Annotated in this window: 52 protein-coding genes (2 of these 52 running past the window's edge); 39 read left to right on the top strand and 13 right to left on the bottom strand. The window is 70.2% G+C overall.

Annotated features, from left to right (window positions below; translation table 11 throughout):
- Positions 1 to 802, bottom strand: the 5' portion of a protein-coding gene (locus V5E28_RS19745) for an ABC transporter substrate-binding protein (protein WP_336208411.1). 467 nt of this gene lie to the left of the window's left edge; 802 of the gene's 1,269 nt are visible here — the first part of the coding sequence; its start codon is at positions 800 to 802; its stop codon lies off the left edge, out of view.
- A gap of 106 nt (positions 803 to 908) precedes the next feature.
- Between V5E28_RS19745 and V5E28_RS19740 the strand changes: the two genes are divergently transcribed.
- Genes V5E28_RS19740 through V5E28_RS19730 form a run of 3 tightly spaced genes read left to right on the top strand, consistent with a single transcriptional unit; the run spans position 909 to position 4,413 of the window.
- Positions 909 to 1,415 carry a PadR family transcriptional regulator gene (locus tag V5E28_RS19740; RefSeq protein ID WP_336208410.1) on the top strand — a complete coding sequence of 169 codons (507 nt, stop codon included), beginning with the start codon at positions 909 to 911 and terminating at the stop codon, positions 1,413 to 1,415.
- Positions 1,412 to 2,143, top strand: a complete 732-nt coding sequence (locus V5E28_RS19735) for an ABC transporter ATP-binding protein (protein ID WP_336208409.1) — start codon at positions 1,412 to 1,414, stop codon at positions 2,141 to 2,143. Before V5E28_RS19740 ends, V5E28_RS19735 begins: the two co-directional genes overlap by 4 nt.
- Positions 2,140 to 4,413, top strand: a complete 2,274-nt coding sequence (locus V5E28_RS19730; RefSeq protein WP_336208408.1) for an ABC transporter permease — start codon at positions 2,140 to 2,142, stop codon at positions 4,411 to 4,413. Before V5E28_RS19735 ends, V5E28_RS19730 begins: the two co-directional genes overlap by 4 nt.
- Here the strand turns inward: V5E28_RS19730 and treS are convergent.
- Together treS and V5E28_RS19720 are read right to left on the bottom strand one after the other, a co-directional pair.
- Entirely contained in the window at positions 4,400 to 6,109 is a 1,710-nt protein-coding gene (gene treS / locus V5E28_RS19725; protein ID WP_336208407.1) for a maltose alpha-D-glucosyltransferase, read from the bottom strand. The two genes, V5E28_RS19730 and treS, sit on opposite strands and share 14 nt — an antisense overlap.
- Before the next feature lie 272 nt (positions 6,110 to 6,381).
- Positions 6,382 to 8,031 (bottom strand): asparagine synthetase B family protein, encoded by a 1,650-nt coding sequence (locus tag V5E28_RS19720; protein ID WP_336208406.1) that lies wholly within the window; start codon positions 8,029 to 8,031, stop codon positions 6,382 to 6,384.
- A gap of 70 nt (positions 8,032 to 8,101) precedes the next feature.
- On the opposite strand from V5E28_RS19720, the gene V5E28_RS19715 reads away from it, so the two are divergent.
- The 4 genes from V5E28_RS19715 (at position 8,102) to V5E28_RS19700 (ending at position 13,373) form a co-directional block, all read left to right on the top strand.
- Entirely contained in the window at positions 8,102 to 9,946 is a 1,845-nt protein-coding gene (locus tag V5E28_RS19715) for a hypothetical protein (protein ID WP_336208405.1), read from the top strand.
- Between the two features lie 10 nt (positions 9,947 to 9,956).
- A complete protein-coding gene (locus tag V5E28_RS19710) occupies positions 9,957 to 10,577 on the top strand; it encodes an anticodon-binding protein (protein WP_336208404.1) in 621 nt (206 codons plus the stop codon).
- A 124-nt stretch (positions 10,578 to 10,701) separates the two neighbouring features.
- Positions 10,702 to 12,084: a diaminopimelate decarboxylase gene (gene lysA, locus V5E28_RS19705; protein ID WP_336208403.1), complete on the top strand. Its 1,383-nt coding sequence runs from the start codon at positions 10,702 to 10,704 to the stop codon at positions 12,082 to 12,084.
- A 14-nt stretch (positions 12,085 to 12,098) separates the two neighbouring features.
- Positions 12,099 to 13,373: a homoserine dehydrogenase gene (locus V5E28_RS19700; protein ID WP_336208471.1), complete on the top strand. Its 1,275-nt coding sequence runs from the start codon at positions 12,099 to 12,101 to the stop codon at positions 13,371 to 13,373.
- A 53-nt stretch (positions 13,374 to 13,426) separates the two neighbouring features.
- On the opposite strand, the gene V5E28_RS19695 is transcribed toward V5E28_RS19700, so the two are convergent.
- From V5E28_RS19695 to V5E28_RS19680, 4 genes are read right to left on the bottom strand one after another with little or no spacing between them, the layout of a single operon-like run.
- Positions 13,427 to 15,124 carry a glycosyltransferase gene (locus tag V5E28_RS19695; RefSeq protein WP_336208402.1) on the bottom strand — a complete coding sequence of 566 codons (1,698 nt, stop codon included), beginning with the start codon at positions 15,122 to 15,124 and terminating at the stop codon, positions 13,427 to 13,429.
- Positions 15,121 to 17,064, bottom strand: coding sequence for a glycosyltransferase (locus V5E28_RS19690; protein WP_336208401.1), 1,944 nt, complete (start codon positions 17,062 to 17,064; stop codon positions 15,121 to 15,123). Before V5E28_RS19690 ends, V5E28_RS19695 begins: the two co-directional genes overlap by 4 nt.
- Positions 17,061 to 18,557 (bottom strand): glycosyltransferase, encoded by a 1,497-nt coding sequence (locus tag V5E28_RS19685; protein WP_336208400.1) that lies wholly within the window; start codon positions 18,555 to 18,557, stop codon positions 17,061 to 17,063. Before V5E28_RS19685 ends, V5E28_RS19690 begins: the two co-directional genes overlap by 4 nt.
- Positions 18,554 to 18,985 (bottom strand): hypothetical protein, encoded by a 432-nt coding sequence (locus V5E28_RS19680; RefSeq protein WP_336208399.1) that lies wholly within the window; start codon positions 18,983 to 18,985, stop codon positions 18,554 to 18,556. The genes V5E28_RS19685 and V5E28_RS19680 overlap by 4 nt, the downstream gene beginning before the upstream one ends.
- 224 nt (positions 18,986 to 19,209) lie before the next feature.
- Between V5E28_RS19680 and V5E28_RS19675 the strand changes: the two genes are divergently transcribed.
- Positions 19,210 to 20,286, top strand: a complete 1,077-nt coding sequence (locus V5E28_RS19675) for a glycosyltransferase family 2 protein (protein WP_336208398.1) — start codon at positions 19,210 to 19,212, stop codon at positions 20,284 to 20,286.
- Positions 20,283 to 21,923, top strand: coding sequence for a glycosyltransferase (locus V5E28_RS19670; RefSeq protein ID WP_336208397.1), 1,641 nt, complete (start codon positions 20,283 to 20,285; stop codon positions 21,921 to 21,923). The genes V5E28_RS19675 and V5E28_RS19670 overlap by 4 nt, the downstream gene beginning before the upstream one ends.
- 7 nt (positions 21,924 to 21,930) lie before the next feature.
- On the opposite strand, the gene V5E28_RS19665 is transcribed toward V5E28_RS19670, so the two are convergent.
- Positions 21,931 to 23,406 (bottom strand): glycosyltransferase, encoded by a 1,476-nt coding sequence (locus V5E28_RS19665; RefSeq protein WP_336208396.1) that lies wholly within the window; start codon positions 23,404 to 23,406, stop codon positions 21,931 to 21,933.
- 157 nt (positions 23,407 to 23,563) lie between these two features.
- Here V5E28_RS19665 and thrC point away from each other — a divergent pair, with 157 nt between their 5' ends.
- The 3 genes from thrC (at position 23,564) to rho (ending at position 28,772) form a co-directional block, all read left to right on the top strand.
- Positions 23,564 to 24,622, top strand: coding sequence for a threonine synthase (gene thrC / locus V5E28_RS19660; protein ID WP_336208395.1), 1,059 nt, complete (start codon positions 23,564 to 23,566; stop codon positions 24,620 to 24,622).
- 622 nt (positions 24,623 to 25,244) lie between these two features.
- Positions 25,245 to 26,153 (top strand): homoserine kinase, encoded by a 909-nt coding sequence (thrB, locus tag V5E28_RS19655; protein ID WP_336208394.1) that lies wholly within the window; start codon positions 25,245 to 25,247, stop codon positions 26,151 to 26,153.
- A gap of 459 nt (positions 26,154 to 26,612) precedes the next feature.
- Positions 26,613 to 28,772, top strand: a complete 2,160-nt coding sequence (gene rho / locus V5E28_RS19650) for a transcription termination factor Rho (RefSeq protein ID WP_336208393.1) — start codon at positions 26,613 to 26,615, stop codon at positions 28,770 to 28,772.
- A gap of 60 nt (positions 28,773 to 28,832) precedes the next feature.
- Here the strand turns inward: rho and V5E28_RS19645 are convergent, their stop codons facing one another.
- Complete coding sequence (locus tag V5E28_RS19645) at positions 28,833 to 29,873, bottom strand: hypothetical protein (RefSeq protein ID WP_336208392.1); 1,041 nt, start codon at positions 29,871 to 29,873, stop codon at positions 28,833 to 28,835.
- Between the two features lie 222 nt (positions 29,874 to 30,095).
- On the opposite strand from V5E28_RS19645, the gene rpmE reads away from it, so the two are divergent.
- The 19 genes from rpmE to V5E28_RS19550 all read left to right on the top strand — a co-directional run bounded on the left by rpmE (position 30,096) and on the right by V5E28_RS19550 (position 46,374).
- Positions 30,096 to 30,314 (top strand): 50S ribosomal protein L31, encoded by a 219-nt coding sequence (rpmE, locus tag V5E28_RS19640; protein WP_336208391.1) that lies wholly within the window; start codon positions 30,096 to 30,098, stop codon positions 30,312 to 30,314.
- Between the two features lie 91 nt (positions 30,315 to 30,405).
- The gene (prfA, locus tag V5E28_RS19635) at positions 30,406 to 31,458 is read left to right on the top strand and encodes a peptide chain release factor 1 (protein WP_336208390.1); all 1,053 of its coding nucleotides are present in this window, start codon (positions 30,406 to 30,408) and stop codon (positions 31,456 to 31,458) included.
- Positions 31,455 to 32,309: a peptide chain release factor N(5)-glutamine methyltransferase gene (prmC, locus tag V5E28_RS19630; RefSeq protein ID WP_336208389.1), complete on the top strand. Its 855-nt coding sequence runs from the start codon at positions 31,455 to 31,457 to the stop codon at positions 32,307 to 32,309. Before prfA ends, prmC begins: the two co-directional genes overlap by 4 nt.
- Positions 32,310 to 32,319: 10 nt before the next feature.
- Positions 32,320 to 32,967, top strand: coding sequence for an L-threonylcarbamoyladenylate synthase (locus V5E28_RS19625; RefSeq protein WP_336208388.1), 648 nt, complete (start codon positions 32,320 to 32,322; stop codon positions 32,965 to 32,967).
- Between the two features lie 86 nt (positions 32,968 to 33,053).
- Positions 33,054 to 35,012, top strand: coding sequence for a hypothetical protein (locus V5E28_RS19620; protein WP_336208387.1), 1,959 nt, complete (start codon positions 33,054 to 33,056; stop codon positions 35,010 to 35,012).
- Complete coding sequence (locus V5E28_RS19615; protein WP_336208386.1) at positions 35,012 to 35,389, top strand: hypothetical protein; 378 nt, start codon at positions 35,012 to 35,014, stop codon at positions 35,387 to 35,389. Before V5E28_RS19620 ends, V5E28_RS19615 begins: the two co-directional genes overlap by 1 nt.
- A gap of 66 nt (positions 35,390 to 35,455) precedes the next feature.
- A complete protein-coding gene (gene glyA, locus V5E28_RS19610) occupies positions 35,456 to 36,721 on the top strand; it encodes a serine hydroxymethyltransferase (RefSeq protein ID WP_336208385.1) in 1,266 nt (421 codons plus the stop codon).
- A 57-nt stretch (positions 36,722 to 36,778) separates the two neighbouring features.
- Positions 36,779 to 38,065, top strand: a complete 1,287-nt coding sequence (locus V5E28_RS19605) for a glycosyltransferase family 4 protein (RefSeq protein ID WP_336208384.1) — start codon at positions 36,779 to 36,781, stop codon at positions 38,063 to 38,065.
- A gap of 131 nt (positions 38,066 to 38,196) precedes the next feature.
- Positions 38,197 to 38,619 carry a hypothetical protein gene (locus V5E28_RS19600; RefSeq protein WP_336208383.1) on the top strand — a complete coding sequence of 141 codons (423 nt, stop codon included), beginning with the start codon at positions 38,197 to 38,199 and terminating at the stop codon, positions 38,617 to 38,619.
- 68 nt (positions 38,620 to 38,687) lie between these two features.
- Entirely contained in the window at positions 38,688 to 38,903 is a 216-nt protein-coding gene (locus tag V5E28_RS19595) for an AtpZ/AtpI family protein (protein ID WP_187281350.1), read from the top strand.
- A gap of 67 nt (positions 38,904 to 38,970) precedes the next feature.
- The gene (gene atpB / locus V5E28_RS19590; RefSeq protein ID WP_336208382.1) at positions 38,971 to 39,768 is read left to right on the top strand and encodes a F0F1 ATP synthase subunit A; all 798 of its coding nucleotides are present in this window, start codon (positions 38,971 to 38,973) and stop codon (positions 39,766 to 39,768) included.
- Between the two features lie 71 nt (positions 39,769 to 39,839).
- Positions 39,840 to 40,079: an ATP synthase F0 subunit C gene (atpE, locus tag V5E28_RS19585; RefSeq protein WP_157249910.1), complete on the top strand. Its 240-nt coding sequence runs from the start codon at positions 39,840 to 39,842 to the stop codon at positions 40,077 to 40,079.
- 28 nt (positions 40,080 to 40,107) lie between these two features.
- Positions 40,108 to 40,665: a F0F1 ATP synthase subunit B gene (locus tag V5E28_RS19580; RefSeq protein WP_336208381.1), complete on the top strand. Its 558-nt coding sequence runs from the start codon at positions 40,108 to 40,110 to the stop codon at positions 40,663 to 40,665.
- The gene (locus V5E28_RS19575; protein ID WP_336208380.1) at positions 40,665 to 41,474 is read left to right on the top strand and encodes a F0F1 ATP synthase subunit delta; all 810 of its coding nucleotides are present in this window, start codon (positions 40,665 to 40,667) and stop codon (positions 41,472 to 41,474) included. Before V5E28_RS19580 ends, V5E28_RS19575 begins: the two co-directional genes overlap by 1 nt.
- A 23-nt stretch (positions 41,475 to 41,497) precedes the next feature.
- A complete protein-coding gene (atpA, locus tag V5E28_RS19570; RefSeq protein ID WP_336208379.1) occupies positions 41,498 to 43,147 on the top strand; it encodes a F0F1 ATP synthase subunit alpha in 1,650 nt (549 codons plus the stop codon).
- 3 nt (positions 43,148 to 43,150) lie between these two features.
- Positions 43,151 to 44,053: a F0F1 ATP synthase subunit gamma gene (locus V5E28_RS19565; protein ID WP_336208378.1), complete on the top strand. Its 903-nt coding sequence runs from the start codon at positions 43,151 to 43,153 to the stop codon at positions 44,051 to 44,053.
- Between the two features lies 1 nt (position 44,054).
- Positions 44,055 to 45,503, top strand: coding sequence for a F0F1 ATP synthase subunit beta (gene atpD / locus V5E28_RS19560; RefSeq protein ID WP_336208377.1), 1,449 nt, complete (start codon positions 44,055 to 44,057; stop codon positions 45,501 to 45,503).
- Between the two features lie 68 nt (positions 45,504 to 45,571).
- Entirely contained in the window at positions 45,572 to 45,973 is a 402-nt protein-coding gene (locus V5E28_RS19555; protein WP_043616272.1) for a F0F1 ATP synthase subunit epsilon, read from the top strand.
- Positions 45,974 to 46,008: 35 nt separating this feature from the next.
- Entirely contained in the window at positions 46,009 to 46,374 is a 366-nt protein-coding gene (locus V5E28_RS19550) for a DUF2550 domain-containing protein (RefSeq protein WP_336208376.1), read from the top strand.
- 2 nt (positions 46,375 to 46,376) lie between these two features.
- Here V5E28_RS19550 and V5E28_RS19545 read toward each other — a convergent pair whose 3' ends face one another.
- A complete protein-coding gene (locus V5E28_RS19545) occupies positions 46,377 to 46,967 on the bottom strand; it encodes a cob(I)yrinic acid a,c-diamide adenosyltransferase (protein WP_336208375.1) in 591 nt (196 codons plus the stop codon).
- A gap of 127 nt (positions 46,968 to 47,094) precedes the next feature.
- On the opposite strand from V5E28_RS19545, the gene V5E28_RS19540 reads away from it, so the two are divergent.
- The 4 genes from V5E28_RS19540 to V5E28_RS19525 all read left to right on the top strand — a co-directional run bounded on the left by V5E28_RS19540 (position 47,095) and on the right by V5E28_RS19525 (position 50,679).
- A complete protein-coding gene (locus tag V5E28_RS19540) occupies positions 47,095 to 47,991 on the top strand; it encodes an ABC transporter ATP-binding protein (protein ID WP_336208374.1) in 897 nt (298 codons plus the stop codon).
- A complete protein-coding gene (locus V5E28_RS19535; RefSeq protein ID WP_336208373.1) occupies positions 47,988 to 49,097 on the top strand; it encodes an ABC transporter permease in 1,110 nt (369 codons plus the stop codon). The genes V5E28_RS19540 and V5E28_RS19535 overlap by 4 nt, the downstream gene beginning before the upstream one ends.
- Positions 49,097 to 50,269, top strand: coding sequence for a sensor histidine kinase (locus V5E28_RS19530; RefSeq protein WP_336208372.1), 1,173 nt, complete (start codon positions 49,097 to 49,099; stop codon positions 50,267 to 50,269). The genes V5E28_RS19535 and V5E28_RS19530 overlap by 1 nt, the downstream gene beginning before the upstream one ends.
- Before the next feature lie 92 nt (positions 50,270 to 50,361).
- Positions 50,362 to 50,679: an STAS domain-containing protein gene (locus V5E28_RS19525; RefSeq protein WP_336208371.1), complete on the top strand. Its 318-nt coding sequence runs from the start codon at positions 50,362 to 50,364 to the stop codon at positions 50,677 to 50,679.
- Positions 50,680 to 50,886: 207 nt separating this feature from the next.
- Here V5E28_RS19525 and V5E28_RS19520 read toward each other — a convergent pair whose 3' ends face one another.
- The 3 genes from V5E28_RS19520 to nucS form a co-directional block, all read right to left on the bottom strand.
- The gene (locus V5E28_RS19520) at positions 50,887 to 51,471 is read right to left on the bottom strand and encodes a TetR/AcrR family transcriptional regulator (protein ID WP_336208370.1); all 585 of its coding nucleotides are present in this window, start codon (positions 51,469 to 51,471) and stop codon (positions 50,887 to 50,889) included.
- 100 nt (positions 51,472 to 51,571) lie between these two features.
- Positions 51,572 to 53,044: an aldehyde dehydrogenase family protein gene (locus tag V5E28_RS19515; protein WP_336208369.1), complete on the bottom strand. Its 1,473-nt coding sequence runs from the start codon at positions 53,042 to 53,044 to the stop codon at positions 51,572 to 51,574.
- A 41-nt stretch (positions 53,045 to 53,085) separates the two neighbouring features.
- Positions 53,086 to 53,748: an endonuclease NucS gene (nucS, locus tag V5E28_RS19510; protein WP_336208368.1), complete on the bottom strand. Its 663-nt coding sequence runs from the start codon at positions 53,746 to 53,748 to the stop codon at positions 53,086 to 53,088.
- A gap of 35 nt (positions 53,749 to 53,783) precedes the next feature.
- On the opposite strand from nucS, the gene V5E28_RS19505 reads away from it, so the two are divergent.
- From V5E28_RS19505 to V5E28_RS19490, 4 genes are all read left to right on the top strand, one after another.
- Positions 53,784 to 55,232 carry a 3-hydroxyacyl-CoA dehydrogenase family protein gene (locus V5E28_RS19505; RefSeq protein ID WP_336208367.1) on the top strand — a complete coding sequence of 483 codons (1,449 nt, stop codon included), beginning with the start codon at positions 53,784 to 53,786 and terminating at the stop codon, positions 55,230 to 55,232.
- Positions 55,229 to 55,519 carry an ATP/GTP-binding protein gene (locus V5E28_RS19500; RefSeq protein WP_336208366.1) on the top strand — a complete coding sequence of 97 codons (291 nt, stop codon included), beginning with the start codon at positions 55,229 to 55,231 and terminating at the stop codon, positions 55,517 to 55,519. The genes V5E28_RS19505 and V5E28_RS19500 overlap by 4 nt, the downstream gene beginning before the upstream one ends.
- A gap of 46 nt (positions 55,520 to 55,565) precedes the next feature.
- Positions 55,566 to 56,270 carry an alpha/beta hydrolase gene (locus tag V5E28_RS19495; RefSeq protein ID WP_336208365.1) on the top strand — a complete coding sequence of 235 codons (705 nt, stop codon included), beginning with the start codon at positions 55,566 to 55,568 and terminating at the stop codon, positions 56,268 to 56,270.
- A gap of 65 nt (positions 56,271 to 56,335) precedes the next feature.
- Positions 56,336 to 57,060, top strand: the 5' portion of a protein-coding gene (locus V5E28_RS19490) for an SDR family NAD(P)-dependent oxidoreductase (RefSeq protein ID WP_336208364.1). The gene runs 34 nt beyond the window's last position; the window shows 725 of its 759 coding nt (coding positions 1-725); the start codon lies at positions 56,336 to 56,338; its stop codon lies beyond the right edge, outside the window.

Below are 57,060 nucleotides of genomic sequence, written 5' to 3'. Positions count from 1 at the left end.
AGGCGAGCCGGCCGTCCTGGAAGGCCAGACGGGACTCCTCCTCCTTGTAATCCAGGGCTTCTTCGGGGATCCACTCCTCGCGCAGGCCCTGCTTGAGGAAGTCCAGCGCGATCGCCGCCTTGGCGGGGTCGAGGGTCACCTTGGTGCCATCAGGGCTGAGGATCTGCCCGCCCGCCGACTGCACGGCCTCGGAGAAGTTGACGGTCAGCCCCTCGTACGCGAGGAACTGCCCGGCGTAACCCTCGATGTCATGCTTTTTCGTGATCTTTGTTGCTTGTTGGCGAAGTTCCGCCCAGGTGCGCGGCGGTTTCTTCACCAGGTCGGTGCGGTAGTAAAGCAGTCCCGCGTTGCTCGTGTACGGAACCGCCCAGAGCTTGTTCTGGTAGATCGCGGTGTCCACGACAGGAGGCAGGAACTTGTCGAGCGGGAACAACCCGCGCTCCAAGGGGATGATCCAGCCGTTGTCGGCGAACTCCGAGGTCCAGACGACGTCCAGTCCGAGCACGTCGTAGCGGTCACTGCGAGCCTGGAGATTGGCCACCATCTGAGCGCGTTGCTCGTCGGCGGCCTCGGGGAGTTCGAGCAGCGTCACCTTCTCGGCCGGGTGGGCCTGGTTCCAGCGATCCAGCAAGGGTTGCAGGTATGCCGTGGTGTCGCGCCCGGTGGCGAAGGTGATCGGTCCGGTGCCGCTGGCTCCGGTGTCGCCGCCGCCCTCTTCGCTCGCCGTCGAGCAGCCGGCCGCCAGGAGGGCGGCCAGTGCGAGCGTCAGCGAGCGATTCACTCGTTTGATCTCCGGTTTCACGGGGGTTACATACATGTTAGGTAGATGCATTCATGTTAGGCACCGAGTAATCTGATGGTCAACGGATGTACACGTAACGCATCCGTAACACACGGGGAGGTGAGGTGTGCGGCTTCACCTGCTGGCGCTTCTGGCGAAGGAGCCTGCCCACGGTTACGAGCTGAAACAGGCGCTGGAGCAGACCTTCGGCGGCGCCTATCCCTCGCCCAACATCGGCCAGATCTATGTGACGCTGGGCAGGCTCGAGAAGGACGGCCTCGTGCGCGCCGTGGACGTGGAGCAGTCCAACCGGCCGAACAAAAAGGTCTATTACCTCACCGCCAAGGGCCGCGACGTGCTCACTCTATGGGTGGACGAGCCCACCGAGGGCCCCCGCGTCCGCGACGAGTTCTTCATGAAGCTGGTCCTGGCCCCGCTCACCGGCATCGCCGACCGGATGGCATTGATCAACCGCCAGCGCCGCCACTACCTTTCGATCATGGGCGACCTCAACGCTCTCCTCGACCGCACCGAGCCGGACGACCGCGTGGCGACACTGCTGATCGAAGGTGCCATGCTGCACCTGCAAGCCGATCTCGACTGGCTCGAACGGTGTCAGGAGGACCTGGCATGACCAATGCCGTGCTGAAAACGGTCAACCTCGTGAAGGTCTACTCCGGCGGCGCGGTCCCCGTGCACGCCGTACGGGGAGTGGACCTGGTGGTGGAGCCGGGCGAGTTCATCGCCGTCATGGGCCCGTCCGGGTCCGGCAAGTCCACGCTCGTGCACATGCTGGGCGGGCTGGACGCTCGCACCAGCGGCGAGATCTGGGTCGACGGCGCGCGCGCCGACACGCTCTCGGAGAGCGCGTGGGCGCTGCTCCGCAGGAAGAAGATCGGGTTCGTCTTCCAGTTCTTCAACCTGGTCGCCAACATGACCGTGGCCGACAACGTCGAGCTGCCCGCCCTGCTCGCCGGGGCCTCGCCCCGGATCGCCCGCGAGCGCAGGGAGCACCTGCTCGGCGCGCTCAACCTCACCGACCGCGCCGACGCCTCGCCCGCCCAGCTCTCGGGCGGCGAGCAGCAGCGGGTCGCGCTGGCCAGGGCGCTCGCCAACAAGCCCAGCGTGCTGCTGGCCGACGAGCCCACCGGCAACCTCGACAGCCGCAACACCCGCGACGTGCTCCGCCTGCTCGGCCAGGTGCACAAGGAGGGCCAGACGATCATCATGGTCACCCACGACGCGCGGGTGGCCGGCCTGGCCGACCGCGTGGTCTGCCTGCTGGACGGCGAGATCGTGGACGACGGCCGGATCACCCGCCGCCGCACCGGCACCGCAGGAGCGGTGATCGACCTCCGATGAGCACAGCACGCGCGGGCGGCCGGTGGATCCAGGCCGACCTGCGAGCAAGGAAGGGCCAGGCGGCGCTGACCGTGCTCGCCGTGGCCGGCATCGTGGCCGCCCTGATCACCGCCGTCACCCTGCTCGAAGACGGCACGAACCCGTGGCGCAGCCTGTTCGCCCAGACCGAGGGCGCGCACGTGTGGTTCTACACCAGGGACAACACCGCGCAGGTGGCGGGCACCGGCGACCTCGACGGGGTCACCCGGGTGGCGGGCCCGTACCGGTCGGCGCCCGTCACGGTCGTGCAGGACGGCAAGAAGGAGCCCGCGGCGCTGCGCGCGATGCCCGCCTCGCCGCCGCAGGTGGCGCACCCGGTGGTGGCCGAGGGCAGCTGGCTGGACACCGCGCAGGCCGACGGTGTGGTGGTCGAGCGCTCCTTCGCCCGCGCGCTCCGGCTGCGGCTCGGCGAGCCGCTGGCGATCACCGCACTCAGCGGCAAGCGCCACACCCTGTACGTGCGCGGCATCGCCGACTCGGCCGAGCAGGGCTTCTACCCGGAGTGGACGCCCGGCCTGGCCTGGGTGCTGCCCCAGACACTCGACCGGATCGAGCCGATGCTGGGCCGCAGCGAGTGGGTGACCGGGCTGCGGCTGGCCGACCCCGACGCCACCCAGGTGGTCTCCCAGCGAGTCGTCGTCATGCTGGACGACCAGCTCCAGCGCCTCTATACCTGGCGCGAGATCCGGGCCGCGATGGAGCTGGACAACCGGCTGCTCGGCACGCTGCTGGCGCTGTTCGGCATGGTCGGCCTGGTGGCCGCCGCGCTCGCGCTGGCCAACGCTGCGGGCGGCCGGGTGCTCGGCCAGCTCCGCGACCTGGCCACGCTCAAGTCCATGGGCTTCACCGGAGGACAGGTCGCCCTGCTGCTGCTGGTGGAGCACGGCGCTCTCGGCCTGCTCGGTGTCGCGCTCGGCACGCTGGCCGGCTGGGGGGTGACGGTGGCGGTGCTGGGCGCGACGTCCATCGCGCCGATGCCGGTGCTCTCCATCGTCGCGGGCACCGCGCTGCTGGTGCTCGCCGCCGTCGGGCTGCCCGCCTGGCGCGGCGGGCGCACGCCCCCCATCCCGGCCGCCCCCGCGCTGCCGCCGCGCGGCCACCTGTCCCGCCTGGCCAGGCTCGCCCTGCTGGTACGGCTGCCGCCCGCGCTCGTCCTGGGCACGAGAGACGCCTTCACCCGGCGAGTGCCCGCGTTCCTGACCGCGTTCGGGCTCGCCGTGCCGATGATGATGATCACCATCGGGCTGGGCGTGTGGGCCACGCTGGACAACTTCGCCGACCATCCCGAGCAGGTCGGCCAGCACGCCAGTCTGCACGTCGGGCCGGGCAAGCTCGACCCGGCCGAGGCCGAGCGGCTGGTCAGGGCCGACCAGGACGTGCAGGCCGTCTATCCCGGAGCCGACGTGAACGCCCTGGCGCCCGGAGAGGGCCGCTCGGTGCGGGTTCGGGCCATCGGTGGCTCGGCCGACCCCTATCCCTTCCCGGTCGTCGAGGGGCGCAAGTACGGCGAGCCGGGCGAGGCGGTCGCCGGTCAGGGGCTGCTCGACCTGCTTGGCGTCAAGATCGGCGACCGGGTGCGGCTCACCGTGGGCGGTTCGCCGCTGATCGTGCGGATCGTGGGCCGGGCCGTGGAGCCGGACCAGGACGGCGAGGTGCTGTCCGTCGGCCTGGACAGCCTTGCGCCCAAGGACTCCGTGCCGCCCGAGTTCTACGCGCTGGCGCTGCGGCCCGGCGCGGACCGGGGCGAGGTGGCCGCCAGGCTGCTCGCGCAGTCGGAGGAGGGGCTGGATGTTCAGGCGGTGGTCAACCCGGCCGACCGGCTGGCGATCATCCGGGTGGTGATCGTGGCGATGATCGCCGTGCTCGCCCTGATCGGGCTGGCCAACCTGCTCACCGCCAGCGCGCTCGGCCTGCGCGACCACGCCCTCGACCTGGCCGTGCTCAAGGCGATGGGGCTCACGCCGCGCCAGGTGATGGCCACGCTCGTGACGGGCACCGGCCTGCTCGTGGTGCTGGGTGTCGCGGTGGGCGCGGTGGCCGGGGTCTCGGTCGTGACCGGGCTGATCGACCTGCAGGGCCACACCAGTGGGGTGGGCGCCGGGATCGGCCGCCCACCCTCGGCCATGACGCTGGCCATCGCCGTGCTGGTCGCCGTGGGCACGGCCCTCGCCGTCGCGCTCATTCCCGCGCGCCGCGCGGCCCGTGCCCAGGTGCCCGTCACGTCACGTTGACGCCGCCCTCACGCTTGAGCGCGAACCAGTAGAAGCCGTGGCCCGGCAGCGTGAGCAGGTAGGGGAGCTGGCCGATCGGTGGGAAGTGCACCCCGCCACGCGCCTCGATCGGCGTCATGCCCTCGAACCTGCGCAGGTCGAGCTCCACCGGCTGGGGGAACTTCGACAGGTTGTTGACGCACAGCATCACGTCGTCGCCGTCCTCGCGCACGTAGGTGAGCACGCTCGGGTTGGAGGACCACATCTCGGTGTAGGCGCCGACACCGAAGACCGGATGGTTGCGGCGGATCTGCAGCATCCGGCGGGTGAAGTGGAGCAGCGAGCCCTCGCTCCTCTGCTGCGACTCCACGTTGACCGCCTGGAACCCGTAGATCGGGTCCATCACCGCGGGCAGGTAGAGGCGCCCGGGGTCGGCCGTCGAGAAGCCGGCGTTGCGGTCCGGGCTCCACTGCATCGGCGTGCGGACCGAGTCGCGGTCCTCCAGCCAGATGTTGTCGCCCATGCCGATCTCGTCGCCGTAGTACATGACCGGCGAACCCGGCAGACTCAGCAGCAGGGCCGTGAACAGCTCGATGCGGTCCCTGTCGTTGTCGAGCAGCGGCGCCAGGCGACGCCGGATGCCGAGGTAGGCGCGCATGCGCGGATCCTTGGCGTACTCGCTGTGCATGTAGTCGCGCTCTTCCTCCGTAACCGTCTCGAGCGTGAGCTCGTCGTGGTTGCGCAGGAAGATGCCCCACTGGGCGGTGTCAGGAAGCTTCGGAGTGCGCGACATGATCTCGGAGATCGGTTCGCGCGTCTCCTTCTTGACCGCCATGTAGATGCGCGGCATCAGCGGGAAGTGGAAGGCCATGTGGCACTCGTCGCCGCCGGTGGTGGGGTCGCCGAAGTATTCGACGACGTCCTCCGGCCAGCCGTTGGCCTCGGCCAGCAGCACCCGGTCAGGGTAGAGGCGGTCCACCTCGGCGCGGACCTTCTTCAGGTACGCGTGCGTCTCCGGCAGGCCCGAGCACGCGGTGCCCTCCCGCTCGAACAGGTAGGGGACCGCGTCCAGCCGGAAGCCGTCGATGCCGAGGTCGAGCCAGAAGCGCAGGACCTCCAGCATGGCCTCCTGCACCGCCGGGTTGTCGTAGTTGAGGTCCGGCTGGTGGTGGAAGAAGCGGTGCCAGTAGTACTGCTTGCGGACCGGGTCGTAGGTCCAGTTGGACTCCTCGGCGCCGATGAAGATGATCGGCGCGTCGGAGTAGGCGCTCGGATCGTCCGCCCAGACGTAGAAGTCGCCGTACGGCCCCTCGGGGTCGTGCCGGGAAGCCTGGAACCAGGGATGACGGTCGCTGGTGTGGTTCATCACCAGGTCCGTGATGATCCGCAGGCCGCGCTCGTGCGCTGCCTCGATCAACTGGACGAAGTCCCCCAGGTCTCCGAAGTCCGGGAGGATCTTCATATAGTCGGAAATGTCGTAGCCGCCATCACGCAGCGGCGACTCGTAGAGCGGCAGCAGCCACAGGCAGTCGACGCCCAGCCATTCGAGATAGCCGAGCTTGTCGACGAGACCGCGGAGATCTCCGGTGCCGTCTCCGTTGGAGTCCTTGAACCCCCGGACGAGAACCTCGTAGAACACCGCCCGCTTGTACCAGGAGGGGTCCTCCGAGATGAAGGTCTCGGCGACCGGATCCGGTATTGGGGATGGGTTGATCATATGTCGCTCACAGAAGGAGATGTGGGCAGGACGAAGTCACCGGTTTCCCCGGCGTTGTTATCTGGTGACCGCGCCGCTTTGGGGTCGTCATCCCTGCGAACCCATGCCCTTAACAGGACCGGATTTGTGATCCGGTGCCCGCTTGTGCGGCGCTTACGGGCCGAACACTACCAGCCCGTTGGCTTTCCGGAACCCGCTTGTGCTGTGCGAGCTGTAATACCCCGGAGATCGCTGTGTAACCGTGATGTTACCGACTGTTCTCCGCCCAGTAACTAGAAGGGGGCAGACAGGTCATCGAGGTCGGTTTCGTAGTCGCTGAGCCAGAGACCGAAAAGGACGAGCCCTCGTACCCAGAACCGGTCGTTCCAGCCGTTGAAACGGGTCAGCGCGTCGGGCCCGCCCGCGATCACCTCGTGCAGCTCGTCCGACAGCAGCGCGGGCACCCGCGCGGCCACCACGTCGAGCATCCGGTGCGAGTAGGCGCGCGCGGGAGCGGCCGTGGAACGCAGCGGGACCCGCTGGAGCGGCTGCTTGACCACGTTCGTGGACGGCAGCGCGGCCACCCGGGGATCGGCCGCGTGCAGCACCTCGCGGTAGAAGCGGCCCTTGTCCTTGCGGGTCACCCCGACCGAGAGCGCGGCGTCGAAGAAGTCCGGGTGGATGAACGGCGCGGCGAACGACGCCTCCGGCCCGACCAGGTTCACCGCCGAGCGCGCGATGCCCCGCACGGTGCGGGTGTGCAGCACCGACAGCGGCAGCTCCGCCCGGTGCCCGTGGAGCATCGAGGTGGCGGCCGTGAACTGCTCCTGCACCGTCTCCGCCATCCACTGCGCGGCGGCCTTGGACAGGAACGGCTGCGACGGCGCGCCGAGACTCAGCGAACCCAGCACCGCGGCCGACCGCTCGGCCTGTGTGGTCGCCTCCAGCGCGGCGCCGCTGACCATGAAGTTCTTCAGCAGCGGCCCGCCCGCCAGGCCGTCGATCAGGATCCGGCCCGCCTGGTGCACCTCCTTGGCGAACGGTGCGTACCAGGCGTGGTGCGGCGTCAGGTATTCGAGCCTGCGCGCCACCTCCTGGGCGTCGCCCGGATAGTCGGCGGGGTCCTGCGTGATCACCCGGTGCGGGATGCCGAGCTCGCGGGTGATCGCGCGGGCGAAGGCGATGTCGGTGTCGGTGCCGTCGTCGGGGCTCGTCGTCCACGACTCCACGTCGAAGCCGCGCGCCTTGGCCACGCTGCCGAGCAGTCGCGAGTCGTAGCCGCCGCTGATCGGCACGAGCAGCTTGCGCCCGTCGTAGTCCTTGTAGACCTCGTGCAGGAGCTCCACGATCTCGCCGGCGCCGGTCCAGGCCTCGTAGGGCTCACGCCGCAGCCAGCGCGGCAGCCTGCGCTCGGTCGAAATCCTGCCTTGGTCCCACACCAGTGCCCCGGACCCGGGCAGCCGCCTGATCCCGCGGTAAGGGGTGGCCTCGCCCAGCGGGAAGGTCACCTGGAGGATCGAGGCCCACGCCGACCAGTCGATCGCGACCGGGACCAGCGAGATCAGCGGCTGGATCAGGGAGGAGAAGTAGACCGCCTCGCCCAGCCGCACGTAGTAGACGTCGACCAGCCCGAGCGCGCCGGCGTGCAGCGTGACCCGCGAGCCGTCGCCGATCAGGCCGGGGGTCTCGTAGGTCTCCGCGACCGACATCCACTCCTCGACCCGCTCGCCCCTGTCCGCGGCGGGCCTGCGCTCGCCCCAGGAGAACGCGAACGCCGAACCGGCCCGCTGGTAGGGCGGCAGCGGCGAGGAGCTGAACAGCGCGGCCCCGTCCGTCTGGAGAGCGGGCCTGACCCGCGGCCCCGCGGCGGACAGCTTGCCCAGCAGGGCGGTGTCGATCCGGCCCAGGGCGCCGCAGACGTAGGGCCGCACGTTGAACTGCACCGGATGTCATCCCTTCGAGCCGCTTCCCGCAAAAGAGTATCCTTTGCCGGGCTGAGAGACGGAGGTCCAGTTGTCTACCGAGCTGGAAAGCACGCGCAGGGCGTTGCGGGACGCGGTCGCGCAGGCAGAGCACGCGGCCGAACTGGCCCGGCTGCTGGACGTCGCCCAGAGCCGGCTGGCCGAGGCCGAGCGGCAGGCCGACGAGGCCAGGGCGCTCGCCGAAAGGCTGAGCGAGGCCGAGGAGCGGTTCGAGGACGAGCGCGCCGCGGTGGAGAAGCTCCGCAGGGAGCTCGCCGAGCAGCGCTACCAGGCCGAGGTGGCCAACTGGAAGCTCTCCTCGATCAAGGTGGCCCGCTGGAACCGCCTCGGCGACGCCATCAAGAGCGGCAAGAGCAACCCGGTGCGCCTGGCCAAGGAGCTCAAGGGCGCCACCAAGCCGGTCAAGCGCCCCACCGCGCCCAAGCGCAAGCCGGTCGCCGGCGGCAAGGCCAGGGACGAGCGCCCCGGCGCCGCCTTCCAGGCCACCACCTCGACCAGGACGCTCGGCGGCGCCTCCTTCAAGCTCAAGCCGTTCCGCGTCCCGACGGGGCCCAACACCCGCCCGCACATCACGGCGGCGGTGATCGCCGAGCCGCACGTCGAGGCGCTGCTGCGCTACGAGTGGCGGCAGACCACCGGGTTCACGCCGCGTGACTTCGCCCGGGTGCTGCCGCAGGAGGTGCCGCACCTGCTCGTGGTCGAGTCCGTCACGCGCGGGCCGTGGGCGGAGGAGCTGCGCGGCGAGCCGGGAGAGGGGCTCAGGGCGCTGCTGGCCTGGTGCGCCGAGCGGGGCATCCGCACCGTGTTCTGGCACACGCAGGGCGACGTCTCCGCCTACGCCGCCTCGGCCGAGCTGTTCGAGCACCGCTTCACCACCGATCTGACGGTCGGCTGGCCTCGTCTGCAGTTCGGCGTCCAGCCACGCGTGCACAACCCCCTGCCGCTGGCGGGTGGTCGCATCGACCGGGTGCTCACCCTCGACCAGCTCCTGCCCGGTCACCTGAGCTACCCCGACGTGCTCACCTCCTACCGCTGGCCCGCCGCGGTCGACTGCCCGTCCGGCACCCCGCAGTGGCGGCTGACCGAGATCGCCGCCTGCGGCACCCCCATCGGCGACGACCCCGACACCCGCAGGGCGCACGTGGCCCTGCGCCGCGCCTACAGCGGCGGCACGATGACCGACCGCGTCGACACCCTCCTGGAGGCGGTGGGCCTGCCCAGCGCCCGCGCCACGCTGGACGTCTCCGTCCTGCTCGCCATCCCGGACGCCTCCCGGATGGAGCACGCGCTGGCCCAGGCCGCCCGGCAGAGCGGGGTGGTCCAGCTCATCGTCATCGGCCCGCCCGAGGCCGAGCAGCGCGCCCGCGACACCCTGCCGGACGCCGACGTCGTCTACCGCCGCCTGCACCCCGACATGACGGTCGGCGCCATGCTCGGCCGCGGGCTCGACCTCTGCGAGGCCGACCTGGTCGCGGTCATGGACCCCCGTGACGTCTACGGCGGCAACTACCTGGCCGACCTGCGCCGGGCCTTCCTCTTCAGCACCGCCGACATCGTCGGCAAGGCCGCCTTCTACGCCCACCTGCGCAAGCCGCAGGCCACGCTGCTCAAGCAGCCCGACGCCGAATACTCCTACCTGCCGGAGATCTCCGGCGCCACGCTGCTCGCCCGCCGCAACACCCTGCGCGAGACGGGCTTCGCCGACCTGACCGAAGGCTGGGACGAGGTGCTCATGCGCCAGTGCCGCCAGGACGGGATCAAGGTCTTCTCCGCCGACCGGTTCGGTTACGTGCGCGTACGCGACGAGGACCGCTGGATGCTCGGCGCCGCCCATTTGGTCGAGTACGGCTCCGCGGAGCCGCACGCGCTCATCTGAGGCCCGCACGGTGACACCTGGGCGGCTGGCCGGAGTGCTCGGCGAGCCGCCGGCGCCGGAGGGCACGTGGGAGCGCGAGGCCGCCTACGTGTCCGCGGCCGCGCTGCGGCGCCGGGTCCCGCCCGCCGAGCTGGCCGAGCGGGTGCGCTCGCTGCCCGGGGTCGCCGGCGTGTCGGTGCGGCCCAACGGGTTCCTGCGGATCGTGGTGGCCGTGCCGGGAGCGCTGCTGGAGGAGGTGGCGCCGCTCGGCCTGCCGGATCCCGGCTGGCCCGACTTCCCCCGGACCTGGGACAACCCCGGTTTCGTGGTGCGCTACGGACACGCCCGCGCGGTGGCCGTGCGGCGCTGGGCACGGGACCTCGGCGTGCCCGGCGGTTTCCGGCCCGAGTTGCTCGACGATCCCCGCGATCGGGGGGTGCTGCGCGTGCTGGCCGAGCTGCCCGGCCGGCTGGCGAGCCGGGATCCGGGGTGGGAGGCGTACCTCGTGCGGCTGGCCCTGGCCTACCACGACGCCCACGAGCACGCGCCCGCCGTGCCGGTCGGGGACGCGGAGCCCGGGGCGGTGCACGCGGCGCGGGTACGGCTGGCGCGGGCCGTACAGGATGTGCTGGTCGGGCCGGATCGGCTGTGACGGCTAGCAAAATATCCGGCATAAAGGCGAAAAAGCGTAAAAAATCCGCTTCGGTACGGTGATCGCGTCTCGATACGTGGTCAGCCGGTCCAGGGCGAACTGCGGTTCCGATAGCCTCGTTCGGGTGAGTCGATTCGCCCATCCTGCCGGGGACCGTCACGCCGAGACGCCGCCCCACGAGCGCCCGCCGCTGGCGCCCGACGACCTCAACCGGATCAACCCCGCGATCTGGCCGCGAACGTCGGGCCGGACCGATGGCGCGCTCACGGTCGGTCACATGGACGTCCGCGACCTGGCCCGCGAGTACGGCACCCCGCTGTACGTGCTCGACGAGGACGACGTGCGCTCCCGCATGCGCGACTACGCCACCGCCTTCGCCGGCTCAGAGGTGCACTACGCCGGCAAGGCGTTCCTGTGCAAGGAGATCGTCCGCTGGCTTCAGGACGAGGGCCTCGGCCTCGACGTCGCCAGTGGCGGCGAGCTGGCCGTCGCGCTCAGCGTGGGCTTCCCAGCCGAGCGCATCACGCTCCACGGCAACAACAAGTCCGTCGCCGAGCTCACCAGGGCCCTGGAGGCCGGCGTCGGGCACATCGTGGTCGACTCCTACGAGGAGATCGCCCGGCTCGGCTTCCTCGCCGAGCAGCGCGGCCTGCGGCCCAAGGTCATGATCCGGGTGACGACCGGCGTCGAGGCGCACACCCACGAGTTCATCGCCACGGCGCACGACGACCAGAAGTTCGGCCTGTCGCTCAACACCGGCGCCGCCGCCGAGGCGGTGCGCCGCATCCTCGCGCTGCCGTCGCTGGAGCTCGTCGGCCTGCACTCGCACATCGGCTCCCAGATCGTCGACACCGCCGGGTTCGAGGTGGCCGCGCGCCGCCTGGCCACCCTGCTCGTGCAGATCAAGGAGGAGCACGACGTCGTGCTGCCCGAGCTCGACCTCGGCGGCGGCTACGGCATCGCCTACGTCGACGACGACGAGGCCCCCGGCGTCAAGGGCATCGCCGACGGCCTGCGCGAGATCGTGCACAAGGTCTGCACCGACGCCGGCCTGCCCGTGCCCCGGCTGACCGTGGAGCCCGGCCGCGCCATCGTCGGCCCCGGCGGCATCACCCTCTACGAGGTCGGCACCGTCAAGGACGTCGAGGGGCTGCGCACCTACGTCAGCATCGACGGCGGCATGAGCGACAACGTCCGCACAGCCCTCTACGGCGCCGAGTACACCGCCGTGCTCGCCAGTCGCGAGAGCACCGCCGAGCCGATGCTGAGCCGCGTCGTCGGCAAGCACTGCGAGAGCGGCGACATGATCGTCCGCGACTGCTACCTGCCCGCCGACCTGGCCCCCGGCGACCTGATCGCGATCGCCGCGACGGGCGCCTACTGCCGGTCACTGGCGAACAACTACAACTACCTGCCCAGGCCCGCCGTGGTCGCCGTCTCCGGCGGCAAGACCCGCGTGATCGTGCAGGGCGAGACCGAGGACGACTTGTTGAGAGGGCAACTGTGAGCGAACCGTTGAAGGTGGCCCTCTTGGGCTGTGGAGTGGTCGGCTCGCAGGTCATCCGCCTCCTCCACGAGCAGGGCGACGACCTGGCCGCCCGCATCGGCGCCCCGCTGGAGCTGGCCGGGGTGGCCGTCCGCCGTCTGGCCCGCAAGCGCGATGTCGAGGTCGACCCCGCCCTGCTCACCACGGATGCCGAGTCGCTGGTCACCCGTGACGACGTCGACATCGTCATCGAGGTCATCGGCGGCATCGAGCCCGCGCGATCCCTCATCACCGCCGCCCTGGCCAGGGGCAAGTCCGTCGTCACCGCCAACAAGGCGCTGCTGGCCGAGGACGGCGCCACCCTGCACGAGGCCGCCCGCACCGGTCGCGGCGACCTCTACTTCGAAGCCAGCGTCGCCGGCGCCATCCCGCTGCTGCGCCCGCTGCGCGAGTCCCTGGCCGGAGACCACGTCAAACGGGTCCTCGGCATCGTCAACGGCACCACGAACTACATCCTGGACAAGATGGACTCCACCGGCGCGTCGTTCACCGACGCCCTGGAAGAGGCCCAGACCCTCGGCTACGCCGAGGCGGACCCCACCGCCGACGTCGAGGGCTTCGACGCGGCCGCCAAGGCGGCGATCCTCGCCGGGCTCGCCTTCCACAGCCGGGTCACCGCGGCGGAGGTGCACCGCGAGGGCATCACCGACATCACCGCCACCGACGTCGCCTCCGCCAAGGCCATGGGGTACGTCATCAAGCTGCTGGCCATCTGCGCCCGCTCCGACGACGGCCGCTCGATCGGCGTCCGTGTCCACCCCGCCATGATCCCCAGGTCGCACCCGCTGGCCGGGGTCGGGGAGGCCTACAACGCGGTCTTCGTCGAGGCCGAGTCGGCCGGGCAGCTCATGTTCTACGGCAAGGGCGCGGGCGGCGCGCCCACCGCCTCGGCCGTCCTGGGCGACCTGGTGGCCGTGGCCCGCAACCGCCTGGCCGGCACCCGGGGTCCCGACGAGTCCACCTACGCCTCCCTGGGCGTGCACCCGATGGGGGAGACGGTCACCCGCTGCCACGTGGCGCTGGACGTGGCCGACAAGCCCGGCGTCCTGGCCAGGGTGGCGGAGCTGTTCGCCAAGCACGACGTCTCCATCCAGACGGTCAGGCAGGAGGGCCACGGCGACGACGCCCAGCTGGTCATCGTCACCCACCGTGCCACGGACGCCGCCCTGACGGCCACCATGGAGGGCCTGCGCGAGCTGGACATCGTCCGGGCGGTCGCGAGCGTCATGCGCGTCGAGGGCGACGAGTAGCGATCCGGGGCGGGAGAGCTCGCGGATGCGGTGAGTCTCCGCGAGCCCCCGGCTCAGGTGTCCGGGAAGGCGAGCCTGCGGACGCGGCGGACCGCGCGCTTGAGCACCGTCCGGTCCTGGTCCTTGGCCAGGCTGACGGCCTCGCGCCGCCACGCCTCCGCCTTCTCGCGCCATCGCGCCGCGTCCCGGCCGTTCTTGCCCGCCTCCCGGCGCAGCTGCGTCAGCTCGGCCCGCAGGGCGGCGGTGCGCTTGCGGTGCAGGGCGATCTCCTTGTCGTGCCGGACGGCGAGCCGGTCGAGCTCGGAGACGGGGCGGCGGCGCGGAGGATAGACCTCGGGCCGCCGCTTGAAGCCCCACGACTCGCCGTCCACCCATTCCAGCCCGAACACCTCGTGCAGCACGTCGTCCGGGTACTCGCCCGGACGGGCGACGAGCGCGGCCCGGGAAAGCGCCGCGGTGCGCTCCAGGCGGGCCACCGTCACGCCCTCCGGGGTCTCGTCGAGCGCCACGCACAGGGCGCCGCCGTCGTGCTCCTCCAGGTGGTCGACCAATCGCTGCACGGTGTCCTCGCCCGGCATCCAGCCCGCCGGCACGAGCAGCCGGAAAGGCGCGATTCCCCGGCCCGGCGGGGCGTCCGCGAGGTGGACGCGGGGGTCGTGCTCGAAGGTGGCGTGGACGAGGCGGAGGTCGAGGTCCGGGTCGCGCAGAGGTGAGCGGCGCCCGGTGCCGAGGGACTCCCACGGGCCTGGGACGGTGACCCTGACATCGGGCACCGAACCGCCCAGCAGGGCGTCGACCGTCGCCCGCACGTCCTCGAATGCCGCCGTCGGCACGAGCGCGTCCACGTACGGGACCAGCCACTGGCGGCCGGGTTCGGTGCGCAGGTAGCGGCGGTAGGGCACCCTGTCGGCGACGTAGGGGTCGTTGTAGCGCTTGAGCGCGGCGAAGTCGCGCATGGCCGTGGGCAGGCCGATGTGCCAGGCGCGGGATTCGGGGTCCGGGACGTAGACCGCCCCCGCCTGGGTCAGGCGGTAGCCGAGCTCGGTGTCCTCGGCCAGGACCAGGGAGGTGTCCATGCCGCCCACGGAGCGCAGGAGCGCCGCCGGGTAGGAGACCGTGGCGCCGACGTGGATGCGGGTGGCCAGGGAACTCGGGGCGGTGCGCAGGCCGTCGTGATCATGGATGATCTTCTCGGCCCAGTCGTGGCGGTGCGCGGAGAGCGGGAACAGCTTGTCCTCCGCCCCCGCCTCCAGGGCCGCGCGCACCGCCTGCGGGGTGGGCAGCGGGCCGGTGGCCGAGGTGAAGTCGATCCACCCCAGGGCCACCACGTACGGGGCCAGGTGGTGCCAGCGGAGCTGGGCTTCGACGTGGTGGCGGTGCGGGACCATGTCGGCGTCCAGGACGAAGATCACCTCGCCGGTGGCCTCGTCGACGCCCGCCTGCACGGCCCAGGCCCGGCCCCAGCCGCCCGGTGGGCTGGAGATCAGTCTGGTGCGGGCGGGGACGAGCGCGGGCAGGCGCAGCGGGGTGGCGCTGCCGTCGTCGACCACGATCACGTCGAGCAGGCCGCCCGGGTAGGTCTGGGCCGCCAGCGCCGCCAGCGTGAGGTCCAGGGTCTCCTGGCGGTCGTGGGCCGGGATGACGACCGTCACGGTGAGCGTGGGATCCCAGGCGCCGAGGTCGGGCGGGGTCAGGACGCCGTAGTCGTTGCGCCGGATGCGCGGCACGGGCATGTCGCGGCCGGTGGTCATGTGGTCAGGCTCCCGTCGAGCTCCATCAGGGCGTTCGGGCGGAATCCGCGCCACTGCCGCCTGTTGCGCTGCAGGAACGTGCCGATCGGCTCCTGCCAGGTGTGGTTGGCGGCGGGGCCGCGGCGCAGGATGTAGCCCAGTCCGTGGGTGCGGTAGATCTGGCCGCCCGCCGCCTGCAGCGCCTCCTGGAACTGCGTGTCCACCGAGCGGCGCAGCGGGCGGAAGCCGCCCACCGCCTGGAAGGCCGAGCGCTCGACCAGGATCGTGCCGCCGGCGACGAAGCTGGTGATCTGCTCGGTGATCTGCCTGCGGTGCACGGTGACGTCGATCGCGGCCAGGTAGACGAACTCCGGCACCGTCCCCACCACCTGCGCGCCCGAGTAGGAGTGCGCCAGCAGCAGGTCGGCGAGGAAGTCGGGGCCGTACCAGTCGTCGTCGTCCATCTTCAGCAGGAAGGAGCCGGACGCCCTGGCCGCCGCCTCGTTCAGCACCTCGCCGAAGACGGCCTGCCGGTCGGCCTCGAACACGGTCAGCGGGCCGTCGAAGGCCGCGATCGCGGCGGCCACGTCAGGGTGTCGCTGGGGGACGCCGTGCAGGGCGAGGACCACTTCTAGGCGGGCGTCGCGCTGGCGGGAGATCTGGTCGAGGGCGAATCCCACCATGTCGGTGCGGCGGGTCGCGAGCAGGACCGAGGTGAGCGGGGGAGCGGAGGCCGGGGCGCCGAGCTGCTCCCAGCGGGCGGCCACCCCGTGGGTGCGCAGCGCCGTGCGGCGCAACCGGATGCTGTGCTCCTCCCGCCGGAGCTCGTCGGAGAGGTCGGGGGAGGTCTGGATGAGCGAGATGAGCTCCTCGCCGAGCGCGCCCGCCCATCGCGGCGCCGCGCCGGTGACCAGCGGCACTCCGGCGGTCGCCAGCCCGGCGAGCACCCGGACGGCGGTGAGCGGCCCGCTGTGGGCGTGGTGCCAGTCGATCTCGACGCCGCGGATCTGCCGCAGCCTGGCCACGTCCGCGTCGGTCACGCCGCCGGACCCGGCGAACGTCGTCACCGTGCGCCCGTCGAGCAGCACCGCCCAGCGCCCGTCCCGTTCGGCCAGGCTCGCCATGCCGCGCGCGGGGGTGGTGACGAAGCCCTGGGGGTTCACCAGGCGCTCGTCCACCGGGGGGATCATGGACGGCTCCGCGAGCACGTCGGGGTCCGCCAGCGGCAGCTCGGTCCCGCCGGGCCGGCCCAGCCGCTCCCAGGTGGCGGCCTTCAGCGTGGGCCGCTCCACGGGCGTCTGGTCGCCGGCCCATCCCGTGTCGTCACCGGCCGCGCCGGCGCCACCGGTCTCGTGCGCATCCGCACCGTCGAGCGTGCGGAGTACCACGTCGCTGCCGGGCGCGCCGACGCGCTCCGGCACCGGTCCCGTCACCTCGGCCGGCGTGGCGTTGGGGTCGCCCGGCCGCCAGTCCGCGGCGCCGACGCCCGCGATCGCCGCCGCGGGCGCCGCGATCACGTCCAGCCGGTGCCCGGCGAAGGCGCGTGCCGTCGCGGTCACGGTCCGGCCGGCGGGCGTCGCGGTGGAGAACCGCGCGTCCACCACCCAGACCCGCTCCTTGCGCCTGCACACGCGCAGGTCGGTGAGCGAGCGCCACCGGTGCGCCGGCGTGGGCGTGGGCACCGGGGCGGGATGCGAGGCGGGCGTGTCGAGGACGGCCACGACCACCCGTCCCGCGTCAGGAAGCAGCTTGTGCAGCGTGGCGGCCCGGCGCAGGTCGGCGGGGGTGCCGACGAGCACCAGCACCTCTTCGACCTGCTGCTCGGCCGGCTCCAGCACGTCGCGGTCCAGGTCGACGCAGCGCGTCGCGTCCCGGCCGATGCCGCTGGAGATGTCCAGGTCGTCGATGCCCGCGAGATACACCCGGGCCTCGGGCAGCTCGTCCAGCAGGCGCCGGATCATCCGGCACTCCGCAGGTGCCTGATCAGCGAGTTGAGGGGGCCGTTGCCGCCCGCCGGGGGGACGGGCGCCGCGGACAGCCGATCGACCTCGGCGGTCAGCCGGGCGACCTCGGCGCGCGCGGCCGCCAGCTCGGTGGCGCGTTCGGCGGCGACTCCGCGCCACTTGGCCGCGTCTCCGGTCAGCGGCTCGGCCTCCTCGGCGGGGGCGAAGCCGTACTCCTGACCGCTCACCCAGATCGACCCGAACATCTCGTCCACCAGCTCGTCGGCCTGGCCGTGGAACAGGGCGGCTCGGGAGAACGCGGCCGTGCGCTCCAGCCTGGCCACCTCGATCCCGTCCGCGCCCTCCGACAGCACGGCGCTGACCAGGCCCAGCGTGTCCTGCTCGGCCAGCCGTACCAGCGTGGTGAGCGTGTCGGCGCCGAGCACCCAGCCGGTGGGGACGCTCACGGAGAAGGGGGCGGGCGCGACGGAGACCGGCGTGCTCTCGGCGAACTCCACGCGCTGCTCGTGCGCGTACAGGTTGTGCACCAGCCGCAGGTCCAGCAGCGGGTCGTCGAGGCTGGAGCGGCGCTCGCCGGTGAGCTTGCCCCACGGGCCGACGATGGTGACGGCGGCGTCGGTCAGGGTGCCCGCGAGCGCCGAGTCGACCGTGGCGCGCGTCTGCTCGTAGGTGGTGGCGGCCACGACCACCCGCACGTAGGGGACGAGCCAGTTGCGCCGTGGATGGTTGCGCAACCAGCGCAGATCCGGGATGAGGTCGCCGAGGAAGGACCAGTTGTGCCGGTGGACGTCCTTCTCCCGCAGCATGACCGTGGACGGGCCGACGTGCCGGGCCCGGGCGAGGGGGTCGGGGATGAACACGGCGCCCGCCTGCGCGAGCCGGTAGCCGAGCTCGGTGTCCTCGGCCATGTTCAGACGGGCGTCGACGCCGCCGGCGGCGCGCAGCAGGTCGGCTCTGACCGAGGTGGAGGCTCCGGTGTGCAGGAGGTACGCGTTCGAGGCGGCGTCCTTCAGCATCCTGGTCGACTCCAGCGTCTTGCGGGTGTAGGGGGTCTGCTCGCCCTCCTCGTCCAGCGACTCCACGAAACGGGTGTCGCCGATCACCGCGGCGTAGTCGATCAGGTGGTGCCAGCGCATGTGCGCTTCCAGGTGGTCCTCGGCCAGGACCATGTCGGCGTCGAGCCAGTGGACGACGTCGCCGGTGGCGGCGAGCAGCCCGGTCTGCCGGGCGGCGCCGCGGCCCCAGCCCCGCGTCACCCGCACCACCCGGGCGCCGGTCAGCTCGATCGGCGGCTCGCTGCCGTCGTCGGCGACGACCACCTCGACGAGCTCGGCGGGGTAGGTCTGATGGGCGAGCGAGGCCACCGTACGCTCCAGCGCCTGCTGGCAGTCGTAGGCGGGGATGACGACGGAGACGGTGAGCCGCGGATGCCAGGAGCCGGGCGCCGGCGGTCGCAGCACGCCGTAGTCGTTGTGCCTGATCCGGGTCATACGCGGTCCTTGACCAGCGCGCGGACCTCTTCGCGCAGCTCTTCCACCTCTCGGGCGCGGGTCATGGCGTTGACCCGGTCCTCGCCGAGCGAGGCCAGGATGGCGGCGAGGTCCTCGCCGCGGCGCGCGGCGGACTCCTCGACGGCGCGCGTCAGCCCGTCCAGCCGCGACTCGATGCCGCGCAGGGCGGTGGTGGTGCGGGCCAGCTCGGCCTCGTACTTCTTGACCCGCAGGTCGATCCGGTGCGCCTTGCCGTCGAGACGGCGCACGGTCAGCACCAGGAAGGCCAGCGCGGCCAGGCAGACCGCGAATCCCCCGATGGCCGCGGCCTCGCCCGGCGCGAGCAGGCCGGTGAGCATCAGCAGCACGAGCCCCGTGACGGCCAGTGCTCCGAGGACGGCAGTGGTCGCTGCCAGCCGACGAGGCATCCGCGCAATCCTTTCGTAGTCATGATTAATCGGGCGTCAGGGTATTAATGACACCTTAATGAACATGCACCTCTACCGTGCCATATGTAGCTGGATGCCAACTGTGAATGTGCCGGGTGATCTTCTCCGGTTGTCATGCCGAAGTGCACCACGCGTCTACGCATGAGTAAAACCGGCGTATCGTGGGCGCCGATCGAGTCCCGCCGGTCAAGGAGCACCCAAGCATGACCTTCACCCCAGCCGGCTTCCTGCGCACGCCGGAGAAGGGGCTCGCCCGCCTGCACTGGCACGAGGGCGCCTGGGTCGTCGACGGTCAGCCGCCCGACCTCGCGCAGCTGCGCCCCCTGCGCGGCCTCGACATCGAGTGGCCCGCGGGCGAGGTGCCCCTCGACGCGCTCCTGCTGCTGGCCGCCGCCGGGGTGCCGCTGACCGCCGGGCGCGCGCCCGCCTGGGTCCCCGCAGGCCTGGCCGCGCTGCTCACCGACCGGAGCTGGCTCGACCACACCCCCGACGGCACCGCGCGCTGCCTGGCCGGCCTGCGGCGCGAGGAACACAGCGTACGGCTGCGCCGCCTGGCCGCCCGACCTGCCGCCACGCCCAAGGTCAGCGTCGTGATGGCGACCAAGCGGCCCCGGTTCGCCGGTGGCGCGCTCGCCCAGATGGCGCGCCAGCGCGGGGTCGAAGTGGAGGTGATCCTCGGCCTGCACGGGGTCGGCTACGACGAGGTGCGGCAGGCCGTCGAGGCATGCCCGCTGCCCGTGAGCTGGATCGAGGCGGCGGCCGAGGTGCCGTTCGGCGAGGTGCTCAACCGCGCGGCCGCCCTGGCGAGCGGCGACCACCTCACCAAGTGGGACGACGACGACTGGTACGGCCCGGACCACCTGGCCGACCTGGTGCTGGCGGCCTCCTACTCGGGCGCCGACGTGGTGGGCGCCACCGGCGAGTTCTTCTACCTGGAGCCGTTGCGCGCCACGATCAGACGGACGACGTTCGCGACCGGGGCGGCCTATCCGAGCGAGGTGTGGGCGGAGCATGTCGCGGGCGGCACGATCACGCTGCCTCTGGCGAAATTTCGCGATATAGGGGGATTTCCTGGGCTTCCTCGGGCAGTGGACCGCGAGTTCCTCAAGACCGCTCACGAGGCAGGAGCCCGCATCTACCGCACCCACGGCCTCGGCTACGTGCTACGCCGCGGGCTGAGCGAGGAGCACACCTGGCAGCTCCCGCTCGCCCACTTCCTCAAGGTGGCCACCAGCCAGTGGCGCGGATTCCGCCCGAGCCTGCTGATGGAGACCGCATGAGGGTGCGCGGCAACGACTACCGCGTTCTCGAGCCGCCCGAGAAGTTCGATCCGGAGCTGCGCGTCAGCGTGGTCGTGCCCGCCTACGGCGCCCAGGACAAACTCGACCTGGTGCTGGCGGGGCTCGCCAGGCAGACCTACCCGGCGGAGTTGACCGAGGTCATCGTCGTCGACAACGGCAGCACGCCACCGCTGCGGCTGCCCGCCACCCGCCCGCACGGCACGCGGCTGATCCGCTGCGAAACCCCCGGCAGGGCCAACGCCCGCAACGCCGGCCTGGCCGAGGCCACCGGCGACGTCATCCACTGGCTCGACTCCGACGTCGTGCTCACGCCCGGCGCCGTCGAGGCCCACATGCGCTGGCACCACACCGCCCCCTACCTCGTCGTCACCGGATACATGCGCTTCAGCGAGGCCCCGCTGCCCGCCGAGCTGCCGGACGACCTCGAGTCCTACTTCGAGCCCGCCGAGCCGCACCGCTGGATCGTCGACCTGGTCGAGCGCACCAACGGGCTCACCGACGGCACCCAGCGCCCCTTCAGCGTGCACGTGGGCGGCGCCACCTCGGTGAACGCCCGGCTGATCGAGGCCGCGGGGCCGATGGACGACGAGCTGATCCTGGGCCAGGACACCGAGATGGGCTACCGGCTGGGGCAGGCGGGCGCGGTCTTCGTGCCCGAGCCCGAGGCCCGCGCCTACCACCTCGGCCCCACCATGCGGATGCGGCACAAGCAGCGCATCGACCGGGTCAGCTTCGCGTTCGTGGCCGACCGCATCCCCGCCTACCGCTGGCTGCGCTCCCATCCCGCCCGGCAGTGGAAGATCCCGTACGTCGAGGCCGTGGTGGACGGCACGGCCGGCTACGAGAGCGTGCGCGCCACCGTCGACGCGCTGCTCGCCGGCACCCAGTACGACCTGCGCGTGGTCATCGTCGGCCCGTGGGACGGCCTCGGCCGCGATCGCCGGGCCCCGCTGAACGATCCCGCGCTCGAACTGGTCCTGGTGCACGGCCACTACCAGCACGAGGGCCGGGTGCGGTTCTCCACCACGGGCGAGACCGGCTTCACCGTCCCGTACGTGCTGCGCCTGCCACCCGGATGGGCGCCCGGCGAGGACTCCCTGGCGGCCCTGCTCGAACTGTCACGCGCCGACGGGCTCGGCCTGGTCAACGTGCTGCTCGACGAGTCGCCATCGGGTGTCGTGGCCGCCCGCCTGGAGCGCACGGCGTCCTTCGCCAGGGCCCGCCTCCTCGCGGGGCCTCAGGAGGAGCTGGACGACGTCGTCGACGACGTCTCCGCCGTCGCCTGGGTGGAGGGCGAGACGTACGGCTTCGCCTGTGAGCCGAAGGCGCCGCTCGGCCGCCGCGGCGCCTACAGGGCCAGGATCAAGGCCGAGGCCGACGTGGCGCGGCTGACCGCAGAGGCCGAACGGCTGCGCGCCCAGGTCGGCAAGTGGCGCGACGAGGCGGGCACCTGGCGCAGGACCGCGGTCGGGCTGCGCCGCGAGGTCGGAGAGCTCCGGCGGGACGCCGCGGGCCTGCGGCGCCGGCTCGCCTCCGCCACCCGCACCCAGGAGAGCCTGCGGGCCCTCATGTCGGCCACGGTCAGGCGCGCCCTGGGCAGGAAGGGCGGCCGGTAGCCGGGGCTCAGCTCGGGCGCAGGGCGGACTTCAGCCTGCCCAGCAGGCTGCGCTCGCCGGCGTCGAAGGCGGCGGGGGCCGGGGCCGGGATCGTCACGGCGGCCGGTTGCTGCGCCGGAGGCTGCGGCCAGTAGCGGTCAGGGGACACGTGCCGTACGCCGTGGGTGTTCTCGATGATGTCGTCCGGCTCGTCGCCGGGGCCGGCCAGCAGTGCCGCGCGGGCCAGCGCGGAGGTGCGCTCCAGGCGGGCCTCGCGGCCGTCCGGCAGGTCCACGATCAGCACGCCGGTCAGGTCCTTCTGCACGGTCTCGATCATGCGCTCCAGCGTCGCCCGGTGCAGCGGCACGTCCACCGGCCCCCGGTAGCGGAACGGCGTGGGCGCGGGCGTCGGCGCCGCCTCGTCGATGAGCCTGATCCGGTCGTCGTGCGCGAACAGGTCGCGCATCAGTCGCAGCTCGAAGCACGGGTCGCCGAGCACGGAACGCCGCCCCTCGCGCAGCCGGGACCAAGGGCCGACGAGTGTGACGACCACGTCCTGCAGCTTGCCGTCCAGCGCCGCCGACACCGCCTGCCGGACCACCGACTCGGAGGTGTCGGTGACGTCCAGCACGATCTCGACGTAGGGGACCAGCCACCGGCGGCCCCGTTCCTTGCGCAGGTCACGGCGGAGCGGGATGCGGTGCGCGAGGTGCGGCTCGACGGCCCGCACGGCGCGTTCGCGCTCCCGGTGCTGGGCGGGCAGCCCGAGATGCACGGCCTGCGCCTCCATCTCCGGCACGAACACCACGCCGTGCATGGCCAGCCGGTAGGCGAACTCGGTGTCCTCGCCGCGGACCACGTTCGGGTCCAGGCCCCCCACGGCGTGGAAGACCTCCCTCGGCAGGGCGAAGGTCGGGCCGGTGCACACGTGGTAGGGGTTGCGGCTCTTGCGCAGCCCGTCGGTCTTGGCGATCGTCGCCTCGGTGGAGCTGGCCACGGCCTGCCCCAGGTCGAACACCTCTCCCAGCCGCCTGGCGGCGTAGACCTCGCGGGCGGTGAGCGGTGGCGCCTCGACGAACTTCTTCATGCCGATGGTGACCAGATAGTCGGTCACGTGGTGCCAGCGTGCCATCGCCTCGATGTGCTCGCGGCAGGCCACCATGTCGGAGTCCAGCCGCTGGATGATCTCGCCGTCGGCGGCCTTCACGCCGGTGTTGACGGCGTTGGAGATGCCCCAGCCGGTCCGCGGCCTGACCACGCGGGTGTTGTCCGGGCGAAGGTCCGGCAGGCGGATGGCAGGCTCGCTGCCGTCGTCCACGACCAGGACCTCCATGAGGTGCCCCGGATAGGTCTGCGCGGCCAGCGCCGCCAGTGTCAGATCCAGGTGCGGACCGCCGTGCGCGGGAATCACCACGCTTACGGACAGGCTGGGTGACCAGGCGCCGAGATCCGGTGGAAGCAGAGCCGAATAGTCGTTCTGCGGCAGAGCAGGACGCGCGTTCATCGTGGTGACCCCCCTGCCGTGACCTTATCGAGAGATGCTGAGAATTTCCTGAATTATGGCGTTCTCAAAGGCCCTGTCCATGCAGTGGACGCGGCTCCGCGTCAACCCTCCTCACCCCGTACACTCGGTGCCCAACAGCGCAGGTAGGGAGACATCTATGAGCAGGTCCTGGCGTGGCCTCATCGAGGAGTACCGCGAGCGTCTTCCGGTCACCCCGAAGACGCCCGTCATCACGCTGCTCGAGGGCGGCACGCCGCTGGTGCCCGCGCACCGCGTCTCCGCCCTCACCGGTTGCGACGTCCACCTCAAGGTCGAGGGCGCCAACCCGACGGGCAGCTTCAAGGACCGCGGCATGACCATGGCCATCAGCAAGGCCGTCGAAGAGGGCGCCAAGGCGGTCATCTGCGCCTCCACCGGCAACACCTCCGCCTCGGCCGCCGCCTACGCCGTCCGCGCCGGACTCACCTGCGCCGTGCTGGTGCCCCGCGGCAAGATCGCGATGGGCAAGCTGGCCCAGGCCCTCGTCCACGGCGCCACGCTCCTGCAGGTGGAGGGCTCGTTCGACGACTGCCTGGAGATGACGCGCAAGCTGTCGTCGAGTTACCCGATCGCCCTGGTCAACTCCGTCAACCCGTTCAGGCTGCAGGGCCAGAAAACCGCCGCCTTCGAGATCGTCGACACCCTCGGCGACGCGCCCGACATCCACTGCATCCCCGTCGGCAACGCCGGCAACATCTCGGCCTACTGGATGGGCTACCAGGAGTACGCCACCGACGGCGTCTCCACCAAGCGCCCCCGCATGTTCGGCTTCCAGGCCAGCGGCGCGGCGCCCATCGTCGACGGCGCCCCCGTCGCCCACCCGCACACCATCGCCACCGCCATCCGCATCGGCAACCCCGCCTCCTGGCAGCTCGCCACGGCCGCCCGCGACGAGTCCGGCGGCGCCATCCAGGCGGTCACCGACCGCCAGATAGCCGCCGCCTACAAGCTCCTCGCCCAGGAAGAGGGCGTCTTCGTGGAGCTGGCCTCGGCGGCCAGCGTCGCGGGCCTGCTGCAGGCCCACTCCCAGGGCCTCGTCGCCCCCGGGCAGCGCATCGTCTGCACGGTCACGGGCAACGGCCTCAAGGACCCGGACTGGGCGATCTCCGGCGCCCCGGCGCCGGTCACCATCCCCATCGACGTCCACGCGGCCGCGGCGGCCCTCAACCTCGCCTGAGGGGTGCTGGGCGGGTGCCCGCCGCGGGCATCTTCGTGGCACTGCGGCGGCGCGCCCGTGACGGATGTCCGTGAGGGTGCGGATCGTCAAGTCTCTTGTGGAGAACCGGGCTGTCGGGAGTCTCTTCAAGGAGCGGGCGGTCGAGGGTCTTCTGGAGGAGTCGTCCGCAGAAGAAGGATCGTGCGCCCGCGCGGGCGTGCGCGCGCCCGCCCGCCCGCCCGCGCGGAGGTGTTCACGCGTGAAGGTGTTCACCTCCGTACTGGAGGCCCGTACGCGTCGCGCCGAATTCCGCCTCACCCCACCTCGCCGGCCCGGCGCCTGGAAGTCGAAGGAAGACGCAGCCGGGCATGCGCGGGTGTGCGTGAATGGCGGGTGGATGCCGGGTGAACGTGTGTGTCGCATGCTCCGACGTGCACCGGGGGCTCGTGTGTGCGCGAGGGGTAAGTGTGTGCGCGGGGGGCGTGGACGGTGAACTTCTTGACCGTGACGGAGTGCCGTACCGATGACTGACGGGCCGGTCACGTACGGACATGGAGACGGATCGCGTACGCCCATAGAGAACAGAGCGCGGTCTCGCAGGACCGGAACCCCGAAGAGGGCAAGTGGCGAGGAAGGCTGACGAATGAGGACCGTTGACATCCGGGTGCCGGCGACGTCGGCCAATCTGGGGCCGGGGTTCGATGCCCTGGGCCTGGCGTTGAGCCTCTACGACGAGGTCGAGGCGTCGCTCGACGAGGGCGGGGGTGTGCAGGTCGTCGTGGAGGGCGAGGGCGCGGGGGAGCTGGACACCGGTGAAGGGCACCTCGTCGTCAGGGCGATGCGCAGGGCGTTCGACCGGATGAAGGTGCCGCAGCCCGCGGGGATCCGGTTGCGGTGTCGTAACAGGATTCCGCACGCTCGCGGGCTCGGGAGCTCGTCGGCGGCCATCTGCGCGGGGATTCTCGCGGCGCGGGCGCTGGCTGAGCAGGGCGATCTGGCCGACGACGAGGTGTTCGCGCTGGCCACCGAGATGGAGGGGCACCCGGACAACGTCGCTCCCTGCCTGGCCGGGGGGCTGACGATCGCCTGGACGCAGCATGGTGGCGCACCGCGTATGGTGAAACTGCTACCTGACGCGAGCATCCGTCCTGTCGTGATCGTTCCGGCGACGCGGCTGGCCACGGAGACCGCCCGGGGGCTTCTGCCGAAGGACGTGCCCCACAAGGACGCATCCTTCAATGCCGGCAGGGCTGCGTTGCTGATCGCCGCGCTGACCCAGCGGCCTGAGCGGGCGTTGCTGCTCGCCGCCACCGAGGACCGTCTCCACCAGGACTACCGCGCGCCTGCGATGCGCGAGAGCGCGGATCTGGTAGAACGTCTGCGTGCCGTGGGCGTGCCCGCGGTCGTTTCGGGAGCGGGTCCCACGATCCTCGCGTTTTCGACATCGGATTCGCAGGATTTGATCGCGCCAGAAGTGGGTACTGACTGGCACATCCAGCTAATGGACGTCGACCCGGTTGGTGCGAACGTTCAGTTCCCCGAGACACGCTGATGCCTCTTTAGACCTTCAGGGAATAGCCGTGTGCGCTGGTGATGTTAGGCTGATAGCCGCACCAGATGCCCCCTTGTTGGGTGCGCGTGCTTGTCAGCCATACATTGCTGCATCATGCTTCACGTCGCGAGGCGTGAGCAGCGCGGCTGTCTCCCCGGAATCCGTTGCCTCCGGTTGGCCCACACCCGGTTGGCCCAACGTGAGGCGGCGACGACGGGGACCTGCGCGTTCGAATCACCTCGACATCCGGCTGGCGGCAGCAATCTTAGGGGTGTCATCCATTCGCCACCGTCCTGTGGCGAGCTGGACGAGCCCCTTGCCAAGAGTGGCGACCGTCCCCAGCGGCGGCCGAAGATCGCAAAGTGCACCCCGATCCGGTCTGTCCCGCCGGATCGCAAGCACATCCGGGACGCCCGGCTGAATGAAACCGGCGCCCGACCCCTGGGAAGGACCTTTTAGTTGAGCGACACCACCGAACTCCTCTCCGACGCACCAGGCACACCTGCGGCGTCCGGCGACACCCCCACCCGTGCCGCGGCCAAGCCGCGTGCGCGTCGCTCCGGCACCGGCCTGTCCGCCAAGGTGCTGCCCGAGCTGCAGAAGATGGCCGCCGAACTGGGCATCAGCGGGACCGGGCGCATGCGGAAGAGCCAGCTCATCGCGGCCATCCAGGAGAAGCAGGGTGGCGGCACCGGGGACGGCGCGCCCGCTTCTGTGACCGAGGCGCCCGTCGCGGCCGACGCGGCTCCCGCCGCGGAGCGGCCCACCCGCACCCGTCGGGAACGTTCCCGCCCCAAGACCGTGGAAGAGCCGGCCGCGCAGGCCGCCGAGCCGGTGGTCACGGCCCCTGAGCCCGTGGTGGCCGCGGCCGAGCCGGTTGTCGAGCAGGCTGCTCAGCCCACCGAAGCCCTGCAGGGTGACCCGCGTGGCGACCGTGGCGAGAGCCGCCGTGAGCGTCGTGGGCGTGGCGAGCGCCGCGACCGCGGCGAGCGTGGCGACCGTGGCGGCAACGACCGTTCCGGCAGCGACCGCGGTGAGGGCGGCCGTGGCGAGAGCCGCGCCGACAGCCGTGACAGCTCGCGTGACGGTGGCCGTGACAGCGGTCGTGACAGTGGTCGTGACGGCGGCCGTGACGTGCGTGACGGCGGTCGTGATGGCGGCCGTGACGTGCGTGACGGCGGCCGTGACGTGCGTGACGGCGGTCGTGACGTGCGTGACGGCGGCCGTGACGTGCGTGACGGCGGCCGTGACGTGCGTGACGGCGGTCGTGACGTGCGTGACGGCGGTCGTGATGGCGGCCGTGACGTGCGCTCCGACCAGCGCGAGCGGGTCACCGACTCCGGTGGCCGCGGCAACGACCCGCGCGGTGCCGCCGACGACGACGACCGGGGCGGCCGCGGCCGCCGGGGCCGCTTCAGGGAGCGCAACCGTGGCCGTGGCCGCGACCGCTTCGACAGCACCGAGCCCGTGATCGGCGACGACGACGTGCTCATACCGATCGCCGGCATCCTCGACATCCTCGACAACTACGCGTTCGTCAGGACGAGCGGCTACCTGCCTGGCAGCAACGACGTCTACGTCTCGCTCGCCCAGATCCGCCGCAACGGCCTGCGCAAGGGCGACGTCATCACCGGCGCCGTCCGCCAGCCGCGCGAGGGTGAGCGGCGCGAGAAGTTCAACGCCCTGGTCCGCCTCGACACGGTCAACGGCATGGACCCGGAGCAGGCCCGCAACAGGCCGGACTTCAACAAGCTGACGCCTCTCTACCCGCAGGACCGCCTGCGCCTGGAGACCGAGCCGAACATCCTCACCACGCGGATCATCGACCTCGTCTCGCCGATCGGCAAGGGCCAGCGCGGTCTCATCGTCTCGCCGCCCAAGGCCGGTAAGACGATGGTGCTGCAGTCGATCGCCAACGCGATCACCCGCAACAACCCCGAGTGCCACCTCATGGTCGTGCTCGTGGACGAGCGGCCTGAAGAGGTCACCGACATGCAGCGCTCGGTCAAGGGCGAGGTCATCCACTCGACCTTCGACCGTCCCGCCGAGGACCACACCACGGTCGCCGAGCTCGCCATCGAGCGCGCCAAGCGCCTGGTGGAGCTGGGCCACGACGTGGTCGTCCTGCTCGACTCGATCACCCGCCTGGGCCGCGCCTACAACCTGGCCGCCCCGGCGTCCGGGCGCATCCTGTCGGGTGGTGTCGACTCCACGGCCCTCTACCCGCCCAAGCGCTTCTTCGGCGCCGCCCGCAACATCGAGAACGGCGGCTCGCTGACGATCCTCGCCACGGCCCTGGTCGAGACCGGGTCCAAGATGGACGAGGTCATCTTCGAGGAGTTCAAGGGCACCGGCAACATGGAGCTCAAGCTCAACCGCTCCCTGGCCGACAAGCGCATCTTCCCCGCGGTGGACGTCGACGCGTCCGGCACCCGTAAGGAAGAGATCCTCATGGCCAAGGACGAGCTTCAGATCGTCTGGAAGCTGCGCCGGGTGCTCCACGCGCTGGACATGCAGCAGGCTCTGGAGCTTCTCCTGGAGAAGATGAAGGAGACCAAGTCCAACGCGGAGTTCCTGCTCCAGGTCCAGAAGACCACCGTGAGCAACGACCGCGACTAGCCGGGCCGAAACACGAAGAAGCGGCGGGAGCGTCACTCCCGCCGCTTTTCGCGTCCCCGCCTACCTGACGTCCACCAGACGCTGCGGCGACAGGGCGGCCCTGGTCTTGGACGTGCCGGGCGACGTGACGCGGAAGTAGCCGTCCTTCCTGGCCTTCACCGACTTGGTGTACTTGCCGGACGAGATCGTGGTGGCGAATCCGACGAGCTTGTAGGTCCTGGTGCCCTTGGCCTTGAAGTAGATCTTGAGCTTCTTGCCCTTGTACGGCTTGGTTCCGCGGAAGGCCTTGCCGTACACCTTGAAGGTCTTGCCCTTCTTCACCTTCTTGGCCGCGCCGATCGTGACCCTGGCCTTGGCCTTCTTGGTGACGCCGCCCGCGGCGGCCTCCACCGTGAAGGAGGTCAGGCTCTTCAGGGCCTCGCCGCCGCGGGTCGCGTAGACCTCCAGCGTCCACGCGCCGGCCGCGGTGTCGTCACTGAAGTAGGTGGAGCCGCGGTGATAGCCGTCCGGCTCCCGCGCCAGGGCTCCGAGGTCGTGGTATTCGCTGCTCTCGTCGCTGACGAGCTTGGCCGACACCGAGCTGGAGCCTTTGACCGAGGCCTCGACCGAGACCCTCACGTCCTTGCCCTTGACCAGTTTGACGGGGTCGGGGGTGACGGCCGCGGCGCTGATCCCCTGCTTGCCGGACACCTTGACGGCGAACTCGTTGGCCTGCGCGCTGCCGCGGACGACCTTGACGGTCAGCTTCCAGTCGCCGGCCGGGTCGTCCTTGCCGATCGTCCACTTGCCCGTGACGACCGAGGCGCCCGGCTTGAAGTCGAACGTGACCGGCCGCTCGGCCTTTCCCGGCGGTACGACGCCGCCGGTGACGCTCTTGACCGTCTCAGGGGCCTTGAGCCTGAGCGTCACACTGGCTCCGGCGTCGCCCTCGACAGGGACGTACGCGCTGGCCGAGACATCCCCCGTGAAGTCCGGCGCGGCGCTCGGCGCGTGCTGTGAGGCGGACGCGCTGGTGGCGGTGAGGCCCGTGACTCCGATGCCTCCGAAAAGAACGGCGACCCCCGTGGCGGTCGTGAGTAGCGACCGCACCCTTCTCTTCATCAGATGAGTGTTCCTTCTGTCAGTAAAGTGATGGTTTGTGCCGGGGAGCCTAGTGTGACCACTGGGAGGGCCGCCATAAAGATCCCGGGAATGGCAGGTGGCCCTGGGGGGTTGAACCATCTGGCACACTGGTAGCTGACCGATTTTGTGGTTCCGGCTCCCGCCCATGCGCTCCGCCGCACACATCTGGCGACCCGGCGACCACACCCCGAAAGGACAGCGATGAAGCGCGACATCCACCCCGACTACAACGTGACCCAGGTGACCTGCACCTGCGGAAACACGTTCACCACCCGCAGCACCGCCAAGAACGGCGTGATCCACGCCGACGTCTGCTCCGCCTGCCACCCGTTCTACACGGGCAAGCAGAAGATCCTGGACACCGGCGGCCGGGTGGCGCGCTTCGAGAAGCGCTTCGGCAAGAAGCCCACGGGCAAGTAGCTTCACCGACGCCGATCCGGACGCACCTCGCGTGCGCCGGGTCGGCGTTCTTGGTGAAACGGCCCGCCACACGCAAGACAAAGGATCCACGGTGAATCTCGACGAGTTGCTCAAGGAGTATTCCGAGCTGGAGCTGCAGCTCGCCGATCCCGCCGTGCACGCCGACCAGGGCAGGGCCCGCACGCTCGGCAAGCGCTACGCCCAGCTCACTCCGGTCGTCGGCACCTACCGCGAGCTGGAGGCGGCCCGCGACGACCTGTCCGCCGCCAAGGAGCTCGCCGGCGAGGACGAGGGGTTCGCCGAGGAGGCCGCCGATCTCGAATTGCGCATCCCCCGGCTGGAGGAGCGGCTCAAGCACCTGCTGATCCCGCGTGATCCCAACGATGACAAGGACATCATCATGGAGATCAAGGCGGGCGAGGGCGGCGAGGAGTCCGCGCTGTTCGCCGGCGACCTGCTGCGGATGTATCTCCGCTACGCCGAGCGCGTCGGCTGGAAGGCCGAGATCATCGACAGCCAGCCCTCCGACCTCGGCGGCTACAAGGACGTCACGGTCGCCATCAAGGCCAAGGGCGACGACGGCGTGTGGTCCAGGCTGAAGTTCGAAGGCGGAGTGCACCGCGTGCAGCGCGTGCCCGTCACCGAGTCCCAGGGCCGCATCCACACCAGCGCCGCGGGCGTGCTCGTCTACCCCGAGGCCGAGGACGTCGAGGTCCAGGTCGACCCCAACGAGCTGCGCATCGACGTCTACCGCTCCAGCGGCCCCGGCGGCCAGAGCGTCAACACCACCGACTCCGCGGTCCGCATCACCCACCTGCCCACCGGCACCGTGGTCTCCTGCCAGAACGAGAAGAGCCAGCTCCAGAACAAGGAGTCGGCCATGCGCATCCTGCGTGCCCGGCTGCTGGCCATCGCCCAGGAGCAGGCGGACGCCGCCGCGCAGGCCGAACGCAAGTCGCAGGTGCGCACCGTCGACCGCTCCGAGCGCGTACGCACCTACAATTATCCCGAGAACCGCATCTCCGACCACCGCGTCGGGTTCAAGGCGTATAACCTCGACCAGGTTCTCGACGGTGAGCTCAACGCCGTCACCCAGGCCCTCATCGACGCCGAAATGGCGGAGAAGCTCGCACAACACTCATGACATTTCTGCTGGACGAGATCGCCCTCGCCACCGCGCGGCTGGCAGAGGCAGGTGTGCCGTCCCCCCGCACCGACGCGGAGGAGATCGCGGCATTCGTCCACGGCGTGCGCAGAAGTGAGCTGCACACGGTCAAGGACGCCGACTTCGACGCGCTGTTCTGGGAAGGTGTGGCCAGGCGCGAGGCGCGTGAGCCGCTCCAACACATCACCGGCCACGCCTACTTCCGCTATCTGGAGCTGTCGGTCGGCCCGGGAGTGTTCGTCCCGCGCCCCGAGACCGAGGTCATGGCCGGCTGGGCCATCGAGACGCTGCGCGCCATGGACGTCACCGCGCCCATCGTCGTCGACCTCGGCACCGGCTCCGGCGCCATCGCGCTGTCCATCGCCCAGGAAGTCGCGCTCTCCGAAGTGCACGCCGTCGAGGTCGACCCCGCCGCCTACAGCTGGGCCAAGCGCAACATCACCGAGCACGGCCAGGGCCGCACCCACCTGCACCCAGAGGACCTCGCCGAGGCACTGCCCGAGCTCAACGGCAAGGTCGACCTGGTCATCTCCAACCCGCCCTACATCCCTCCCGGCGCGATCCCGCGCGACCCCGAGGTCCGCGACTACGACCCGGCCCGCGCCCTCTACGGCACCGGGGACGACGGCCTCGGCGAGGTTCGCGCGGTCGAGCGCACCGCCCGCCGGCTGCTGCGCCCCGGCGGCTGGGTCGCCGTCGAGCACGCCGACGAGCAGGGCCGGTCCGTCTACCTCACCTTTCCCGAAGACAACGGCTGGCGCGACGTACGGCTGCGTCAGGACCTGACTCGCAGGGACCGCTTCGTCACCGCCAGACTCGGCCAAGACTAGGATGCACGCCGTGGGAAGACGCTTTGACTGCACCGACCTCGAACAGCGGGCCGAAGGCCTGCAGGAGGCGGCCGCCGCCGTCCGCCGTGGCGAACTCGTGGTGCTGCCGACCGACACCGTCTACGGGATCGGCGCCGACGCCTTCACGCCCGCGGCCGTCACCGCGCTGCTCGCAGCCAAGGGCCGGGGCCGCGACATGCCGCCGCCCGTCCTCGTCGGCACGGTCAGAGCCGCCGGCGCGCTGGTCGAGGACCTCGGCCCGTACGGCCAGGACCTGATCGACGCCTTCTGGCCGGGCCCGCTCACACTGGTCTGCAAGGCCAACCGCTCCCTGTCGTGGGATCTGGGCGACGCCAAGGGCACGGTGGCGCTGCGCATGCCGCTCCACCCGGTCGCGCTCGACCTGCTCAAGGAGACCGGCCCGATGGCGGTCTCCAGCGCCAACCGCTCCGGCTCGCCCGCGGCCGTCACGGCGGCGGAGGCGGAGGAGCAGCTCGGCGAGTCCGTCGCCGTCTACCTCGACGGCGGCAAGACCACCGACAGCACCCCGTCCACCATCCTCGACCTGACCACGGCCGTGCCGCGGCTCCTCAGGCAGGGCGCCATCCCCGTCGGGAAGCTGCGCGGGATCATCGGGTACGTCGCCACCGACGACTGACGTATACCGTCTGCTTATCCCGGCTGCGCGGGCAGCCGGATCATGATTACGGTGAAGCCCGGAGCAGCGACGTCCGGGAGTGACCCATGGGCAAGTTTGACGGCATGGATCCCAAACTGGTCCGTGACCTGCTGGCTGAGGCGAAGCGGGCGGCCGAGGAACTGCGCAGGGTCGAGGGGCGCGTCGGGCAGATCATGTCCGGCGCCGGCCTGGCCACCCAGACCACCCACCGGCCCGTCCAGGTGGCCGACGCCGCGGACCGGATGGTCAAGGACGTCACGGGCCGGTTGGGGGTGCTGGAGAAGCGGGCCGGCGAGCGGGACGGATCCCGCCCGGCGGTGGGCGCCGACGCCAAGGACGATGACCCCAAGGACAGCAAGGACGACAGGCGCGACAAGTACGACAACCCGCGCACCGAGGACGGTAAGCCTGAGACGAAGCCCGATGGCAAGACGGGCGAGGACGGTAAGCCTGAGACGAAGCCCGATGGCAAGACGGGCGAGGACGGTAAGCCTGAGACGAAGCCGGACGGTAAGACCGGTGAGGACGACAAGCCCGACGCCAAGCCCGACGGCAAGACCGGTGAGGACGACAAGCCCGACGCCAAGCCCGACGGCAAGACCGGCGAGGACGACAAGCCGGACGCCAAGCCCGACGGTAAGACCGGCGAGGACGACAAGCCGGACGCCAAGCCCGATGGCAAGGCCTGTGATGATGACACGTCTGTTGACGAGCCCAAGGACGAGGACCGGGGCAGCCGGCGGGATCAGGGGGCCGAGCCGGATCGGGGGATAGCCGACACTCCGGCGAAGGACCACCCGGATGACCTAGATGCGACCAAGCCGCAGGTCGTCGTGGTGGATGGCGTCAAGGTGCTCCAGGTGCCCATCGACCCTCCCACGGCCAAGCAGTTGGAGAGTCTGCTGGAGAACCTCGACAAGGTCCAGCCGCTAGACCTACCGTCCGGGGCTGACCAGAACGGCCAGACGGACGCGTACGCGGACAGGCCCGCCGGTTCGGGCCGGCCCATCGGGACCGACCCGCTCGTGGGGAGCGATCAGCCTGGAACCGATCGGCCCATCGGCACAGAGCCGCCGTCCGGAACGGACCAGCCTCCTTCCACGCAGCCTCCCGTCGGCGACGACGCCGGTGGTTGCGCGGACGACGGCAGGGACGGTGACGGCGGTGTCTCCCCGGACGTCCAACCGCGAGACCAGGACGTACGCGACACGAGGCAGGACGGCGTCGGGCAGGACGGCGTCGGGCAGGCGCCGCGGGATGACGGTTCCGGTCTGGTCGTGCCCCCGACCGCGCCGGAGAGTGGCGCGTCCGAGACCGGCACGCAGAGCGTCGGGTCAAGGGCTGATGGCGGCCCGCCTTCGGACCCGGGCAGGGGCACGGACGCGAGCGCAGGCGTGGAGGCCTGGGCGAACGACGGCAGCGATGTGGTGTCCGCCGAGGCCCGGCCCCTCGACCTGGAGGCTCTCGGGACGGTGATCGAGAACGCCCGGGAGATCCAGCCGCACACCATGCCGGGGGTGGAGGTCCCGCCCGGCGAGTGGGGCGAGGGCCAGTGGGCTCCCGAGAACATCCGCCCCGACGGCCCCTCGGGTTCGATCGAGCCCGGCACGGCGGGCGGCACGGGGGGCACACAGGGCGCGGACGGCACCGCGACCTCGTCCGGCGGCCAGAGCATGGCGGCGGACTCCGCGTCCGGCGGCCACAGCGCTGCGGTGGCGGAGGCCGGGGCCGGAGACGGCGTCACCTCGGTGTCCGCGGGGCAGGGCGGGAGCGACGGCCCCGGGAGCGGAGGGAACGCCTGGGCGGACGACGGCAGCGACGTGGTGTCTGTCGACGTCGAACCGCCCGACCAGGAGACGCTCCAGGCGCTGGTGGCGAACGCGCGTGACGTCCAGCCGATGGAGATGCCCACCGTCGAGGTGCCGCCGGGGGAGTGGGGGCGGGGAGCGTGGCTGCCTGAGGACATCGAGCCCGATGGACCGCCCGGGTCGCTCGATCCGGGGACGCCGGAGAGGAGTGCCTGATGTACGTGGACCCGCCTGCGCCGCGTCCTCGCCAGCCCGGGGAGATGCCGCCCGCCACGGCTACCGGAGGTCCGCTGGACAGCCAGCCGAGGGCGTGGGAGTTCAATCCTGAATACCAGCGTCTCGTGACGGCGTGGCAGAACGCCATGCCGTTGCTGGAGAGCCTCACGACGGCGCTGGACAAGGCCTACCAGCTCGCCCGGAGCCCGCAGACGTGGGACGCGCCGGTGGGGGCCCGCTACGTCGAGGACATCGCCGAGTGGCGTTCCCGGCTCGCTCTTTACCGCCAGGCCGTGCTGACGTCCATCAGCGATGAGGCAGCCGACACGCCACGGTGGATCCCGAGCGCGATCGGGGCACCGCACGCCTTCTCCTGAGCCCTACATTTTCCGACATTCCCCTGAAATCTGGAAAAAACGGACATTCGATCGTACAGTGGGGTGATGGGTGGAGAGCCCAACTACGGCCCCGATTTCGATCGGCTCCAGAGGCAGGACCCGGAGCTGGCGCAGGTGCTGCTCGACGAGGTCGAGCGGGAACGCGCCGGGATCCAGCTGATCGCGAGCGAGAACTTCACCTCGCCCGCCGTGCTGGCCGCGCTCGGTTCGACGCTGAGCAACAAGTACGCCGAGGGCTACCCGGGGCGGCGCTACTACGGCGGCTGCGAGGTCGTGGACCGGGCCGAGCGCCTGGCCATCGAGCGGGCCCGCGAGCTGTTCGGGGCCGAGCACGCGAACGTACAGCCGCACTCCGGCGCGTCGGCGAACCTGGCCGCGTACGCCGCGCTGCTGCAGCCTGGCGACACCATGGTGGCCATGGCGCTGCCGCACGGCGGTCACCTCACGCACGGCTCCAAGGTCAACTTCTCCGGCCGGTGGTTCGACGTGGCGTCCTACGGGGTGCGGCGCGACACCGAGCTCATCGACTACGACGAGGTAAGGGACCTGGCGCTGAGGCGGCGGCCGAAGCTGATCGTCTGCGGCGCGACTGCCTATTCGCGCCTGATCGACTACGGGATATTCCGTGGCATCGCCGACGAGGTGGGCGCGTGGTTGCTGGCCGACGTGGCGCACCCGATCGGCCTGATGGCGGGCCGGGCGATCCCGTCCGCGGTGCCGTACGCGGACGTCGTCACCTTCACCACGCACAAGGCGCTGCGCGGGCCGCGCGGTGGAGGCATTCTGTGCACGGCGGAGCTGGCCAGGAGGATCGACCGGGCGGTGTTCCCCTTCATCCAGGGCGGGCCGCTGATGCACGCGGTGGCGGCGAAGGCGGTGGCGTTCGGGGAGGCGCTGCGGCCGGAGTTCGCCGACTACGCCCGGCAGGTGGTGGCCAACTCCCAGGCCCTGTGCGACGCGCTGGCCGCGGAGGGGATGCGACCCGTCTCCGGAGGTACGGACACGCACCTGTCGCTGATCGACCTGCGCGAGCTGGGTGTGTCCGGGGCCGAGGCGGAGCGGCGGTGCGCGGCGGCGGGGATCACGCTCAACCGCAACGCGATCCCCTACGACCCGGAGCCGGCGGCCGTGACCTCGGGGATCCGCGTCGGCACGCCCTGCGTCACCACCCAGGGGATGGGGCTCCAGGAATTGAAAGAGATCGGGACGCTCGTGGCGCGCGCCGTACGAGATCCTGAGGCGGGGCCGGACGTACGGGCAAGAGTCTCCGCACTGCTCGCCATCCATCAGCCATATCTCAGCGAATATTAAGCCGGTCTGTGTCGTTTTCCGGTCACAGGTGGCCGGAGCATCCTGGAAACTAGGTTCGTGCGCGAATATCTGTTCATGGCGCTCGTCGCGGCCGCGGTGACCTATCTGCTCGTCCCGCTGGTGCGTCGCTTCGCCATCCGCATCGGGGCCACGCCGGAGATCCGCGAACGTGACGTGCACACCACACCGACGCCCAGGCTGGGCGGCCTGGCGATGTACGGCGGGCTGGTGGCGGGGCTTCTGGTGGCCAGCGAGCTGACCAACACGGGGGAGGCGCTCGCCGACTCCGACGGCCAGCCGGTGCTCGCGCTCATCGTCTCGGGCGGCCTCATCACGCTGACCGGCTTCCTGGACGACTGGTGGGGCATGGACCCCTTCATCAAGCTGGCCGGTCAGATCGCCGCCGCGGGCCTGCTGGTCTACTTCGGGCTGCGGCTGACCTACATCCCGCTGCCCAAGGACTGGGGTGGCTCCACCAGCCTCGACTACACCCTGAGCACGATCATCACGATCCTGGTCGTGGTGGTGGCGATCAACGCCGTCAACTTCGTCGACGGGCTCGACGGCCTGGCGGCAGGGATCGTGTGCATCGCGGGCATGGCCACCTGGGCCTACTCGATCTTCCTGAAGCAGAGCATCACCGGCGACCGCATCGCCACGACCGCGGCCATCGCCGCCATCCTCATCGGCACCTGCCTGGGCTTCCTGCCGCACAACTTCCACCCGGCCAAGATCTTCATGGGCGACACCGGAGCGATGCTGATCGGGCTGGTGCTCGCCTCCTCCATCGTCACCGTGACGCCGGTCGACCCGTCGGTCATCGAGGGCGTCAACAAGTTCGGCGTGCTGACCCCGCTGCTGGTGCCGGCCGCGGTGCTGGTGCTGCCGCTCATCGACCTGATAACCGCCGTGGTGCGGCGCACCTCCTACGGCATGTCGCCGTTCGCCCCCGACCGGGGCCACTTGCACCACCGGCTGATGGACATCGGCCACTCGCATCGGCAGTCCGTCCTGATCATGTACGCGTGGGCGTTCCTGTTCGCGTTCGGCATCGTGGCGATGTCCACGATCGGCGTGCCGGTGCTGATGTTCCCCGTGGTGATCCTGCTCGCGCTCGGCGTGCTGGTGCTGATGGCCGCGCCGCGGTGGCGCAGGCGGGGCGGGGGGCACTCCTCACGCGGCAAGCAGCCGGACGACGACGACGGGCCGCCCACCGGGCCGATGCCGCCGATCGTGCCGGAGACCGAGGTCAGACGGCGGATGCCGCCAGAGCCCGGCCCCACCCAGGAGCGTGCCAGCGCCGAGCACAACCCGGTCATTCCCGCCTTTCCGAGCCGTCCGTGATCGTGAACTAGAAAGGGCAGGTAAAAGCGGTCTTCCGTGAGCTTGTGATATCTTTCACGAGCAAGGGCCTCCGAACATGCGTGTTCTGGGGGTAGCAAACGCTCGCTTGATAACTCGCTGATGGAGCACCGATGCAAGCCAACGACGTGCGCGTACTGAAAAGCGCCGCGATCCCCACCCTCGTGGTCGGAGTGGCTGCCGTGGTCGTGGCTCTGGTGGTGGCCGGCGGCAAGGGTGCGCTGGGCGCGGTGATCGGCACCTTGCTCGTCGGAGTCTTCTTCAGCATCAGCGTGGTGGCCGTCTCGGCCGCCGCCCGCGTCTCTCCGCAGATGATGGCGATCGCCGCGATGGTCAGCTACCTGGTCAAGGTCATCGTCATCATGGTGATGCTGGTCGCGTTCGGAGACACCGCGATGTGGAACGCGCAGGCGTTCGCCTGGACGGTGGTCGTGTGCACGATCGTCTGGACGGCCTTCGAAGTCCGCGCCTTCGTCAAGACCAAGATGCTGTACGTCGACCCCGAAGCCAAGGTCCCCGGGCAGGGCGACCGATGAGGCTTTCCCTATGGGGACGGGGTCCGATATGACTAGTCCTCTACTCGCCTGCTATCGTCAGGGCCGCGATGAGCGAACAGGAACGACGACCGGAAACAGACGGTCGCGACTTCGCCGACGCCATGTGGTCGGTCCCCAGCTATCTTCTCGCCGGGATGGCGGTCTACGGCGGCATCGGGTGGTTGCTGGACCGCTGGCTAGACCTGTCCGCGTTCTTCCCCATAGGCATCGTTCTGGGGCTGGTGCTCGCCGGCTATGCGGTCTACCGGAGGCACGGTCGCTAGCCCGACGCAGCGACCGCTTCTCCGAGGAAACTCCTGTGATCCACTACGACGTTGAAGGGAACGCCGCGTGAGTGCGCTGACGGTCCTAGCACCACCGGGCGACCAGTTCGGGGCGCCCACGCCTGAAGAACTGTTCACCCTGCCCCCCATCATTCCCGGGGTCGACTGGTTCACCAAGCCGGTCCTGCTCGCCATTCTCAGCTCCATCCTCGTGATCGGCTTCTGCTGGGCGGCCTTCGCCAAGCCCAAGCTCGTCCCCAGAGGCGTGCAGAACGTCGCCGAGTACGGCTACATGTTCGTGCGCGACCAGGTCGCCCGGCCGTTCCTCGGCAAGGACGCCGACCGGTACATGGGCCTGCTGGTCACCCTGTTCTTCCTGGTGCTGGTCTGGAACCTCATGGGTGTCATCCCGGTGCTCCAGTTCCCGGTCGCCTCGCACATCGCCTTCCCGGCCGTGCTCGCGGTCTCCATCTACGTGCTCAAGGTCTATCTGGGCGTGAAGCACCAGGGTGGCGTCGGCTACTTCAAGAACATGATGTTCCCGCCGGGGTTGCCCAAGCCGATCTACGTGCTGCTGGCCCCGATCGAGTTCCTCTCGAACATGATCATCGCGCCGTTCACGCACGCGGTCCGACTGTTCGCGAACATGTTCGCCGGCCACATGCTCCTCGCGTTCTTCAGCATGGTGGGCTTCTGGTTCCTGTTCGAGAAGCTGACCCCGCTCGGCGCCCCCATCGGCGTACTCGGCGTGGTCATGACGATCATCCTCACCGGCTTCGAGATGTTCATTCAGTTCCTGCAGGCATTCCTCTTCGCGATGCTGGCCGCGATGTACATCGGCAGCGCGCTGCACGCAGAGCACTGAGAACCACCTACCGGAATATCCGTGACCGGTGAGAGTCCGCTTCACCGGCCGTCCAGTAAAGGAAAACAGCAATGAGCGTTCTCGCTGAGGTCTCCGGCAACGTCACCGCCATCGGTTACGGTCTTGCCGCCATCGGCCCCGGCATCGGCGTTGGCATCATCTTCGGTCAGGGCGTGCAGGCCATCGCGCGTCAGCCCGAGGCCTACGGCCTGATCCGCCAGAACATGCTCCTCGGCTTCGTCCTCACCGAGGCTCTCGCCCTCATCGGTCTGGTCGCGCCGTTCATCTTCCAGGGCATCGGCGCCTCCTGATCACCCCCTCTGACGAAAGGCTGCGACCATGAACATGGCAGCTACGCTCCGCACGGTTGCGGCGGAGGAGGGTGCGAACCCTCTCATGCCGCACACCTATGAGCTCGTCGTCGGTATCTTCGCGTTCTTCGTCGTCCTCTTCGTCGTCGGCAGGATTCTCGTCCCGCGTATCCAGAAGACGCTGAGCGAGCGCACCGACGCCATCGAGGGCGGCATCAAGAGGGCAGAGGAAGCCCAGGCACAGGCGCAGGCCCTGCAGCGGCAGTACAGCGACCAGCTCGAAGAGGCCAGGCGCGACGCGGCTCGGCTGCGCGAAGAGGCTCGCGAGCAGGCCGCGCAGATCAAGGCAGAGCTCCGCGAGGAGGCGCAGGCCGAGGCCCGCCGTCTCGTCGAGGCGGCTCACGCCCAGATCGAGGCGGACCGCCAGCAGGCGTTCGCCCAGCTCCGCAACGAGGTCGGTCGCCTGTCGACCGAGCTGGCCGGCCGCATCGTCGGCGAGTCCCTCGAGGACGAGGCCCGGCAGCGCCGCACCGTCGACCGGTTCCTTGACGAGCTGGAGAGCTCCGACGCGCAGGCGGTGCGTTGATGCGTGGTTTGAGCAGGACTTCGCTGGCAGAGGTCGAGGAGCGCTTCAACGCGGTCGCCGCAAGCGCCGACCTTGGCACGCTCTCCGACGAGCTGTTCGCTGTCGCGGATCTGCTCGACCGGGAGCACGGCCTGCGCCGGGCCCTGTCGGACCCGGCCAGGGCCGCCGAGCAGAAGGCGCGCACGGTGCGCGCGCTGCTCGACGGCAAGGTCAGCGAGCCCGCGACCGCCACCACCGAGGCCGCGGTCTCGGCGAAGTGGTCGCGTGCCGGTGACCTGGCCGACGTGCTCGAGCGTCTCGGCGTCGTCGCCGCGGCGGCCGAGGCCGAGAGCCAGCGCAAGCTCGACGACGTGGAGGACGAGCTCTTCCGCTTCGGCCGCATCATGGCCGCCAACCCGGAGCTGCGCCGCGCACTCGCCGACGCCGCCGCCCCCGAAGCAGGCAAGCGCGAGCTGCTGCAGAACCTGCTCGGAGGCAAGGTCGCACCGACCACGCTGCGCCTCGTGGCGCAGGTGGCAGTGCATCCGCGAGGACGTAGCCTGGAAACGGGGCTGGAGGAGTTCGGCCGGCTCGTGTCGCAGCAGAGCCAGCGCCTGGTGGCGGTGGTTCGCAGCGCGGTCGAGCTTTCGGAGGCGCAGAAGCAGCGGCTCGCCGCCTGGCTGCGTTCCTCCTACGGCCGTGACGTGCACCTGAATGTCGAGGTGGACAAGCGAGTGCTCGGTGGGTTCTCGGTCCGCATCGGCGACGAGATCATCGACACCACCATTGTGGGACGAATCGAAGAAGTCCGCCGCCGGTTGGCCGGCTAGGCGAATAGGGAGACAGAGTAGAGATGGCGGAGCTTACGATCCGGCCGGACGAGATCCGGGACGCGCTTGAGCGCTTCGTCCAGGCGTACGAACCGGAAGGCGCCGCGCGCGAGGAGATCGGGACCGTCGTCGACGCCGGCGACGGCATTGCCCATGTCTCCGGCCTTCCCTCGGCGATGGCGAACGAGCTGCTCGAGTTCGAGAATGGCACGCGCGGCCTGGCACTTAACCTCGACACCCGCGAGATCGGTGTCGTGGTCCTGGGCCAATTCAGCGGCATCGAAGAGGGCCAGACGGTCCGCCGGACGGGCGAGGTCCTGTCCGCGCCCGTCGGCGACAACTTCCTCGGCCGCGTGGTCGACCCCCTGGGCAACCCGCTCGACGGCAAGGGCGCCATCGAGGCCGAGGGCCTGCGCGCCCTCGAGCTGCAGGCCCCCTCGGTAGTCCAGCGGCAGCCGGTGAAGCAGCCGCTGCAGACCGGCATCAAGGCGATCGACGCCATGACGCCGATCGGGCGCGGCCAGCGCCAGCTGATCATCGGTGACCGTGGCACCGGCAAGACCGCGATCGCCGTGGACACCATCCTCAACCAGCGCGACAACTGGCTCTCGGGCGACCCCGAGAAGCAGGTGCGCTGCGTCTACGTGGCCGTCGGCCAGAAGGGCTCGACGATCGCGCAGGTGCGTTCGCGTCTCGAAGAGGCCGGCGCGCTCGAATACACCACGATCGTCGCCGCCCCGGCGTCCGACCCCGCTGGTTACAAGTACATCGCCCCCTACACCGGTTCGGCCATCGGCCAGCACTGGATGTACCAGGGCAAGCACGTCCTGATCATTTTCGACGACCTCACCAAGCAGGCCGACGCCTACCGCGCCGTCTCGCTGCTGCTGCGCCGCCCGCCGGGCCGCGAGGCGTTCCCCGGTGACGTCTTCTACCTCCACTCCCGCCTGCTGGAGCGCTGCGCCAAGCTGTCCGACGACATGGGCGGCGGCTCGATGACCGGTCTGCCGATCATCGAGACGAAGGGCAACGACGTCTCGGCGTTCATCCCGACCAACGTCATCTCCATCACCGACGGCCAGTGCTTCCTGGAGACCGACTACTTCAACGCCGGCATCCGCCCGGCCATCAACGTCGGTATCTCCGTCTCCCGAGTCGGCGGTTCGGCGCAGGTCAAGGCGATGCGGAAGGTCGCGGGCACGCTGCGTCTGTCGCTGTCGCAGTATCGCGACCTGGAGGCCTTCGCGGCCTTCGCCTCCGACCTGGACGCGGCCTCCCGCGCCCAGCTCGACCGCGGCCAGCGCCTGACCGAGCTGCTCATCCAGCCCCAGTACTCTCCGTTCTCGGTGGAGCGGCAGGTCGTGTCGGTCTGGGCGGGCACCACGGGCGAGCTCGACGAGGTTCCGGTGGAGGACATCCGGCGTTTCGAGAGCGAGTTCCAGGACTTCATCCAGAGCACGAACAAGGGCATCTTCGACACCATCCGCGAGACCGGCCAGCTCGGCGACGACACCATCGCCGCGCTCAAGGACGCCATCACGGAGTTCAAGAAGGGCTTCACCACCTCCTCCGGCGAGCTGCTGGTGAAGGACGAGCCGGTGGCTCCCCTGGAGGCCGATGAGGTCGGCCAGGAGAAGATCCGCAAGGTCGTCCGCCCGGCGGAGAAGAAGTAGCCGATGGGTGCCCAGCTAAGGCTGCTGCGGCGGCGGATCAGGTCGGTCAAGTCGACGGCCAAGATCACGCGTGCGCAGGAGCTCATCGCCTCTTCGCGGATCGTGAAGGCGCAGATGCGGATGCAGGCGGCGCTGCCGTACGAGCGCGAGATCACTCGCGCCGTCACCGGCGTCGTCAGCAACGCGGCCAGCGTCGACCATCCGCTGACCGTGGCGAAGGAGAACCCCGTCAAGGCGGGCGTGCTCATCGTCACCAGCGACAGCGGGTTCTGCGGCGGCTTCAACGCCAACGTGCTGCGCGAGGCCGAGGCCCTGCGCGGGCTGCTGGCCAGTCGCGGCATGGAGGTCGTGCCGTTCGTCACCGGCCGGAAGGGTGTCACCTGGCACACCTTCCGCAACCGCGAGATGGGCGGCCAGTGGGTCGGCTTCTCCAGGGCGCCCTCCTACAAGGACGCCAAGCAGATCGCAGAGACGCTGATCGACTCCTTCAAGGACGAGAACGGCATCGACGAGATCCACATCGTCTCCACCGAGTTCGTCTCGATGCTCACCCAGAACGTCGTGGTCAAGCGCATCCTGCCGCTGGAGGTCGAGGAGACCGAGGCGACGGAGACCGACACGATCCCGCCGTACTTCGAGTTCGAGCCGACCGCCGGTGACGTGCTGGAGACGCTGCTGCCGCGCTACGTGGAGTCCCGCATCTTCACGGCGCTGCTGGAGTCCGCGGCCTCCGAGGAGGCCGCACGCCGCCGCGCCATGAAGTCCGCCACGGACAACGCCAACGAGCTGATCCGCGTGTTCACCATGCAGATGAACCAGGCTCGCCAGGCCGAGATCACCCAGGAAATCAGCGAGATCGTCGGTGGCGCCAACGCGCTCGCTGACGCCGCAGCGGGGAAAGAGTGAAATGACTGCAGAGGCTGTTGAGACTGTTGAGACCCCCGCGGCCGGTGCCGGCCGCGTGGCTCGCGTCACAGGGCCCGTCGTCGACGTGGAGTTCCCCGTCGAGGCGATGCCCGACATCTACAACGCGCTGACCCTCGAGGTGACCCTCGGTGGTGAGACCAAGCTCCTGACCGCGGAGGTCGCCCAGCACCTGGGCGACAACCTGGTGCGGGCCATCTCCATGCAGCCCACCGACGGTGTGATCCGCGGTGCGGCGGTCACCGACACCGGGAAGCCGATCTCGGTGCCAGTCGGCGACATCGTCAAGGGCCACGTGTGGAACACGCTCGGCGAGTCGCTGGACGTGCCGACCGCTTCTCTCAAGATCACCGAGAGATGGGGCATCCACCGCCCGTCGCCGCCGTTCGACCAGCTCGAGTCGCGCACCGAGATGCTCGTCACGGGCATCAAGGTCATCGACCTGCTCACGCCGTACGTACAGGGCGGAAAGATCGGCCTGTTCGGTGGCGCGGGCGTGGGCAAGACGGTTCTGATCCAGGAGATGATCCGTCGAGTCGCCCGCAACTTCGGTGGCACCTCGGTGTTCGCCGGTGTGGGCGAGCGCACCCGTGAGGGCAACGACCTCTGGCTGGAGATGGAGGAGGCGGACGTCCTCAAGGACACCGCGCTCGTCTTCGGTCAGATGGACGAGCCGCCGGGCACCCGTCTGCGCGTCGCGCTCTCGGCCCTGACGATGGCCGAGTACTTCCGTGACGTGCAGAAGCAGGACGTGCTGCTGTTCATCGACAACATCTTCCGCTTCACGCAGGCCGGTTCGGAGGTCTCCACGCTGCTGGGCCGCATGCCCTCGGCCGTGGGTTACCAGCCGACGCTGGCCGACGAGATGGGTGTTCTGCAGGAGCGCATCACCTCGACGCGTGGTCACTCGATCACCTCCATGCAGGCGATCTACGTGCCCGCCGACGACATCACCGACCCGGCCCCGCACAACGCGTTCGCGCACCTCGACGCGCAGACCGTGCTTTCGCGGCCGATCTCGGAGAAGGGCATCTACCCCGCGGTGGACCCGCTCGACTCCTCCTCCCGGATCCTGGACCCGCAGATCGTGGGCGAGGAGCACTACCGGGTGGCTCAGGAGACCAAGCGGATCCTGCAGAAGTACCGCGAGCTCCAGGACATCATCGCGATCCTCGGTATCGACGAGCTGTCGGAAGAGGACAAGGTCACGGTGCAGCGGGCCCGTCGTATCGAGCGGTTCCTGTCGCACCCGATGTACGCCGCCGAGGCGTTCACCGGCCAGCCGGGCGAGAACGTGCCGCTGGACGAGACCATCGCCTCCTTCAAGGGCCTCTGCGCGGGTGAGTACGACCACCTGCCCGAGCAGGCGTTCTTCATGGTCGGTGGCATCGAGCAGGCCGTGGCCAAGGCCAAGGAACTCGAGCGCCGCTAAGTCGCCCCACACGGTGGTGGTGCGGTTCGCTGCCGCGCCACCACCTGATCGGAAAGGAACCTACACAAGTGGCGAAGCTACGCGTAGGGGTTGTCTCACCCGAGCGTGAGATCTGGTCGGGCGAGGCCGACATGGTGATTGCCAAGACCGTGGACGGCGAGATCGGTATTATGCCGCAACACGCACCTGTGCTCGGTGTTCTCGTCGAGGGCGGCGTGCTGCGCGTGAAGCGGGAGGGCGAGGGTGACCTGGTCGCCGCGGTGCACGGTGGATTCATCTCCGTGGCCGACGACGAGGTCTCCGTGCTCGCCGAGGTGGCCGAGCTCGGTTCCGAGGTCGACGTCGCGGCTGCCCGTGACGCTCTCGACCGGGCCCAGGCCTCGATCGAGGCCAACCAGGAGGACGCCGACGCGGCGATCGAGGCCAAGCGTGCCAGGGCCAGGCTGCGCGCCGCGGGCGAAGAGGTCTGATCATCACGAGTTCAGGGGGCGGCATGGTAGCGACGATGGTGATCTGTGTGCTGCTGGCCGCCACCTGGGTGCTCGGGCGAGCTCTCATGCTGGCCCGTCGCGGGAGTGTTCCCTGTCGCCTGCGGGTGGGTGAGGGCGCCTGGCGCAGTGGCGTAGCCCGCTACGCCGACGGGGAGCTCCACTGGATCCCGCTCATGGGTCTGCGACTTCGGCCGCGCCACGCGATCGCGAGGCGCGGCCTGATTGTTTCTCAGCGCCGCGAGCTCGACGGTGGGCTGTTCGCGGTCGACTGTTCCGGCTCGACGCGCGACCTGTCACTGGCGATGAGCGCCGACGCGCTGACCGGCTTCCTCGCCTGGCTGGAGTCGGCGCCGCCCAGCGCCTATCTGGACGTCGCCTAGCCCTATCTGGTCCCGCCGGGCTTCCACAGGATCTCGTCGCCGCCGTGGGCGACCCTGCACAGGATGAAGAGCAGGTCTGACAGGCGGTTGAGGTAGCGGGCCGTCAGCGGGTTGGTGTCCTGGTGCGCCTCAAGGGCCGCCCAGGTGGTCCGCTCGGCCCTGCGGACGGTCACGCGGGCCAGGTGGAGAGCCGCCGTGGCAGGGTCGCCGCCCGGCAGGATGAAGCTGCGCAGCGGCTTGAGCTCCTCGTTGAAGCGGTCGCACTGCCCTTCCAGCCAGTCGACGTAGGACTGCTCGACCCGCAGGGGCGGGAACTCCGGATTGTCCGTGACCGGCGTGGCGAGGTCGGCGCCCAGGTCGAAAAGCTCGTTCTGGACGCGCACCAGGACGGCCACGATCTCGGCGGGCAGGGTGCCGTGCGACAGTGCCAGCCCCAGATGCGCATTGGCCTCCTCGACGTCCGCGTACGCCGCCAGCCGCGGATCCGTCTTCGACGTGCGGCTCAGATCGCTCAGCGTGGTCGTGCCGTCGTCTCCCGTGCGGGTGTAGATCCGGGAGAGGACGACCGGCTTGTCCTTGTCTGCGCGCGTCATGAGTTCAGCGTAATGACAAATGTCATCGCGAACGGACGCACAGCGCACCTCCGGCCGCTGATTTCCACGACTAGCAGGGCGAACGCCGCATACGGGACTATCTACTCATGACGAAGGAGAGGACCTGATGCTCGAGATCAGCGAACTGCGCAAGCGCTTCGCCGGCGGCCCAGACTCGCCGGAAGGCAAGCTCGCCCTGGATGGGATCAGCTTCGCTGTACGACCGGGCGAGATGTTCGGGTTCGTGGGGGCGAACGGCGCAGGCAAGACGACGACCATGCGGATCATCATGGGCGTGCTCAAATCCGACGCCGGCTCCGTGAGCTGGCGGGACAGGCCGCTGTCGTACACCGACCGGCAGAAGTTCGGCTACATGCCGGAGGAGCGCGGGCTCTACCAGAAGATGCGGGCGGGCGAGCAGATCGAGTACTTCGGCCGGCTGCACGGGCTGAGCCCGGAGGCGGCCAAGCAGGCGACCGACGACCTGCTCCAGCGGCTCGGACTCACCGAGCGCAGGAACGACACGGTGGAGTCGCTCTCGCTGGGCAACCAGCAGCGCGTCCAGCTCGCGGTGGCCCTGGTGCACGATCCCGAGGTGCTCATCCTCGACGAGCCGTTCTCCGGGCTCGACCCGATCGCGGTCGACGCACTGGCCACGGCCCTGCAGGAGCGCTGCCGAGGCGGTGTGCCGGTGATCTTCTCCAGCCACCAGCTCGAACTGGTGGAGCGGCTGTGCGACTCGGTCGGCATCGTCTCCGCGGGCCGCATGGTGGCCAGCGGCACGGTCGGCGAACTGCGGGCCGCGGAGAGCAGCACGCTGCGTGTCGTGGTCCGCGCCCCGGCCCCCGGCTGGGCCGACGGCCTGCCGGGCGAGGTGACCGTCACCGGTGACCGTCATGTGCTGCTGACCGCGGACGGCGACGACCAGGAGATCCTGCGCCGCGCCATGAAGGCGGGCCACGTCGAGCACTTCGGGGTCGAGCAGCCGTCCCTCACCGAGATCTTCAAGGAGGCCGTGGCGTGAACGGGTTGATGCTGGTCGCGGGCCGGGAAATCCGCACACATCTGCGGACGAAGGCGTTCCTCATCAGCCTGGCGATCACCGCCGTGCTGGTCGGCGCGCTGGCCTTCGCGCCGAAGTTCCTGGGCGGTCCCGAGTCCTTCACGCTGGGCACCGTACACTCCCAGCAGCTCCCGCTGCAGGCGGCGGCGCCCGACGCCGAGTTCGAGTGGCGCTCCTTCCCCGACGAGGAGTCGGCCAGGAAGGCCGTGCTCGCCGGGGACGTCGACGCGGTGCTGGTCAACGGCACCAAGGTGATCTCGGACGGCGAGATCGACTCCCAGCTCGGCGTGCTCATGCAGAGCACCAACAGGGAGGTCAAGCTCGGTGCGGCGGGGGTGCAGATCCCGCCCCTGACGATGGAGTCCGTGGGCGCGGACACGCGCTACCAGGCCGCGCGGACCGGCATCGCGGTGGTCCTGGTCCTGGTGCTTTTCATGCTGATCATCGGTCAGGTCATGACGGTGGCGATGGGCGTGGTCGAGGAGAAGGGCAGCCGGATCGTGGAGATCCTGCTCAGCTCCGTGCGCCCGTGGCAGCTGCTCGGCGGCAAGATCATCGGGCTTGGGGTGCTCGGCCTGATCAACCTCGCCACGATCATCGTGGTGGGCCTCGGGGCCTCGTTCGCCTCCGGCTTCGCCGCCGAGTTCCCGCCCGGCATGGCCGCGATCGTGGCGGGGGTCCTGGTCTGGTTCGTTCTCGGGTATGCCTTCTTCGCCACCATGGCGGCCGCACTGAGTTCGCTGGTCTCCAGGCAGGAGGAGGTGGGCAACGTGATGTCGCCGCTGACCATGCTCATCATGGCGGCCTACTTCGTGGCGTTCTACGCCACCACCGACCCCACCGGCACGGTGGCGACCGTCGTCTCCTTCGTCCCGCCGTTCTCCTCCATGGTGATGCCGGTGCGGATGGCCGCAGTGGAGGTGCCGCTGTGGGAGGTCGGGGTGTCGGTCGCGCTGATGGTGCTGGCCGTGCTCGGCACGCTGTCCTTCGGGGCGAAGGTCTACGAGCGGGCCGTCCTGCGCACCGGCGCCAGGGTCAAGCTCGGCGAAGTGCTGCGCGCCAAGTAATGGATCCGATCGACCGGGCACGGCGGCACAGCCTGCGGATGCTGAGCATGATCGCGGCGATGATGTGGTTGTTCATCGCCATGCGGACCGTGCTGCCGTACATCAACGGGCTTGCCCCGAACTGGCTGCGCACCGTGCCCGCGCTGATCGCGGCTGTCTGGTTCACCATGTACTACCGGCGCATCGTCGTAGCTGTGCTGGAGCGCCGGTACGCCACCAGGGAGGTCCTGGTGGCGGGCGCGCTGGCGTTGTTCGCGGCGGCGGTCGGCGGAGGCGATCCGATGAGCTGGGGCATGGTGCTCGTCGCCTGGCTGGCGGTGGCGGTGCTCGGCGTGCCGCCACTGACAGCCACGGCTCTTTCGGCCGGCACCTTCGCGGTGGGCGTCATGGTGAGCCTCGGCAACTTCCTCATCGAGCCGTCCACCGTGCTCGTCGGCGAGCACGGCCCCGCCCGCGTCCTGCTCTACGCCACCATCGTCTACGCGATCTTCTGCGCGGCCTTCCCGCCGTCCAACCGGATCTGGATCTGGATGTGGCAGCTCGCCGTCCAGGCGCAGGAGGGCAAGGAGGCGCACACCCGGCTGGCGCTCGCCGAGGAGCGGCTGCGCTTCTCCAGGGACCTGCACGACCTCGTCGGGCACCAGTTGTCCGCCATCGCGGTCAAGACCGAGCTGGCCGTCCGGCTGTCGGACACCGACGCCGCGGCGGCCAAGGCGGAGATGTCCGAGGTCAACACACTGACCAGGAAGGCGCTGCGAGAGCTGCGCCAGGCCGTGCGCGGCTACCGCGAGTTTGACTTGGCCGCCGAGCTGAATAGCGTTAAGGGAGTTCTCGAAGCGGCAGGCGTACGATGCCAGACGCATCTGCCCTACCGCGATCTGCCTTACGGCGTGGCGCCGGTGTTCGCCTACGTCGTCCGCGAGGCGGTGACGAATGTGCTCAAGCACAGCGCCGCCACATACTGCGACATCCTCGTCAGGTTCACCGACGAGGAGGCCGAGATCAGCGTACGCAACGACGGTGTCGACGGTTGGCGCGGCGACGATCTGGGCAGCGGCCTCACCGGACTGGCAGAGCGGGTGGCGGTCGTGGGCGGGAAGCTGACGGCCCGCCCGGCAGGTGACGGAGAGTTTCTCCTCCAAGCGGTCGTGTGCCTGCCGATACCTGGGTAGTGGGGGAGTGCTGGGGTTCTACCTCGGTAAATGCTCTGTGTGAGAGCACAAACACGTGGCGTGAGACAGCGTCGCGTGACTGAGGAGGTGGCATGCGCGTCCGGGGCAATCCAAGGGCACAGGTGGTGCGGATCGGCGAGCGACTCGACGCGGGCACGTCGGCGGGGGTGCGGTCGCGGCTGCACGAAGCCGTCGAAGCCGGCGAGGGCGACCTGATCGTCGACCTCTCCAAGCTGGAGATGATCGACGCCACCGGCCTCGGAGTGCTCGTGGGCACGCATCGGCTCGCGTTGAGCGTGCAACGCCGCCTCGTCCTTCGGGGGGTGCCACCGAGGATCATGCGCGTACTGGCGGTGACCCGGCTGAATCGGGTCCTACACGTCGAAGTGCCGCAGGCGGCGGTGGCCTGACGCAGCAGCGGTGGCGCTCAGGGGGGCGCCGCACGCGGCGACATATCGGAGCGGGCAGCGATCAGCCGCGGCCCGCTCCCGCTTTTCCGGCCGGATCTTTTCGGGCGCGCTTATTCATCGAATCCGGCCGGTGCATTCAAATGACAATTAACCCCCGCGCCTCACAGATCTCACATGGTGCTGTTATCACAATGCGTGATCATGTACTCACGGACCTCCGAGCGACCTGCTGAAGATGTGCACGGCGACCTCGACGAGTTCGTCGATGTCCGGCGGCCGGTCCGCGAGCAGCCATTCGATGAGCAGCTCTTGCAGCGCTCCAATTACCCCGAGTGCGACCAGGCGGCGATTCACCGCGGCGGACTCCGGTAATTCGGCCGTGGCTTCTTCGACGAGCCGGGCGAAGGAGTCGACCGCGCGCTGACGGGAGGCGGTCAGGACGTCCCCCGATCGGCGCACCTCCAGATGCATGATGCGCGCCCTGCGCCAGTCGGCGGTGGCGAACTCGATGTATGCGCGAATCCCGGCGCCCGCCTTGCCGTCCAGGGTGCCGGGCGCCTCCTGTAACGCCTTGGCCACCACGGCCAGGCTTTCCTCCACGCACCGCTCGTGCAGGGCTTGGAGGAGTTCCTCGCGGCCGCCGAAACATTCATAGAAGGCCCGGTTGGAGATGCGCGCCTCCGAGCACAGCCTTTCGATCGTCGTGGCCGCGAATCCTGGCTTCGCGTATAGCGTGTAGGCGGCCGTCATCAGCCGCTCGCGTCTGTCCGCCAGCCTTTGCTCAGCCGACATTCCCCGGTAAGACCGGTTCACATTCCACCCGTCCAACATGATCGTGGCCCCCGAGCACACAATTATGGATGGATGATCGGTATAGGGAAAGGGCAGGCAGTTACCTCTTACGTCGTCCGTGCAAGAACGTGACAAGTCTGATCAGCCGCTCAAGCTCGTCGGCCCCTCTGGAGAACGAGGTGAGGTTCATTCCCGGCAAGGCGAAGCGCTGACGGGAGATGGCCTTGGGGCGGGCGAATTCGCGCAGCCCGTCGGCGCCGTGGATGCGGCCGAACCCGGAGTCGCCCACGCCGCCGAATGGCAGCGCCGGCACCCCTGCGAAGGAGATCACCGAGTTGATCGCGGTCATCCCCGTGCGCATCGCGCGGGCCAGCTCCATCGCCCGGCGCGCGTTGCGCGAGAAGATCGTGCCCGCCAGTCCGTAGGCCGAGGCGTTGGCGAGCTCCAGCGCCTCCTGCGCGTCGCGGGTGCGGCGCACGGTGATCGTCGGCCCGAACGTCTCCTCACGCACCGCCGGTGAGTCCTCCGGCACGTCAGCCACGATCACCGGGTCGACGAAGGGCGCCCGCACCGATCCGGGGCCGCCGGTGATCGCCTTGCCTGACTTGGTGGCGTCGTCGATGTGCCGCCTGATGATGTCGAGCTGTCCCGGCATGGTGATCGGCCCGTAATGCTCGCCGGCCTTGATCGAGGCCGCGCGCTCCGACAGCTCGCGCATGAACGGCTCATAGACCGCGTCGACCACGTACACCCGCTCGACGCCTGTGCAGGTCTGTCCGGCGTTGGACATCGCGCCCCACAGGCACGCGTCCGCGGCGGCCTTGAGATCGGCGTCGGCGTCCACGATGAACGCGTCCTTGCCCCCGCACTCGGCCACGATCGGCGTCAGGTTCTCGGCGCAGGCAGCCATGACCCGCTTGGCGGTGGCGGTGGAGCCGGTGAAGGCGATCTTCTTGACCCGGGGGTCGCGGGCCAGGAAGGCGCCGGTCTCGCCGAGCCCGGTCACCGTCTGGAAGACCGGGTGCTCCGGCACCGACGCGGCGAAGAGCTCGGCCATGCGCACCCCGATGCCGGGGGTGAGCTCGCTCGGCTTGAACACCACGGCGTTGCCGGCGGCGAGCGCGTAGGCGATCGACCCCATGGGGGTGAAGATCGGATAGTTCCACGGCCCGATGACGCCGACGACACCCAGGGGGAGATACTCCAGCGTGGCCGCCAGGTTGACACCCATCATCCCGGCCGAGACGCGGCGGCGCCCCAGCACCTTCGGCGCGTTGCGGGCCGCCCAGTCGAGGTGCGTGATCGCCAGCACGATCTCCAGGGTGGCGTCGGCCACCGGCTTGCCGGTCTCCTCGTGCACGAGCCCGGCCAGCTCGCGCAGGTGGCGGGTGATGACCGCCTTGTAATCGAGCAGCCGCCGTTTCCGCTCGGCGTGCCCGAGCCCGGCCCACCAGGCCGCGGCCGCCTCGGCTCTGTCGACGGCCTCGCGCACGGCGTCCGCGCTCTGCTTGGGATGGCTGCCGACGACCTGGCCGGTCGCCGGATTCAGTGAGTCGAAGGTGAGCGTCGTCATGGCGTCACCATAAACCGGTAAGCCGCCGCTTACTAGCGTGGCTAGAACAGGGTGGGGTTCTCCGGCTCGATGCCGCGCAGAGCGGCGTAGTCGAGGGTGACGCAGGAGATGCCGCGGTCGGCGGCCAGCACCCTGGCCTGCGGCTTGATCTCCTGAGCGGCGAAGACGCCGCGGACCGGAGCAAGCAGCGGATCGCGGTTGAGCAGGTCCAGATAGCGGGTCAGCTGCTCGACACCGTCGATCTCGCCGCGCCTCTTGATCTCCACCGCCACCGTGGAGCCCGCCGCGTCGCGGCACAGGATGTCCACCGGGCCGATGGCCGTCATGTACTCGCGACGGATCAGCGAGTAGCCGTCGCCCAGCGTCGTGATGTGCTCGGCCAGCAGCTCCTGCAGGTGCGCCTCGACGCCGTCCTTGATGAGACCCGGGTCGACGCCCAGCTCGTGGCTGAAGTCGTGGAGGATCTCCGCCATCGTCAGGACCAGCTTTTCACCCGTCTTGCCATGGGTGACGGTCCACGTCTCGCCGTCCTCCTTGAGCTTGCACGGCGGGTTCATCCAGTTGAGCGGCTTGAAGGCGCGGTCGTCAGCGTGGATCGACACGCTGCCGTCCGCCTTGATGAGTATGAGTCTCGGCGCCATCGGCAGGTGTGCCGTGAGCCGTCCTATGTAATCCACGCTGCATCGCGCGATGACCAGCCGCATGACGGCCAACCCTACCGCTCTGGAAAACTACGAGTATGGCGTTCGAAATGGTGGGAGTGGTCGGGCTCGGCACGATGGGGGCCGGCATCGCGGAGGTGTTCGCACGGGCCGGGCTGCGGGTCATCGGCGTGGAGGCGGACGCCGACGCGCTGGCCAGAGGGCGAGGCCACCTGGAGAGGTCCACGCAGCGTGCCGTCGACAAGGGCAGGCTGGCCGGCGCGGACCGGGACTCGATCCTGGGGCGGATCACGCTCACCACCTCGCGCGAGGACCTGCGCGCGGTCGACCTGGTGGTGGAGGCGATCCCGGAGGTCCTCGACTACAAGCTCTCGCTCTTCGCGGATCTCGACCGGATCTGCAAGCCGGAGACCGTGCTGGCGACCAACACCTCCTCGCTGTCGGTCACCGCCATCGCCGCCGCGACCGGGCGCCCCGGGCGCGTGATCGGCATGCACTTCTTCAACCCCGCGCCGGTGATGGGCCTGGTCGAGATCGTCAGCACCGTGCTGACCGACCCCGCGCTCGTGCCAGAGCTCTCGGAGCTGGCGGCACGGCTCGGCAAGACCCCGGTGGTCGTCGGCGACCGCGCGGGGTTCGTGGTCAACCGGCTGCTCCTGCCCTACCTCAACCAGGCGGCCGTGCTCATGGAGCAGGGCATGGCCGCGCGGGACGACATCGACGCGGCGATGCGGATCGGTGTGGGGCTGCCCATGGGGCCGTTCGAGCTGCTCGACCTGATCGGCCTCGACACGGCGTACGAGGTGATGGGAGTGCTGTTCGACGAGACCCGCGACCGTCGCCACGCGCCTGCGCCGCTGCTGCGCGAGCTGGTCTCCGCCCGGCTGCTCGGCCGTAAGAGCGGCCGGGGCTTCTACGGGGACGAACCCCGGCCCCGCGAGCCGGAGAAGTCCACGGTCATCACGTTCGCCCTGGTCGGCGAGGACGTCGGCGAGCTGGCCGAGCGCCTCGACGCGGCCGGATTCAGGTCAGGTGACGACCCGGACGTGATCCTGCGGACGGCCGACAGGCCGGTGATCGAGCACGCCGTCCAGCTCCAGGACCCCGCCAAGCTCGTCGGCGTCAGGCTCGTCGGCAACCGGGTCGCCGAGCTCGCCGCCACGGTCCTCACCTCGCAGGAGGCGGTCAGGGCCGCCAGGGATCTGATGAAGGTCATCGGGATGACGCCGGTGGCCTGCAGGGACAGGGCAGGGTTCGTGACCGACGCGCTGCTCTACCCCTACCTCAACGACGCCGTGCGCATGTACGACACGGGCTATGCCTCGATCGGCGACATCGACGCCGCCATGCGGCTGGGCTGCGGTTACCCGGTAGGCCCGTTCGAGATGCTGGAGTCCATCGGCCTCGCGGTGGTGCGCGACGGGCTTCGTGCCCTGTACGCCGAATACCGTGAGCCCGCCTACGCCCCGGCCCCCCTGCTGGACCAGCTGGTCACCGCCGGCGTCCGCGCCTTCCCGCGCGCATGAGCCCGCGTCGCGCCCGCCGTAAGGAGTCCACCCGCCCTTTCGGCTTCCCCCGCAGCACCGACCGGGTGGAGGAGTGGCCCGACGGTGACTGGAAGGTACGCGCCCTGACCGGCGGCTCCTCCAACAAGAACTACCGCTGTCCGGGCTGCGACCAGGAGATCCGCAGCGGCCAGCCGCACCTGGTCGCCTGGCCGGACTGGACGGGCGGCGACGAGGAGCGCCGCCACTGGCATCAGGTCTGCTGGCGCAAGAGACTGGATCGCGGCCCCGGCCGCAGCCGCTACTGAACGGCACCGAGCCCTGGCGGCTCGCAAACCCCCTTTGAGGAGTGACGTGGAGATTCGCGCGGCGAGCGTGCTGCCCGCCCGGCGGGAGCCGATCGAGTTGCACACCGGCGACGGGCTGACCCTGGTCGGCGAGCTGGCCCTGCCCGAGGAGCGCCCTCCGGTGGCGACGCTGGTGACGTTGCATCCGCTGCCGACACACGGCGGGTTCATGGACAGCCACGTCTACAAGAAGGCCGCCAACCGGCTGCCCGCCCTGGCCGACCTGGCTGTGCTCCGGTTCAACACCCGTGGCACGTCCTCCGAGCGCGGCACCTCTCAGGGGGCGTTCGACGGGGGCGAGGGCGAGCGCTTCGACGTGGCGGCGGCGCTGGAGTACGCCGAGTTCCACGACCTGCCCCGGGTGTGGGTGATCGGCTGGTCCTTCGGCAGCGAGCTGGCGCTGAAGTGGGCGCACGATCCGGTGGTGGAGGGTGCCATCCTGCTCTCCCCGCCGCTGCACAGGGCGACGGACGCCGACCTGGACACCTGGGCGCGCTTCGGCCGCCCGCTGATCGCGCTGGTGCCCGAGTTCGACGACTACCTGCGTCCCGAGGAGGCCCGGCGCCGCTTCGCCCGCGTGCCGCAGGCGGAGGTCGTCGGCGTGGACGGGGCCAAGCATCTGTGGGTCGGGGAGCCCTACGTGCGCATCGTGCTCGACGAGATCGTGCGCCGCGTCGCTCCCGGCTCCTATCCCCTCCCGACCGAGGTCTGATCCCCGGTGGCGGCGAACGCCTCCATGTCCATAGAATCTTGTTCGGTTCCGAGCGAGGAGGCACAGTGGGCGCGTTTGCTCTCGATGGGAAGAAGGCCCTGGTCACCGGGGCGTCCAAGGGGATCGGGAAGGCCATAGCGCTCGCCTACGCCGAGGCGGGCGCGGACGTGGCCCTGGTGTCACGCTCGGCGGAGGCGCTCGGCGAGGTCGCCAAGGAGGTCGAGGCGCTCGGCAGGCAGGCCGTGGTGATCCCCGCCGACCTCACCGACAGGGACGCCGCGACCGCGGCCGTGCACCACGCGATCGAGGGGCTCGGCCACCTCGACATCGTGGTGAACAACGCCGGCGGGTCGAACTTCCTCGTCGAGTTCAAGGACCTCAGGCTGTCCGGCTGGGACAAGATCATGCGGCTCAACCTCGACTCGGCCATGGCCGTCTGCCATGCCGTGGCGCCACACCTGCTCGAGCGCGGCGGCGGGTCGGTGATCAACGTGGCCTCCGTAGCGGCGCTCGGCGCCCCCTTCCTGGCCCCGTACGCCGCCGCGAAGGCGGGTGTGGTGGCCCTGACCAAGACGCTGGCGGTCGAGTGGGCGAAGGCCGGAGTGCGGGTCAACGCCCTGTGCCCCGGCTGGACCGCCACCGAGCTCAACCGCAACCTCTGGGAGGACGAGACGAGCGGCCAGGCCACGGTGTCGAGCGTGCCGATGCGCCGCTGGGGCACCGTCGAGGAGATGGCGCAGCCCGCGCTCTTCCTGGCCGCCGAGGCGTCGGCCTACATGACGGGCCAGGT

The organism is Nonomuraea sp. LPB2021202275-12-8 (assembly GCF_037044575.1).
Lineage (GTDB): Bacteria > Actinomycetota > Actinomycetes > Streptosporangiales > Streptosporangiaceae > Nonomuraea.
This window is presented reverse-complemented; position numbering and strand designations above follow the sequence as displayed.

Coding starts and splice junctions, on each gene's coding strand:
- V5E28_RS19665 (WP_336208396.1), bottom strand. CDS start 23,406: ATGAACGCGCGTCCTGCTCTGCCGCAGAACGACTATTCGGCTCTGCTT.
- thrB (WP_336208394.1), top strand. CDS start 25,245: ATGAGGACCGTTGACATCCGGGTGCCGGCGACGTCGGCCAATCTGGGG.
- V5E28_RS19690 (WP_336208401.1), bottom strand. CDS start 17,064: ATGATCCGGCGCCTGCTGGACGAGCTGCCCGAGGCCCGGGTGTATCTC.
- V5E28_RS19505 (WP_336208367.1), top strand. CDS start 53,784: ATGGCGTTCGAAATGGTGGGAGTGGTCGGGCTCGGCACGATGGGGGCC.
- V5E28_RS19685 (WP_336208400.1), bottom strand. CDS start 18,557: ATGACCCGGATCAGGCACAACGACTACGGCGTGCTGCGACCGCCGGCG.
- V5E28_RS19525 (WP_336208371.1), top strand. CDS start 50,362: ATGCGCGTCCGGGGCAATCCAAGGGCACAGGTGGTGCGGATCGGCGAG.
- V5E28_RS19580 (WP_336208381.1), top strand. CDS start 40,108: ATGAACATGGCAGCTACGCTCCGCACGGTTGCGGCGGAGGAGGGTGCG.
- treS (WP_336208407.1), bottom strand. CDS start 6,109: ATGATCAACCCATCCCCAATACCGGATCCGGTCGCCGAGACCTTCATC.
- V5E28_RS19670 (WP_336208397.1), top strand. CDS start 20,283: ATGAGGGTGCGCGGCAACGACTACCGCGTTCTCGAGCCGCCCGAGAAG.
- V5E28_RS19500 (WP_336208366.1), top strand. CDS start 55,229: ATGAGCCCGCGTCGCGCCCGCCGTAAGGAGTCCACCCGCCCTTTCGGC.
- V5E28_RS19540 (WP_336208374.1), top strand. CDS start 47,095: ATGCTCGAGATCAGCGAACTGCGCAAGCGCTTCGCCGGCGGCCCAGAC.
- V5E28_RS19515 (WP_336208369.1), bottom strand. CDS start 53,044: ATGACGACGCTCACCTTCGACTCACTGAATCCGGCGACCGGCCAGGTC.
- atpE (WP_157249910.1), top strand. CDS start 39,840: ATGAGCGTTCTCGCTGAGGTCTCCGGCAACGTCACCGCCATCGGTTAC.
- glyA (WP_336208385.1), top strand. CDS start 35,456: ATGGGTGGAGAGCCCAACTACGGCCCCGATTTCGATCGGCTCCAGAGG.
- prmC (WP_336208389.1), top strand. CDS start 31,455: ATGACATTTCTGCTGGACGAGATCGCCCTCGCCACCGCGCGGCTGGCA.
- V5E28_RS19675 (WP_336208398.1), top strand. CDS start 19,210: ATGACCTTCACCCCAGCCGGCTTCCTGCGCACGCCGGAGAAGGGGCTC.
- V5E28_RS19735 (WP_336208409.1), top strand. CDS start 1,412: ATGACCAATGCCGTGCTGAAAACGGTCAACCTCGTGAAGGTCTACTCC.
- nucS (WP_336208368.1), bottom strand. CDS start 53,748: ATGCGGCTGGTCATCGCGCGATGCAGCGTGGATTACATAGGACGGCTC.
- atpA (WP_336208379.1), top strand. CDS start 41,498: ATGGCGGAGCTTACGATCCGGCCGGACGAGATCCGGGACGCGCTTGAG.
- V5E28_RS19730 (WP_336208408.1), top strand. CDS start 2,140: ATGAGCACAGCACGCGCGGGCGGCCGGTGGATCCAGGCCGACCTGCGA.
- V5E28_RS19615 (WP_336208386.1), top strand. CDS start 35,012: ATGTACGTGGACCCGCCTGCGCCGCGTCCTCGCCAGCCCGGGGAGATG.
- V5E28_RS19595 (WP_187281350.1), top strand. CDS start 38,688: ATGAGCGAACAGGAACGACGACCGGAAACAGACGGTCGCGACTTCGCC.
- V5E28_RS19645 (WP_336208392.1), bottom strand. CDS start 29,873: ATGAAGAGAAGGGTGCGGTCGCTACTCACGACCGCCACGGGGGTCGCC.
- V5E28_RS19520 (WP_336208370.1), bottom strand. CDS start 51,471: ATGTCGGCTGAGCAAAGGCTGGCGGACAGACGCGAGCGGCTGATGACG.
- atpD (WP_336208377.1), top strand. CDS start 44,055: ATGACTGCAGAGGCTGTTGAGACTGTTGAGACCCCCGCGGCCGGTGCC.
- V5E28_RS19545 (WP_336208375.1), bottom strand. CDS start 46,967: ATGACGCGCGCAGACAAGGACAAGCCGGTCGTCCTCTCCCGGATCTAC.
- V5E28_RS19550 (WP_336208376.1), top strand. CDS start 46,009: ATGGTGATCTGTGTGCTGCTGGCCGCCACCTGGGTGCTCGGGCGAGCT.
- V5E28_RS19620 (WP_336208387.1), top strand. CDS start 33,054: ATGGGCAAGTTTGACGGCATGGATCCCAAACTGGTCCGTGACCTGCTG.
- rpmE (WP_336208391.1), top strand. CDS start 30,096: ATGAAGCGCGACATCCACCCCGACTACAACGTGACCCAGGTGACCTGC.
- V5E28_RS19695 (WP_336208402.1), bottom strand. CDS start 15,124: ATGACCACCGGCCGCGACATGCCCGTGCCGCGCATCCGGCGCAACGAC.
- thrC (WP_336208395.1), top strand. CDS start 23,564: ATGAGCAGGTCCTGGCGTGGCCTCATCGAGGAGTACCGCGAGCGTCTT.
- V5E28_RS19600 (WP_336208383.1), top strand. CDS start 38,197: ATGCAAGCCAACGACGTGCGCGTACTGAAAAGCGCCGCGATCCCCACC.
- V5E28_RS19530 (WP_336208372.1), top strand. CDS start 49,097: ATGGATCCGATCGACCGGGCACGGCGGCACAGCCTGCGGATGCTGAGC.
- V5E28_RS19575 (WP_336208380.1), top strand. CDS start 40,665: ATGCGTGGTTTGAGCAGGACTTCGCTGGCAGAGGTCGAGGAGCGCTTC.
- V5E28_RS19680 (WP_336208399.1), bottom strand. CDS start 18,985: ATGCCTCGTCGGCTGGCAGCGACCACTGCCGTCCTCGGAGCACTGGCC.
- V5E28_RS19565 (WP_336208378.1), top strand. CDS start 43,151: ATGGGTGCCCAGCTAAGGCTGCTGCGGCGGCGGATCAGGTCGGTCAAG.